The organism is Bernardetia sp. MNP-M8, from assembly GCF_037126285.1.
Classification (GTDB): Bacteria; Bacteroidota; Bacteroidia; order Cytophagales; family Bernardetiaceae; genus Bernardetia.
Map to the genome: position 1 here is coordinate 5010001 of NZ_CP147012.1, position 57671 is coordinate 5067671.

The window sequence follows — 57671 nt, forward strand, 5'->3', positions numbered from 1 at the left end:
TTGCGCTGGCGATAGGTGTTTTGACTTTTTACTTTGTAATGAATAAGTTTCTTTCTATTTCAGGTTCTTTCTCGCCCATTTTTTATGCAATCATGTTAGTTATTGTGATTGGTGCTTTTACTTGGCTTATTTTGAGAGTAATTGAATATGTAATAGATAGAATTGCAGAAACACAAGTAGGTGATATTTCAGAGGAAGAAAATTTGGATTCTAGACGTTATTTGACTCATATTTCAGTTGCTCGTAGGGTCTTTACTTTTATTATTATTATTGTAGGAGTAGGATTAGTTCTTTCTCAATTCGAATTTCTTCAAAATTTAGGTATTTCTCTAATGGCTTCTGCTGGTGTAGCTACTGTTGTTTTGGGTATTGCAGCACAGAGTACACTCGGAAATATTATTGCGGGAATGCAGATTGCTATTACAAAACCAGCCCGAATAGGAGATACTATTTATTTTGAAAATCAATATGGAACAGTAGAAGATATTCGTTTTACCTATCTAATTATTAAAACGTGGGATGAAAGAAGAGTAGTTGTTCCTTTAAAACACTTTATAACAGAACCTTTTGAAAATTGGTCTATGAATGATGCTCATCTTATGAAGCCAATAATGATTTATGCAGATTATAATATTAATGTAGAAAATATAAGAACAAAATTTTCAGAATTACTGAAAGAGTCTGACAATTATGATGAAAAACAACCACCAAAATTACAAGTCGTTGGAAGTTCGAAAGAAGGAATTGAAATGCGTGCTTTATGTAGTGCAAAAGATCCTTCAACAGCTTGGGATTTGCACTGTGATATTCGTGAAAAGTTAATGAAATATATTGCAGAACTAGAAAATGGAATTTATTTATCTAAAGAAAGAATTCTTATTCAAGAAAATGACAACATTCAAAAATCTAAAAATAAGTCTGAGGTAAATCCTAAAACGGCTACTAATGGAGTTTTGAAAAAAGATGAAGAAGAATTTGAAGAGAAAGAGGAAAAATAGATTTATTAAAAAAGCTATTTTTTATAAGAAATTTAAAATAGCTTTTTTCCAAACATTTGGTTCTGCCATAACATAGGATTCGTGTCCTGCATTTATCCAAACTAATTCTTTTTTGTCATTTTTAGTAGCTAGATTTTCATATATTTTATCTATTTCCCAGTTCTTTACTCGTAAATCATTTTTCCCTCCCATCAGTAAAGTTGGAGTAATTACTTTTTTAGAATAATGTTGGGGATTATGAGTAAATGCCCAAAAACCGTGTTGTAGTCCTCCCCAAAACATCAACCATTCAGCTAATCCTTTTGAAGGAACTCCCATTACTTCAAAACGACCTTTTACTGTTTGTTTCATCGTTGCAAAAGGACATTCTAAAATTAATTTATTTGCTTTGAGCTGATAGACAGCTATTGCTCTCAAAATTGAAGCTGCTCCCATTGATGAACCATACAAAATAACATTTTCTGTATTTTGATTCTTTTTTATATAGTCAAAAGTTGCTTTCACATCGTCAGCTTCATGATATCCCAATGAAATTTCTTGTCCTTCTGAACCTCCGTGTCCTACAAAGTCTACTAGCAGCGTAGAATAACCGATTTGTCTGAAATAATGAGCTTCCAACTCATAAGATGACTTACAACCTCCATAACCATGAAAAAGAATGACTGTTCCTTTTGAGTTTTCAACTTTATCATACCAGCACTCTAAATTATATTCATTTTTTCGTGTAGGAATAAAAATAGTTTCTCGTGTAGAAGTAGTGTAAGAGGAAGTTATATTTTGAGATTTAGGTAAGGAAATTCCTCCTAAAAGTATTTTGAGTTTTTGAGAAAACGACAAACTCTCTGGAGAAAGTGAACGCTCACCATCTTTAACATGCGTAAAATGATAAGCATGTTTATAAACCATTACATTAGCAGCTACAAAGCCTCCCAAGAGTGTCCAAAAAATTGTCTTTTTAGTGTTTTTGTTCATCAAAATGAGTTCAAATAATTTATTTACCAATCAGAATAAAGGCAGCCCAATAGTAAGGAGCAGCAAATTTTTCACTTTCCAATAATGACAATTTAGCTTTTTGAAGAGACTTAGAATAATCTATTTTTTGAAAAGACGAAGTTGAAGATGTATTTGTTTTTAAATTTTCTAAATTACTTTCATAAAAAGCAGTAGCTAATTTGTTGGTAGCTTCATCACTTACTTGCCAAAGCGAAACGTTAAGGTTTTTAGCTCCTGCATAAAACCATGCTCTTGTAAGTCCTACAATTCCTTCTCCTTTCGAAGTTTTTCCTAAACCTGTCTCACAGGCTGACATCATCACCAACTCTGCACCTACTTCTAAAGCATAAATATCAGAAGCAAAAAGACTTCCTGTACTTCCATCAGCATTAGTTAGAAATATTTGAGATAAATCTGGATTTTCTTCATTTACCTTTCCGTGTGTAGCCAAATGAATGAATCGATAATTTTTTAAGGAGTCGGAAAATAAAATTGATTTATCAGCTTTTTCGTAAGTATGAAGGGAAGTAGAAATATTTTTTTGATTAAAAATAGAATTAATCTGTTTTATTTCCTCTGCTGTACCGTTCAAATTTGGAAGTGCATTGCTTTGAAAATTAATAGGAGCAAAAAGAAAAATTGATGAGTTGGTAGATTGATTAATTTCACTTTCTTCTATAAAAAGAGTTGCTGAATAGCTATAACTAACCTTATGCTTTTTGATAAGAAAAGGTAATTTAGAGTAATCTTCACTTTCTATATTTGTATTTTTGTCTGTAATTTGTTCTGTAAACAACGCTTCAAAAGGAATTTTGCCCATATTTCCTTCTGGAATAATAACTACTTTTTGAATCATGGAAGGAATATCAAAAAATAAAAGTTGATTACTTAGTAAAGAAGAAGACTCTATAAAATCGCCGTAACTTTGGAATTCAATGCTATTTCTAAAATAAATCAAATCACTTTCTAAATCCTTTTCAGCAATTGTGTTTACTTCTAGTTTATTTTTGGTAATAAGAAAGGCATAAATTTGTGGATTGTTTCCTTGATTATAGGTTTGAGCATATAATAATAAAGCTGTTTTTTCATCTAGTTTTTCTTGAATTTTTGCAACATCAGCTATTTGTGTATTATATTTTAAAGAAAAATAATTTGGATATTGCTTTTCTAAAAGGCTTGTAAATTCTTTGGCTTGGCTTTGATAATAAATAAGCTGTGAACGCAAATGAAGCAAAACAGAATCTTTAACTGTATTATCTGAGATAGGATAAGTTTGAATTTGCTGCTCAAAATAAGTGATTTGAGTCTGAATATCTTGTTCTTTTTCTAAAAGTGAATCTGGAATTCCTGCAAAATGTTTGGCTTTTGTATCAGCAATAGCAGCTAACAAAACAGAGGCTTTATTTCTTTCAGCAAAATAAAAAGCCTGTTCTTTATATTTTTGTTTTTGTAAAGGAAACTCGCTAATTGTATACGAAATTCGCAAACCTGTTTCATAAATTTCTGTTGCACGGTTTCCTAATGCAATTTTATCTTGTTTGTTGGTTCTAAGATTACGAATAGTCGAAATAAGTTCATCAGCTACTAATAAAGTTTCGATAGCATCTTTCAAATCATTTAATAAAAGCGTTTTTTCATTGTATTTTCGTTCTAAAGAGCGAGCTTTCAAAGAAAGAGAAAGCAATAAAACATCAGCATTTAGATAATCGGTTGGAAGAGGATTTTCATCTATTTTTTTTGATTGAAATTGTAATGTATTTGCTTGAATAGCTTTTTGATAAAAGTGTAATGCTTTTGAAAATTTTTCTTTGGCTTCATAAATTGTTCCTAATTGATTATAAACTGTAGCAATATCTGGATGTTTTTGTCCATAATTATTTTGATAAATTTTGAGTGCCTGCATTTCATAGTCCTCTGCTTGCTCAAAATAATTTTGCAAAAAAGAATTTTGACCTAAATTATTCATTACAAATGCTTTAGCAAGTTCATTATGAGAGTTTTCAAAAGAATTTAATGCTTTCTTAAAATAATCTTCTGCCAAAACATAACTTTCTTGTTCTCTCAAAATTATTCCCAAATTAATCCATGTATAGGCTAGTTTATTATTTAATTCTTTGCTGGTAGGATTTTCTTTTTGAAGTTTATCATAAATATACTGACTCATTTTGTAGTACTCTTTTGCATTTTCAGGAAGCTGGCTGGTAAGAATCAAACCAAAGTTATTGTAAGCATCTGCTACTTCTTCTGTATTTTCACCTATTCTATTTTGTGCTATCAGAACTGACTGTTCGGCAAAAGAACGTGCTCTCGTCAAATTCCCAGATTGCCAAAGTGCAATACTCATACTTTTATTAAGTTGTAGAGCTTGCTTTGCAGACAAACTCTCAGTATTATTTAATTTTTGAGAATTTGCATAGGCTTCTTCAAAAAATTCTAGTGCTTGACTTATATCTCCTTCATACAATGCAAATTCACCTTTTGTATGGGTGGCTTGAATAGCCAAAGTAGGTTGTTGTTGATAAACAGATTTTGGAATCTCATTTAACTTTGAGAGCCGTTTTTTAGCTTTATCAATATTTCCATTTTGAATATAAAAACGAACTAACTCAGCGTGTGTATCTAAAAATTCTTTCCAAGAATTGGACTCTTGATATGTTATTAGATTATTTTCCAAACTTGAAATTACATTTTGTGTAGAATCTATTGTAGTAACTTGAGCAAAAAGGGTATTTGAAAATACTGCTCCTGTTAAAAGGAGTAAAGAAAACACAAAAGAATGAGCTAATTTCATAAGTGAAGTTATTTGTCAATTTATAATAATCTTTTTCTAAGATAGAAGTAATAATTTTTATCCTAATTACTATTTACTCTAAAAAAACAGAATAGTTTGTAAAACTAGCAAAATACTTTATTATTTTGTTGATTTGATTATAAAAAAAGTCATTCAAATTAAATTGAATGACTTTTTGAAATTTTTAAATTATATTTTCTTATTCTTCTATTTCTTCCTCCATCACTTCCTCATTTTCATCATTGAGACCTTCTTCTGCTGCTGTATTTGGATCTTCTACCGAAATACTAGCAATTTCGTACTTGGAAGCAGGACTAAATGCTGGACTCAAAATAGCAGCTTTCTTGAGATTTTTAACAGATAAAGCATATTGTTTGCCTCTATGTTGGAAAATACCCAACGCAAAAGCAGCCATAGCACGAGCGTTTCTATTAATTTGAGGTGTACTACTAATTGCCAAAAGCAATGATTCAGCTTCTACATCATCACCTACTTTTTGTAAGGCAAGAGCTTGATAGAATAAAACCAATGGGTTTTTAGGATTAAAAGCAGAGTATTGACGAGAATATTCTAAAGCATCATCATAATTAGCCACTTCTAAATATGTTTTGGTAAGTTTGAAATAAACCTCTAACTTTTGAGAAGTATTAAGCATGAATTTTCTTGGATCTTGATCTCCTTCTAACTTACCTGTACGTGCTTTTTCATCCATTTCTAAACGAAAATTTAGTTTTTGTATCAAAGTATCTTTTGCAGCTTTATCTTCAATATAAACTTTCAATTCTTGTGCATCTGGAAAAGGATCTTTCATCGCAATTACTTTTTCCAAAAGAATTTTTGCATCATTAAACTCATATACTTTTGAATAGCCATCAGCTACTTTCATCAAAAACTCTGGACTAAACTCTTTAGAACGAGCTGAAAACTGACTTCCTTTTGTAATTTTGCTAAAAGCTCTCTCTGCCTCGGCATAATTACCTAATTGAAAATGAGTATAACCTAATTCATAGAAATCTTTATCATAACCAATTCCTGTTTCACCTCCTGTAATATCCATTAGTTGACTCATTAGGTCAAGAGCTTTTTCATGATTACCTATTGTATTCTCATAACGAGCTTGTAAATAAAATAAATCAGGCATCCCTGGAAATAATTCGTTTGCACTTTTTATATATTTTCCTGCTCCTTCTATATTTCCTGTACGAAAAAGAAGATCAATAGTACGGAACTGATAAGCAAACTTTTCTCCGTCATCTTCTGCAAGAGCTATAATTTTCTCATACATACTAACTGCTTTATCATAATCCTTTTTTTGCTTATATGTATTAGCAAGCATTTCATAAGCAGGGATATAATTTTCTTTTCTCTCTAAAACAGATTGAAAACAAGTTTCGGCTGCTGGATAATTACGACCTTCATAATAACACATACATTTATTGTACAGATATTCTAAATTATTAGGTTCTTTAGCAATCGCTTTGTCATAGAAAGGAATCGCTTGTGGAAATTTTTGAGTCATACGCAATTGTTCGGCAACAACATACTCATCTAATCCTTCCCCTTTATTAGAACGAGGCAAAGTATGTGTTTCATCCACATCAGTAGTATCTGTTTCGTCTTGTGCTTCTACAACACTAACTGAAATAAAGAAAAAACTACATAAAATAGCTAAAAATAAACAGCCTTTTGACAGCTTGTTTGGGGTTTGTTTGAGTGTTTTCATAAAAGTTAAATTTGGTTTCTTTGATTTTTATATATCGTTTTATTTTGTACTACTTCATTTATATAAAAAATAGTCATTATTATAATGGTAATGAATTCTATACCAGTATAGACAAAAACTTTACCTAATTAGTTTACAGTGTGATTTAGTACAAACACATTTAAAAAATTAATATACACAAATATAAGAAAAGGCTTTTCGAAAACATCGAAAAGCCTTTACAAAAGTATTTATTTATTCTTATTTTTCTTTTCTAGTATTTTTTATTCTTGTGGTTCGATTTTGACAACAAAAGGAGTAGAAAGTCTATTTTTATTATCTTTGAAGCGCACATATAAAGTCTTTGTATTTGAGCGTAACTTTTCTTCTGTCATAAGTGCTGGCTCATAGGTGTTCCATTTGCTGCCCTTAAATTCTTCTGTATCTGAAACCATATATTCTGTTGCACCTACTGCATAAATACGCATTTGTGCAGTACCTTCTTCTATTTTCGCAGGATTAACTGATACACCAACAGCAAGAGGCTGACGATCTAATGTATCTGTCATACTTGCCCAAGAATACATAACTAAATTATTTACCATAGAATAAGTAGCACTTTTAAGGTTTTCTCCTTTTTCCATAGTACGCAAATACTGAATGTAGTTTTCCACAGCATCTTCATGTTTGCCCAACACTTGATATACATCTCCTAATGTATATAAAATACTTGCTACTTCTGGGTTTTCTAACCCTACTGCTTCAATAGTTTGTAGAGATAGCTCTTCTGCCTCTACATAATTACCAATGTTTAGGTTGAGTTGAATCTGACTTCCTAAGGCATCTAAATATTCTTTTGATTGAGTACCTTCTGCTTTTACTACTTGATCAATATACATATTCAAATATTTTTGAGCACTTTCATAATCATATTGTTGCTCATAATGTTTGGCCAAAAACTTTTGATATTTAGAGTCTCCTGCTTTGGCTTTTTGTGTAGCTTCTTCTAAGTTAGAAAGTAATACATTTTCAAAATATAAATCAGATTCACTACGGTCTCCTTCTTGAAGATTAATTACTTCTGTTCCTTCAGGAAGAGCTTCAAAAACTAAATGAAAATATTGTACACTCATCATTTTACATTGAATTACACCTGGTTCTGCTGCTGTAATTCTTAATAATGGATATTTTGTATCATCAACCATCATCTTAAAGGCATGAATAGACCCTTTTTCGTGTAAAGTATATTCTAAACCTTCATAACAAGTCAATTCCATCTGAAAGACAGTGCTATCTGATGAGGTTTCGATTTTAGAAATTGTAATATATTCGCTGTTTGTACCTGCAACAATAGGGGTTTCTATTGTTTTTTGTGCAGAAACAAAAGGCACTATTGCAGTAGTAGCAATGAGAGTAAAACTTAAGGCGAAATAGCGTAAAATATTATTCATAAAAAAGGCGTGTAAAATACTGTAAAAGTGTATTAGTTTTGAGAGAGTAGAATGATAATGTTTAACTTAGATTAAAATCTAATCATAAAACAAATATAAGATACTAAAATTTCAATTAAAAGTAATGTTTTGAGAATGGTTCTAATAAAGAGTAGAAAAGTTTTCTCGTTCAATTAACAAGATAATCGTTTAGTTGCAAATTGGCAAACATTAAGCCATTATTTATTTGCTAATTTGCTTTTATATAAAAGTAGTAGCGTCTTAGCAATTAAAAATGTAGTTTGGTTTTTATTATCTTTGTTAGATTTTGGGATTCAATTTCGAATCTAAGCTACTCTTAATCCCAACAGTTGTTTTGACTTTATCATTGTACAAAAAATAAATACAGAAAACCCGTTTATGTTTAATTTATTCTTAAAAGAAATACGCTCTTTTTTTAGCTCACTAATTGGCTACATTGTACTAATTATTTTTTTGGTAGCCATGGGACTTTTTGTATGGGTTTTTCCTCAGACAAGTATTTTAGAATATGGCTTTGCTGATTTATATCCACTTTTTTCGGTTGCACCTTATATTTTTTTGTTTCTGATTCCTGCCATTACAATGCGCTGTTTTGCAGAAGAAAAACGTGCAGGAACAATGGAACTGCTCTTTACTCGTCCTATTTCTGACTGGGAAATTATCTTAGGAAAATATTTAGCTGCTTGGGTTTTGGTTTTGTTTGCACTTCTTCCTACATTGATTTATTATTATAGTGTTTATCAGCTTGGAAATCCTGTCGGAAACTTAGATAGTGCTGCTTTTGTAGGTTCTTTTATAGGACTTATTTTATTGGGTGCAGTTTTTACAGCAATTGGCGTTTTCGCTTCTTCGCTTACCGAAAATCAAATTGTAGCTTTTATTATTGCTGTATTTCTGTGTTTCTTTTTATATGAAGGTTTTACGTCGCTTTCTGGTCTGAATGTTTGGTCTGATACAGCTTATTTTATTAGTCAGTTGGGTATAGACTTTCATTATCAGTCACTTAGCAAAGGATTAATAGATTCTCGTAACTTGTTATATTTCTTTTCGTTGATTATCTTAATGCTTGGTTCTACACAACTAGTTTTGAGTAGCCGAAAATGGTAAAGTTCAGTTATCAGTAAGTAGTAATCAGTTACCAGTTGAATAAAATTAAACCTCATACGATATGAAATTTCTGTTTGTTTTACTTCTTCCTCTTTTAGTTTCTATTAATTCTATTTCGAATGAAAAAATTGATAGAATAAAATGTTGTGATCTTTATCCTAAAGTAGAGGAAGAGTATTTGGCAGAAGACTATAAATTTCTCAAATCCATGAAGATAGATATGGCTATGGGACATAGAGAAAGGAACAAAGTTGAATATACTCTAGTCGCTGATAAAGAAGATGAGATAAAATATATTACTCAAGAGAAATACAATAACATAGATAATTTGGATATAATTTTATTAAATTCAAGACGAATACCAGTAAATTGTGAGAAAAGAAACATAGATAGCAAACGAATAGAAATGAAAGTAACTATTCCAATACGAGGTATTTATTATTTGTCATTTGTACGTAAAGATACTTCAAATAGAGAGCCTATTTGTGCAGCAGCTCTTATGTTTAAAAAGCAAAAACAGAATACACTAAGTGAAACAGAACTACGAGAGGACATACAAAATTCTTACAAAAAATAACTTTCATTTCATACTTCTACCTTCAGAATTATAATTTCTTACTTTATTTCTATGCTCCGTTTCATTGATTACGTATTTTTTCTTACCACTTACAAAGAAGCAGGTTCTATCAACCGAGTTGAAGATGTGAGTTATGTTATTCAAGGTTATTTGATGGCAATGCAAGACGAAAAATTGAACGAATTTATGTTCAATTTTAGTTCTTTTATGTGTGCAAAACTAGGGATTGGCGATAGAATAGAATGGAGTAAAGTTATTCGTTTCAATGCCCATTCTGATATTCATTCTTTAGAGCTTTTTGAAAACTTTTTTAGAGATTATGTAAATAGTGTAAACTAAAAACACCAAATTAACTTTGAGAAGACAAACTCACCAAAAATAATATAATTTTTGTTACTAAATTGCGTATCTATTATTTTATAGAACAAAATCATACATTATATTTTTTACAATACAGACAAACAATCACTACAAAATCAATTATCATTTTATTATATCTTTATGCAAAATAAATCTATGAAAAAAATAATCTTCTTACTCTTAACAGTAAGTATTATTTTACCTACTTATTCCCAAGCACAAAATAAAACAGGTTGGGAATTTATACAACAAAATGACCATCAAAAAGCTCGTCAAGCCTTCCAACAGACACTAGAAAAAGATAGCACTGATGCAGAAGCCAACAAAGGAATGATTTTTCTTTCAGAAGTAGAAGGAGACACACAAGGATATTATTTGCACCTCAATAGATTGATGCGTCATCATTGGGATGAAAATTATTATGATGTTTTTAAAAGACAAATTTCAATTTCCTATTCTGATTTAAAGAAAAAAATGTATGATAAAAATGGAAATCAAAAAATGTCTTCTCGTTTTTATGTAAGTCCTTTACTTTTTGAAGCCTACAAAGAATTTACAAGAAGAGAATTTGAGAAAAGTAAAGCCTCTTTTGCCAAAATTCATAATCGTTTGTATTGGGCAACAATAAATGGCTTTCCAAATATAAATGGCTACGGCTACACGGTTGAATATCCTGTTGAAAAAGAAGCCTTTAACCCAAATGGAAGCTATAAAATCATTACAGATGAAAAACTATCATGGGAAATATTACCTTATTTTCAATATGATGGTGATATTTATCTTGACCAAACCGAAGGTGTTCATTATGCCAATACTTTTTTTAGTGTAGACAAAGAACAAGAAATTGATTTTCGTATTACTCGTTCCTATCCAATCAAAATTTGGTTAGATGGAAAAGAAATTTTTGCTTCTCCAAAAACAATTTCAGCACATTATGATGCCGAACGCATTTCTATGAAATTACCTGCTGGAAATCACAGAATTTTGATAAAATATGCTGTAGCAAGATATTTTAAAGGTGGTTCAGGTTCTTCTGAATTAGACTTTGATGGCATGAAAAGTATAGATTACAACTATGAGGCAGAAGAGGAAGATGATAAAAACAAGAAAAGCACTATCGAAAGACTAGAAGAAGAAGAAGATAATTATTATCCATATTATCAAAGAAATCTTTTTATTCGTTTGACAGACAAAAATGGCATCGCTATTCCGTTACAGGCTTATAAAGACCCAGTTACCTATTCGGTAGCAACAAATTTTGAAAACTCTACAACAACAAGTTTAGAAACATTAGAATACTTCAAAAATTTAGTAACTAAAAATGATAGTGAAAATATAAATTCATTTTTTGATTATTATATGTTGATTCAGTCTCATTTATATTATTCAAGAGGAGAAGAGTTAGAAGAGTTTTTTGCTAAAAAAGTAGAGCAAAATCCAAATTCAGTTTATTTCAAATATTTGGCTGCAAAAGTCTATAATGAAAATAACAAGACGGAAAAGAGTTTTGATTTAATGGGAACATTTGACCAACAAAAAACACCTATTTTCACCCTTCTTTACAAAGATTTGAAAGAAATTGATGCAGAAAATCAAAGCGAAGAATACGAAGAAAAATTAGATCAACTAGACCAAATTAGTCGTTCTAACTTTGATGTCATTCAAAGAAAACTTCGTTTTTATGACCAAAAAGGACGTAAAGATGAGCGAATTGCGTATGCTAAAAAAATGGTGAAAGAATATCCTCTTTACTCTCAAAGTCTGCAAAGATACATTGATGATAAAGACAATCGTCCAGAAGATTATTATCAAAATCAGCAAAAAGACAAAAAAGATGATGACAAAGCTAAAGAGAAAGATTATAAAAAAGCTCTCAAAAAATACTTTGATGTAGGAACTTACAAAAAGCTAATTGCACTCTACAAAAAAGATAAAGAAGTAGAGAAAGTATTAGAGCTTTATGATGAAATGATTGTTGTTAAGCCTAATGAAAGTTGGTTGTTATATCAAAAAGCAAATTACTTGTACTCAAAGGAACGCTATGATGAGGCAATGACAACTATCAAACAAGCGATTCCGATTGACCCAAATTCAGGTGGAATTTATGAAATGATAGGCGATATTCATAGTGATAAAGGTGACAAACAAACTGCTCTTACCTATTATAAAAAAGCGCAACAATTATCAACTAGTCAAAATTCGTATGAATTAGATAATAAAATTGAAAAAATTGAAGGTGAAAAGCAGTATAAAAACAAATTCGAAACTCCTTCTTTTGACGAGTACAAAGCCAACTACGAAAAAGTATCTAAAACGGAGGCTTTCAAAAAAGAATACAAAGATGCCGAATCAATTATTTTAGGTTACAATCGTGATGTAATTTGGAACGATACTGCAAGAGCCACTTATTTTTATAGCAATATTATGATAAAAATATTGACTGAATCGGGTGCAAAACTTTGGACACAATCTAACTTTGACCTCTTAGGCAGAGTTACAAGTGCAAAAGTAATTCGTGAAAATGGCACAGAAACTCGTCCAGATGTACAAGGTTCATTTATTATCTTTAAAAACTTAAAAGTAGGCGATATTATTCAAGTAGAAGGAATGGCAAGTTGGAGTACAGTTTCCGAACTTGGAAATAATTTAGGAATTAGTAGCTACATTCCTTTCCCTGCTCCAATTTTATCAGCTAAATTAGAGTTTTTGATTCCTCAAAATAGAAATCTTTTTTATGAAAGTCATAAATTAGACGGAAAATTAAAAGTCAGTAATCGTGAAGATGGATTAGCTTCTTATCGTTGGGATTACGAAAACATTCCGATTCCGATAGCAGAAAATGCAATGGTTGATGATTTGGAATACTATCCTGTTTTGAGAGTTTCAACAACAGAAGACTGGGGAATTATTGTAGATTGGTACAAAGCCAAAACTTACCAAAAATTAGAATCAAATTATATCATTGATGATATTTTGAAAGATATTATTAAAGATGGAATGACTGACAAACAGAAAATTGAAACTATCTTCAATTACATTTCTCAAAACATCAATTATTCTTCTACAAGTCTTTTGCAGTCGGGTTATATTCCAAAAGATAGCGACCTTACGTGTTCTTCAAAAATTGGAGATTGTAAAGATGTGGCAACCATTATGATTACGATGCTTAGAAAAATAGGTATAGAATCATATTATGTTTTGGTAAAAGTAAACGAAAATACACAGCCATTTATGCCATTAGAAATGGAATTTAATCACGCTATTGTAGCCTATTATTTAGATGGAAAAATAAATTATTCTGACCCAACAACTGATTTTTATCCATACTATTCACTCAATGAAGGTGATACTGAAGCGTGGGCATTGCTGATAAAAGATGGTCAAAACAAAGCATTTCGTTTACCTCCTAATCATACCGATTCTACCAAAACATTTACACAGTATGATGTAACGGCAGCTTTAGATGAATTCAATACACTTGATTTGGAAGTAAAAACCACTTATACAGGTCTTGTAGCTGGAAGATGGCGTTCGACAATGGAATTAGAATCAAAGGATAATTTGCCAAATCATATCATTTCTAGTTTGGGAAGTAGCGCATTTAGAAATCTTGAATTAGATGAATATGATTTTGATAAAGTAGAGAATATTTCTGTTCCTTTAGAAGCAAATTATCAGTTTCATGCTAGAGAATTTACAGACGATGTAACAGGGATTTATTTTATGCGTTTGCCTTTTGTCAAAACGGTTGAAGCTGATGTAGCAATTTATGGAAGTGAGCGAACCAACGCAATGGATATAAAGACATTTACATTTGCACAACCTCATATTCAGCGCATTACGGTAAAAATGAACAAGAATTTTGCTGTCAAAAAATTACCTCAAAATGTAAATTATGATACAAAATTTGGAACTTATACACTCAAATTAAAGCAAACAGCAGAAGGATTATACATTGAGCGTTTTGTTCACTTCAAACAAACTCGTATTGAACCATCTGAATTTAAAGCCTTCAAAGAATTTTATTTGCAACTTTTGAAATACGATAATTTGAAAGTGCTTTTACAGCAAAAATAATTGATAGCGATTTGTCGGTGGTATCGCCATAGCTGTAAGGTTAAAAACTTAGGCTCTTCCGACAATTTAGCGAAATTATAAAAGGGTGTGCGTTCGTTTTAGCTTCGCTGAGGGTTACACCGTTCTCAAAAACAAACGAAATGCTTCCTCAGAAGCGTGATTTAAGCAATATCACGCTTCTGAGGAAGCGTTTTTTTCAGTTCTGAGGAACTGAAACACAATGTTTCGCTAAAAAATCGGAAGAGCCAATTATTTTGCATTTCTTTGCATGTAAAACGGGGTTAAAACCAATTTATAATTCTGCCATTGGTATTGCCACCGACAATAGTAAAACACAAACAAACTTATGTTACATTGTATTAAACAACTTCAATTATTTTAGTTTTGCAAAAGCCCAAATTCTAAATCATCTTTAAAAAGTCATCTTCACTAATTACAGCTACACCTGCTTTTTCGGCTTTTTCAATTTTAGAACTTCCTGCTTTGTCGCCAGCCAATAAATAATCTAATTTTTTAGAAACCGAACTTGAAATTTTTCCTCCCAAACCTTTGATTTTTTCTTTTAGTTCTTCTCGCTCAAAATTTTGAAAAGTACCAGAAACTACAAATGTTTTTCCACTCAAAATTCCGTCTGTAATGACTGCTTTTTTCTCTGCTTGCTCAAACTGCAAGCCTGCTTTTCTGAGCCTTTCTATAGTTTCTATATTTTTTGGTTCATCAAAATAGGCTTTTACAGCTTCGGCTATTCGTTCTCCAATTCCAAATACAGCAGATATTTCTTCTTTACTTGCTTTGATGATATTATCAATAGTTGAAAACTCATCAGTTAATATTTCCGAAACTCCTCTTCCAACATATTTAATTCCTAAAGAATACAATACATTTTTAAAAGGTCTTTTTTTAGAATTTTCTATTCCAATAAATACATTATTTACTGATTTTTCTTTAAAATTAGGTAAAGCCAGTAGCTTTTCTTTGTCTAACTCATACAAATCAGCAAATCCCTTAATTATATCAGCATTCAAAAATGTTTGGGCTGTTTTGCTTCCAATACTGTCTATATCCATTCCATTCTTTCCAACAAAATGCTCTATTTTTCCTAAAATCTGTGGAGGACAACCATCTTCATTTGGACAATAATAAGCAGCTTCGCCTTCTTCTCTCACTAATTTAGTTGCACATTCTGGACAGTTTTCTATAAAAATAATCGGTTTTGCATTTTTTTCTCTAAGCTCCAAAACTACTCTAGTTACTTTTGGAATAATCTCACCACTTTTTTCTACAAAAACCGTATCGCCTTCGTGCAAATCTAAACGTTTTATTTCTCCTTCGTTATGCAGAGTAGCACGTTTTACAGTTGTTCCAGAAAGCTGCACAGGCGTAAGATTTGCAACTGGCGTAATTGCTCCCGTTCTACCTACTTGAAACACTACACTTTTGAGTTTTGATTGTGCTTCTTCTGCTTTGTACTTATAGGCAATTGCCCAACGTGGACTTTTTGAGGTAAAACCAAGTTCTTCTCTTTGATTTAAATCATTGATTTTGATAACCACTCCGTCGGTTTCATACGGCAAAGTAAAGCGTTTTTCTTCCCATTCTTTTATAAACTCTAAAACTTCTTGAATTCCATTTGCTTTTTTGTGGAAAGGAGAAACGGCAAAATTCCATTTTTCTAAATTTTCTAAAATACTGGTATGTGAAGTAAAAGATGTTCCGTAGGCATCATACACAAAACAAGAAAGTTTGCGTTTTGCCATTTCCTTCGAATCCTTCATTTTGATTGCGCCAGAAGCTGCATTTCTTGGGTTTTTCAAGAGTAAATCAGGAATTTTTCCTTCCTCCACTTCTTTTTCTTTTGCTCTTTCTACAATTTCTTGATTAAGAACTTCAAATTGAGTTTTGCTCAAATATACTTCTCCTCGTAATTCAAAATCAGTTGGTAAATCGTTTGAATTTTCTATTTTTAAAGGAATATCACGAATTGTTCTGACATTTGAAGTTACATCATCGCCTTGTGTTCCATCCCCACGAGTAACGCCCTGCGTAAAAATTCCATTTTCATAACGCAGCGAAATAGCCACACCATCAAATTTGAGTTCACAAACATAAACAGGATTATCAACAGTTTTTCGGATTCGCTCATCAAATTCTAACAGTTCTTCTTCACTATATGTGTTTGAAAGTGAAAGCATTGGATAGCGATGAACTACCGTTTCAAAATTACTTGTAATATCTCCACCCACACGCAAAGTAGGCGAATCTTGACGCTTAAATTGTGGATTTTCTTCTTCTAATTTTTTTAATTCTTCTAATAATTTATCAAATTCAAAATCAGAAATTTCTGAAATATCATTTTGATAATATTGAGTATTGTAATGATTGAGCTTTTCAACAAGGAAATTTATTCTGTCTTCTATAAGTAACAAATCCATATATTCTAGTGTAGGTATTTTTGGGAGATTTGGCAATAAATAGACAACGTAGGTCAAAACATACGTTATCATTGCTCACTCTAAAGAGTAAGACATATTTTCCCAAATTTACGATTTTTTTATTGCTTTTTTACTGATTTAGAAGCCATTTTTCGCCTTCTTCTAAATTTTTAAAAAAAGATATATGAATTGTTTTATAAATTTTCTGAACTGAAGAGGTGATGAGAGAAGTTGTCATTTTTTGAAATAAATTTTGAGATTCTAATAATGCCAAATAACATTCTCTTTCTTTGAGTTCTCTTCCATAACGAGGGACATAATTTGTTACAAACCAAGCTCTTGATTGAGGTGGGTCATATTCCAATTTTAAATAGTCAAAAATAGCGTGGCTATAATTTCCATCTTTGAACAATTCTAAATAGGTTTCGAAACCTTCTCTGTGTTCTTCAACCGTCAATCGTCCGATTAGATAGAGTTTCAAAACTTTCTTTTGTTTTGCTTCTTGATTTTCTGATGCAGTTTGGTCAGTTAGTGTAACTTCTTCTATTAAAAATGTTTTGCGTGTATTTTGGTAGAGCATAAATTTTGATTTAAAAAGGGAAAAAAGGGTACTAATTTAAAACTTCTTTTTTTTATAAAAGGTTTTATCACTCAATTATAGTCTTTCAAAAACCAGTCTATTTCATTGATATTTTGACTTGTTGTTTAAAAATATTTTCTAGTGGCATTGTTTAGGCAAACTATTTGCTTTTTTTGCTAAAAAATATCTACAACTCAAACTATATTCTATTATGAATCATCAAAATTTCAAGTTTTATTCTCTTTTTGCTTTTCTCTTATTTGGTGCTTTTGGCTGTCAAAATCAAGAGGAGGAAATAGCACCAAATCAAGATAATTTTAATGTAGATGCCCAAGAGCTAGTAAAACTAGTAAATGAATACAGAACACAGGGTTGTACGTGTGGAAATGAACAAATGCCACCTGTAGGAACAATTACTTGGAATGAAACACTTGCCAAAACAGCTTATCTTCATAGCAAAGATATGAATGATAAAAACTATTTTTCACACACAGGAAAAGATGGTTCAAGTGCAGGAGAAAGACTAGAAAGACAAGGTTATGATTGGAGAACTTATGGAGAAAATATTGCAGAAGGTTACACCACTGAAAAATCAGTTATTGAAGGATGGATAGATAGTGAAGGACATTGTAGAAATATCATGAATCCAAATTTTCAAGAAATGGGTTTGGGTAGAGAAAGCAATTATTGGACACAAGTTTTTGGAGCGCAATAATGATGATAGGATATGGAATTTAGGAAATGGAGATGATAAATTAGAAACAAATATAGAAATTACGCACTCTAATATTACGTAAGGTTTGTTTTGATAGTTTGATATGTGATTTTGTTTTTAAATTGATACCAATTTTTATATATTTTGGTTGTTACATATTCTTCTAGTGTTACTGTACCCTAATAGGGTTTTAACCCTGTTTTATAGATAGCTAAAAATGTAAATTTATTTTTTAGTCTTCTAAAAATAATCTATTTATGAAAATTTTAATTTTTATACTTTTTACTCTTTCATTTATTACTACTATGAAAAACCCACTTCTTATTTTTGATTTTAAAGAAAATGCTAATATTTCCAACTGGAAAATTGTTGATGATGTAGTAATGGGTGGTAATTCAAATGGAAATTTTTATCTTAATAAAGCAGGAAATGGTATTTTTGAGGGAAAAATTTCTTTAGAAAATAATGGAGGGTTTTCTTCGCTTCGTTATACATTTGATAGAGAAAAAATAGCAGGTTATAAAAAAGTAAATATTTATCTAAAAGGAGATAAAAAACGCTATCAGTTTAGAGTAAAATCTAATGGAAGCGAAAAATACTCGTATATTTCTTATTTTAAACCAACTGGAGAATGGGAAACTATTGTACTTGATTTATCAGATATGATTCCTGCTTTTAGAGGAAAACGACTTACAGAACTACCCAATTATCAAGCAGAAGAGTTAGCAGAAATCAGATTTCTGATTGGAAACAAAAAAGAACAAAATTTTAAGTTAGAAATAGATAAAATAGAATTGGTTGAGTAAAAAATGTTTTGCAACGATTTAGAAATAGATAACGTCTTGAATAAAAGGGTTAAAAAAACACAAAAAATAGATATAAATCTACATTTGAATTTTTAATCTTTCATTTCACTTTGCAAGTAACCAACTTTTATTTATCTAAAAATGAAAAATCCCATATTCTTTATCCATTTTATTCCACAAAAGATACTTCAATCAGTATTATTTGGAATGTTGCTTTTTAGCTTGACTAGCTGTTTTTATGTAGAAGAACCTTCACAACCTGTTTATGAAACAGAATATAGCCCTGTTTATATCAGTCGTCAAGACTTGAATAATTCTGTAAAATTTGAGAATGCACGTCCACTCAAAAAAACAGGCAAAATTTTTATGAAAGGCTCGTATGTATTTGTTGGAGAGCGTTATGAAGGAGTTCATGTTATCGATAATCGTAATCCTAGAGAACCTAAAAATGTTGGTTTTATTAAGATTGCAGGAAATGTAGATGTATCAACAAAAGGAAATGTTTTGTATGCTGATAATGCTGTTGATTTGGTAGCAATAGATATTTCAAATCTACCAGTTATTAAAATAGTGAAACGTATAGAAGGTGTTTTTTCAGAAGCAAACCAAGTTCTTCCACCCGACGGAGGAAACTTTGAATATGATGCCAGCAAAGGATATATTATTAATTGGATAAAGAACGAATAATTGATAATTTACTTTTTTAGTATAAAAAATAATCTAATTTAGAAAAAAATGAAAAATAATATATATATACTCTTTGCTTTTTTAGCACTTTCTCTTACTAGTTGTAATGAAGATGGTAATTTTTCTTCTGATGAATCAGCAGCAATTGGTAATGGAGGAAAAGGGGGGGCGTTAGCTCGTTTTACAGTGGTAGGAGACAAACTCTACACAATAAGTAATAATCAAATGCGAGTTTTTGATGTCCAAGACAACACAGATCCAACATTCGAACAAACAGTTGAATTGATAAATGGAGTCGAAACTGTTTTTCCTTATGGCGACTATCTGTACTTAGGAACTCAAACAGGAATGTTGATTTATGATATTTCAAATCCTTCAGCCCCTGCTTATACTTCTATGTACGAACATGTTCAGGCTTGTGATCCTGTTGTTGTGCAAGGAAACTATGCTTATGTAACTGTGCGTTCAGGAACTAGCTGTCGTAATGCAACACAAATAGACCAACTGGAAGTAATTAATGTAAGTGATCCTACTCAACCTTTTGCAGTCAATCAATATTCATTAGAAAATCCGTATGGATTGGGAATAGATAATGATTTGCTTTTTGTATGTGATGGTAATTCAGGATTAAAGGTTTTTGATATTGCTTTTACGCCTGACCAAATTCAACTTTTACATGAATTTAAAGATATAAAAGCCAGAGATGTAATTCCTTTTAATGGTTTACTTTTACTTATTGCAGAGGAAGGTTTTTATCAGTATCAATACAAGCCTTCTGGAGAAATGGAGTTACTTAGTCTTATTGAAGTAGAGAAAGAATAAGATGTATTAGAAATTTATTTAAGTAATAATTATTTTCCATAATAGTAGATTTATAAATCTATTGTTATGGAAAATTTAGTTTATTATTAGTAGTATTTTTTGTACATTTAGGTTTGTACTTTACATTGTTAAAGTTTGAATAATTTTATTTTCATCAAATTTACTATAATTATTTATGAGCCATTTTCAGTTTCCACTTCATCTTACTTTCAAAATTGCAACTTTTGCAAATGATTTTATTGCTACTGATGCAAACGGACAAACACTTGCCTATGTACGCCAAAAAATATTCAAGCTAAAAGAAGAAGTCAATCTTTTTACAGATGACTCAAAATCTGAATTAAAATATTCTATTAAAGCAGACAGATGGTTAGACTTTTCAGCTTCTTACAGATTTGAAGATGCTAACGGTAAAAATCTAGGTCGTGTAGCTCGTAAAGGCTGGCGTTCTATTTGGAAAGCAAAATACGAAATATATGATATTGAAGACAATCAAGATTTGATTATCGAAGAAGCCAATGCTTGGATAAAAGTAGCTGATTCGGCTCTAGGAGAAGTCCCTGTTTTAAACATGCTAACAGGCTATTTTTTCAATCCTAGTTATAATGTTAGTCGTCCGAATGGAGAAATTGTAGCCAAACTCAAAAAAGAACCTTCTTTTTTTGGAAGACGATTTAAAGTAGAAAAATTAATGGAAATGGAAGAAATAGAAGAAGAAAGAATACTTTTAGGCTTAATGATGATGATTCTTTTGGAGCGTAGAAGAGGATAAAAAAGAATTGTGAATGGTGAGTTATGAATGGTAAATTTGATTCATTAACAATAAACCTTTTATAATTTGAAGTTTTTAAATTAGAAATAAGTGATTAAAACCTCGTTGAGCGTTTCATTTGAACCTCAATGAAGGTTTTTGTTTCAAAATTGTAAGAATATGAAATCAAAAATCTTAGTTTTATTTGTTTTGTTTGTTTGTAGTTCTTTTGTGAAACCACTTCCATTCAATATTCATAAAGAATTAGAAGAAGCACAACGTATTGTAAAGGGAACAATTTTGAGTTATGATACAGAAAATATAATAATTAAATTTCAAAATAAGACTACTAATAAAATAGATTCTGCCGTTGTGGCAGGTGGATTATTAAATGAGTCTTCAAAAGAAATTGATAATAAGGTGTCAGTTAGAAATAAACTTACACTTTCAGGTAAGCTTCCTGCTATTGGAGAAGAAGTATTAATGGTAATTAGTGATAAAAATTATGTGAGATTATTTGCTTACGAAAAAAAAGATTATTACAGATTTTGGACTCCAATAATGGCAGGAAGTCTTTCTATATTTCATTTTGAATCTCCAGCATTACCAATTTTTCCAAATGATAGTTATTATAATGTAGGAGATGGAAGATGTTTTGACGGCTGCCTTTATCCAATAGATCAAATAGAATTAAGACAATAAAAAATAACATGAACGAAAAAATATTAGTATTCTCAACTCAAAAATATGCTTATTTTCAAGAAGCATTTATTAAAGAAAAAACTATTTTTGAAAAAGGAGAATTAGAATACAAACTTTTTCCAGATGGAGAATCGTATTACAGAATTTTATCAAAATTACAGTCAAAAGAAGCTGTTTTGATTGGTGGAACAGTTTCCGAACAAGACACTATGGAACTCTACGACCTTGCTTCTGGACTAGTAGATGAAGGTATAAAAAAACTAACGATTATTATTCCTTTTTATGGTTATTCCACTATGGAAAGAACTGTAAAGTCTGGCGAAATCGTTACTGCCAAAACTCGTGCAAGATTGCTTTCTGCTATTCCTCAATCCTATTCAGGAAACAGAATCATTATGGTAGATTTGCATGTTTCAGGTCTTCAATATTACTTTGAAAGAGGAGTTCATACTGTTCATCTGTATGCAAAACCCTTGATTTTGGAAGCTGCTAGAAAATTAGGAGGAAAGGATTTTGTGTTGGCTTCTGCTGATGCTGGTCGTGCAAAATGGGTAGAATCTTTAGCTTTTGATTTGGGAGTGGATGCAGCCTTTGTGTATAAGCGTCGTTCTTCTGGAAGTGATACAGAAATTACAGGAATAAATGCTGATGTAAGAGGAAAAAAAGTGGTTTTGTATGATGATATGATTAGGACGGGTGGCTCACTAGTCAATGCAGCTAAGGTTTATAAAGAAGCAGGCGCAGAACAAATTTTTGTGGTTGCTACCCATGGCGTTTTTCCAAATGGTAGCGTCAAAAGATTAGAAGAATCTAAATTGATAGAAAGAATTATTGTTACAGATACGCATCCAAATGCAAGAGCAGCAGCTCAAAAAACCGATTTTATAGAAATATCATCTATTTCAGACTTATTGATACAAGCTGTAACTTCATTTTAATACCTTTTTACCCACGAATTTATTCGTGGGTTTTATTATAGCTCTAATTTATTACTTCAAAAATTATCTTTGATAGTTCTGCAATAAGCGCATTATTTACATCATTGCTTTCATTCGAATTTTTAATAAAAATGGCTATTGCATAACTTTTTGTTGGTGTTACTACAATTCCAATATCATTTTCGGCTGCTTTAAGTCCAAACTCTTGCCCTTCTATTGGTTCTTTTCTAAATGAGCTTCCAGTTTTGTGTCCTAAAAGTATTTTTTGATTGTCTTGTGGCAAACCTGCTTTTATTTTATTTGCTCCTGTCTGAGTTTCTACCATTATCTTCCACAAAAAATCGTGGGTTTCTTTTTCTAGAATATTTTCTTGATAGAAATGTTTTAATAAAAGGACAGCATCAGTTGGAGTTGTTGTATTAAGATATTGATTATCAAAAGTTTCATGCATTTTTTCTTCACTGGCTGCGAGGGTTGTATATTTTAGACCTAATTTTTTGACAAATTTATTCGTTTTTTCTACTCCCTTTTGATTGTATTTTTGTCTAAGTTCTATGCTTTCAGATGCCGAAAGTTCATGCTTTGGCTTTTTTTCTTTGATTCTTTGCTCAGTTATATAGGCTTTTCCTCCTAAAAAACGAAACAGAATATCACAAACATTATTATCACTTTTCGAAACCATATAAGAAAGGAGTTCACTCAGTTTTATCGAAAAACCTATTTTTGTTTCATACTGTTCTGCATATTGTTTTTTCAAATCTTCTCGTAAAGGCGAATAGGTTTCTTCTAATAAATCCCATTTGGTAATAAATAATTCATCATTCAAATCAAATTTTCCTTTATCAACCTCTTTCAAAATAGCTAGAGCTAAATGAAATTTGTAAACACTCATTGTTGGGAATTTTTCTAAATTATTTCTATATAAATCATCTTCTGTTTTGTTATTTGAGTAAAAACTATACAATCCTTCTATATAATAATCTGAATGGCTCAAATCTACTACTGCAATTCCGATAGTCAGATTTAAGTTTTTCTCTTTTAAAATTGCATCAATAGAATCTTGATAACTACTAAACTGCTTAGTAATTATTTTATCATACTTTATTTTTTGCCCAAAACAAGCCTGAAAACCAAACAAAAACAGCAAACAAAAAAATAACGCTTGAAAATACATCTTCATAATTAAAATCAAATAAAAAGGAAATAAATTTTTATACAATTTTACGGCTTTTTTTTAAAATACCAGTAAAATTAACTATCTTAACTATACCAAATTAAAAATCTACTCTTATGAAAAATACTTTACTCTTATTCTCTTTATTGAGTTTCAGTTGCTTTTCTTCTTTTGCTCAAATAGATTCTCTTCAAAGTGAACTTTACAAATTTTCTTTAGATGAGCTTACCGAAACCGAAGAAAACCAAACAGCTATCAGTGTTGCATCAAATGTTAGCACCGATGAAAACAAACAGCCTGCTGCTGTAACTACAATTACTCGTGAGCAATTGCAACTCAGTTCTGCTCGTACACTTGCTGAGGCTTTAATGCTTTTTGTCCCTGGATTTTTTCTTGTTGAAGATCAAGATGACATGATTATGGGTTTTCGTGGTCTTGCCCCTGATAATAACTCAAAGGTAATGCTTCTCATAAATGGACATAATGTAAATACAGAATTTTTTTGGGGTCCTGCTGATGCAATTCTTAATAATACAAACTATGATTACATAGAAAGAGTAGAAGTTATTCGTGGTGCTGGTTCGGTTACACTCGGACAGGGGGCACTTTTGGGGGTAATAAATATCGTAACCAAACAAGGTGAGTTTGGAAAAACAGAAGGTCTTGCAAGAGCAAATATGACGGCTGGTGTTGGATTAAATAGAGCTTTAAATGGTAGCTTTGATGCTCAACTTCGCTCTGGAGATTTAAAAAGTTATTTTTATATTTCTACAAGTCGTTATCAAGGACAAGAACTTAGAGATGATGGTTGGGCAGCACAACAAGGAAATCAAGGTTTTGCAGGTGGGTCAGTAAAAGATGTTGGTCTTCGTCTTCGCAAATCAGAAAGTGTTTTGATGACTGGAAATATTGAGTATAAAAACTTCAAAATTGAAGCTACTTATACTGACCAAATACGTGATTTGTATAATTTTTATAGAGATAGAAATGTTTTTAATCAGACACTTACAACTATTACAGGTTCGTATAATTTTAATTTGAGCCAACACGCAGTTTTGAAAGCAGAAATGAGTTATGCTCAAGATAATTTTGCTCTTTTTTCTGTTATCGGAACGGCAATGGGAGGTACTCGTGAAGATCGTTTGGGAGGAAAACTACTTTTAAACCTCAATGAATTAGTTCCAAATAACAAATTAGCAATAGGAGTAGAAGCACGAGTTTTTCAGATGGGAAAAACTAATAATCAAAACAATAATTTTATAGCAAATAAAATTGGAGCTTTCGACCCAACAACAGCAAATCAAGTTTTGACAATGGGTTTTAGAAAAGACATACAAGTTTTTAGTTTTTTTGCAGAAGATTATTATACAGTTTCTGATAAACTAGAAGTCTTTGGAGCTTTTCGTTATGATAACCATCCTTTTTGGGGAAATAATATTTCACCTCGTGTAGGTGCTATTTATTCTCCTACTGAAAAATTTATTACTCGTCTTTCGTATCAAACAGGTTTTAGAGGTGCAGTAGGTTTGCATTACACAGGAGGATATAATGGTGATGGATTTTTGCGTGCTGATAATTATGGTCGTGTAAATGGTGCAGATATTCCAGTTTTTGATGCTAATGGAAATCCAACAAGTGATACAGAAAGAAATATTCCAACTGTTTTACCTGAAAGAATAAATGGAATTGAGGGTTCATTTACGTTCCTTCCTTCCAAAAAATTAAAATTTAATGCTGTTGCTTTTTATAATAGCATTACCAATGTAATTGATGTAGGAGTAATTTATCGTGATCCTAATGATGTTATTTTAGATGAAATTGGCACAGACAAAGCAGGAGATTGGAATGGGTTTTGGTATTTCAAAAATACCCCAGGAAGTTTTAATCAAGTAGGTTTAGAAACTTCAATGACCTATTCGCAGGATATTTTTAACTTAATTTTGTCGCATTCATTAGTTAAAGTTTTGGGAGCAACTGATGAACAAAAACAAATTGCACAAGGAGGAAATAGTATGTATTTGGCAGATGATGGCAATGAAAATTTGCATTTTAAAGCCTATCCAGAAAGTGTATTTCGTACCAATTTTATTGTAACTCCTATTTCTTCATTTTCTATTGGAATGAATGCACTTTATTATAGCAAGTGGTATTCACCTATTGGAACAGTTGCAGATGGAGGATTGATTGTAAACCTTTCTACACAATGGAACATAACAAAAACAGTTCAATGGGGAGTTTCTATAAAAAATTTACTTAATGAAAAAAATCTTTCGCCTATGAATAGTAATGCAGGAGGAGAAGATATTTCATCTGGAACGCCAGCTTGGGAAACCACAACAGGTTGGACTACCATTCGTTTGAATTTTTAGAGAATTACTTTTTTTCTTAAAAAATATTGAAATAGATTGATAATATTTGTCTGTTGGAATAATCAAACTCTTACTTTTTTAGTTTAATAGTAGACCAATACAAAAAACATTTGCTTTTAAAACTGCTCTAATTTTAGTATCTTGCTAAGAATAAAAGCAGAGTTCTGTTTTTACTTTGTTTTAAAGAAAAAAATGAAACCTGTTTTGTTCAAGATTCTAAATTACCATGTTTTCAAAAACTTTTTCACATAGAAATAAAATTAAAATTTGTTAATAAAAGAATATCAAAATTTTATTCTGTTTTATTGTGTATCGTTTTAGAAAATCAATTTTGTATTACCCTATTTCAGCTAAATAAAAATCACAAAAATTTATACAAATATGCTCTCTACCGACACAAGTATTTATATTGATGTTCAGCCAACAGCACATTCACGCATTACAGAATTAGACCAAGATAATATTCCTTTTGGTCGTGTTTTTTCTGACCACATGTTTATTGCTGATTATAAAGATGGAGCTTGGACAGATTTTAAAATTGTGCCTTATGGTAACCTTTCATTGAGTCCAGCAGCTTCGACTCTTCATTATTCTCAAACTATTTTTGAAGGAATGAAAGCGTTCTATAATAAAAAAGATGAAGTTGTTCTTTTCCGTCCAGAAGAAAATTATGAGCGTTTAATGCGTTCTTGTGAGCGTATGTGTATTCCTAAAATGAACAAGGAAATTTTTATGCAAGGACTAAAAAAATTGATAGATGTAGATAGAAAATGGGTTCCTAAATCAGAAGGAAGTTCACTTTATATTCGTCCATTTATCTTTGCATCTGAAGGTTTTTTGGGAGTTCGTCCTGCCGAAGAGTATAAATTTATCATTTTTACATGTCCTGTGGGCGCATACTATACACAGCCTGTACGTGTAAAAGTAGAAACTAAATTTGTTCGTGCTGCAAGTGGAGGAACAGGAAATGCAAAAACGGGAGGAAATTATGCAGCAGCTTTATATCCAGCTAAATTAGCACAAGAAGAAGGATATCATCAGCTTATCTGGACAGATGCAAAAGAACACAAATACATTGAAGAGTCTGGAACAATGAATATTATGTTTGTCATTGATGATGGAAGCAAAGGAAAAATACTTACGCCACCCGTAGGAGATACTATTTTGAATGGAATTACTCGCAAAAGTTTGGTTCTCTTAGCAAAAGATTTGGGCTATGAAGTAGAAGAACGACCTGTAACAGTAGCAGAGATAGAAGGAGCTATGAAAAATGGTAACCTAACTGAAGCCTTTGGAGTAGGAACAGCAGCCGTAATTTCTCAAATTGCAGCCATTGGAATAGAAGGTATAGATTATGAACTCCCTGCCATAGAAACTCGTAAAATAAGTAATCATATTTTGAAAGAATTAAAAGCCATTCGTTCAGCAGAAAGTGAAGACCGTTTTGGGTGGATGGAAAAAGTCTAATCTGAAATTATGAATGGTAAATTGTGAACGCATTGTTTTATTAGTTTAATTCAATGCGTTTTTTTATTTGTTTCTAAAAATCACTTATCTTTAAAGCAATAACATTCGTTTACTACTTTATTTAGAGAGATATACGAAAGTTTTTTTAAATAATTGAACGCTATTGCGTTTATAAACCAGTTGCTGCCATTTTAGTAGAAATCATTCACAGAAAACTATGAACAAGTCTGACGACAACACATTATTTGAATTATTTTTTCATAAAAGCAAAGAATACTATATTGACAAATTGATAAGCTATCAAACAGGTCAAAAATTTACCTTTAATGTTTTTGCATTTTTGTTCGGACTTTTTTGGTTTATATATAGGAAAATGTATCTACAAGCATTTGTGATTTTGCTTATCGTAGTAGGAGAAGGTTTTTTAGAAGTATTGTTTTTCCCTGATATGGACGAATCTACTATTAACACTGTTAATGTTGTTATGACAATCTTAATAGCTACAATTACAGGGTTCATGGGAAATTATTTGTATATAAAACACGCAGAAAGAGTAATAACAAATGCTCAACAAAAATATAATGACACAGAACAAATACATAAAATAGTCAAGCGTAAAGGAGGCGTTAGTTACTTAGTTTTTATTATATTAGCAGGTATAATCGCTTTAACTTTCCTTTATAATAACTTTATCCCATAGAAAACCACACTAACCAATGAAAAGATTTTTCCAACTAATTTTTATTTTGATGACCTTGACCATTTTGTTGACAAGTTGTAATCAAACTAAATTTAACTCCGAAGAATGGAGAAATTGGGAAGAATCAGAAGTAGATTTGTCTTTACGTTGGGATATGACAGAAGACTTGATTGACGAATATGACTTAAAAGGAATGTCATTTGAACAAGTAATAAAACTGCTTGGTCAACCAGACAAAAAAACTAAAAAACAACTTGAGTACTTTCTTGGACATACTAGAGAAGGAATTAATACGGGTTATTTGATTTTAACAATTGAGAATAACACGATTACCGAGTATATAATCTATAACGGATAGAAAAAAAACTACCACTAACATCAGTTTAGCAAAAATAGACTTAATATTTTGACACAGACTTTTGAACATAAAATAAACTTTTAGAGGTTTAGCGAGGGAAGGAGCTAAGAAATCCCACTTTCGCCAAGCCATACCGTTGGCAAACATTAAAACGAACCTCTGTACTAAATCGAAAAATTGTAGTCAATAAAAAATGAACATTGAAAAAATCTTAAATGAAATTGGAGAAATTTATTCACCAATATCCAATGAATGTCAGAAGGAATTTATTGCCAATTCAAAAATTAGCACGTTTAAAAAAGGAGAAATTGTGGTTCGTGAAGGACAATTTTCTAAAAAAGGATATCTAATTGTACAAGGCTGTTCTAGAGCCTATTACCTGAAAGACGGAAAGGACATTTCTGACTGGTTTACTTTTGAAAATCAGATTATGGCTTCTATAGTAAGTTTTTTCAGCAAAGAGCCGAGTCCTCATTATGTTGAGTTTATTGAAGATTCAACAGTTATTGAGTTTACAAAAGACACTGTAGATATACTTACTAATAAATATCACGATTTTGAACGCTTTATAAGCAAAGTGATAACCGAAACTATGTTAGGTTTGTGCGAAAGATTGTATACCATTCAATTCAATAAAGCGGAGGAACGGTACAAGCACCTTTTAACAATTTATCCTGACATAACAAACAGAATTCCACTCACTCATATTGCTTCTTATTTGGGAATTACACTTGAAACTTTGAGTAGAATAAGAAACCCTAAAAACCGAATTTGATCTATATCAAATGATACCACTTCCATTAGTTTGACCTTTGTAATAAATAATTACAAATGGAATAACAAAATTTATAACTAAAATTAATTACAAATGGAAGAACAAAATTTACAACTAAAATCAATTTGGGGAAAATGGTGGGAACCTATTAGAAAATGGTTTTATCCTGCTTGGCTTATCTACGAAACCACCGTTCGCTTTTATGACTATTCAGAAGTCATCTATCTTTTTTTTATCGCACAAAATTACTTGGGAGAACTTGGCTCACAAATCTTAGCTGTGCTTTGTAGCATTACTACTTTTGCAATTTGTAGCTTCTTTTTGACTGTTCCTACCACTTTCATACTCTATAAATTCTTCAAAATAGAAACTTTATCAGGAACACAATTTGAATCAAAAATCAAAAAATATTTCTAAGTAGATGAAGAAAATACTAATTATAAACGGACATCCTGACAAGGAAAGCTTCAGTTTTGGACTTTCAGAAGCCTATAAAATAGGTGCTGAAAAATCAAATGCTGAAATAAAAGAAATTAATATCCGAGAATTGAACTTCAACCCAAACCTAGAATTTGGATATAGAAAACGGACTGAACTAGAACCAGATTTACTAGCTGCACAGGATAAATTAAAATGGGCAGACCATATAGTTTGGGTATATCCTGTTTGGTGGAGCTCTGTCCCTGCAATGATGAAAGGCTTTTTAGACCGAATTTTACTTCCTGGATTTGCTTTTAATAAAAGAGAAAACTCATTGCTTTCGGATAAGTGCCTGACAGGTAAATCTGCTAGAATAATTTGCACAATGGATCAACCAACTTGGTTTTACAAATTTGTTTATAGAAGCCCTAGCCACAATGCAATGAAAAAAGGAACATTGCATTATATTGGTGTGAAAAAAGTGCGAATTACAGCCATTGGACCTATACGCCTTTCTACAGAAGAGTTTAGAGCTAAATGGTTGAATAAAGTTGAAAAATTGGGGCAGATGAATAAGTAATACCCACCTGTTCGTAATGTCCACTACGAACCTACAAATCTATTTAAGTGTCACGCTTTGTATTTCATACTAATACAAGCACACCACTAAGAACAACAATGAAAATAAAATTTTATCTACTGCTTTTTAGGATTTCTTTGTAACTTTGAGAGAACCTAAATTTATAATTATGAACAGATTATTCCTAAGCCATATAAGTTGTGTGACATTTAATAAAAACTATTGAATTTTAAAAATGAAGAAAGATGTATTTCTAATTAAACAGGCTTTTATTATCCCTGTCTTAGCTGTAATAAATATAATACTTGGTCTATTTGTTTCTGGCTATGATGTTGCTTCACAAAGAATAAGTGAATTGGCTCTAGAAACTCCTTCTATTGCATACACTCACAGAATTTTAGATATAATTATTGGTATTTCTATGTGTATTTTTGCTGTGCAAGTTTTCAAGTTAGTAAAAGCTTATTTTTCATTATTAACCATTTTTGCCTTTGGTTTGACTTGGATTTTTGCAGGAGTATTTATATTAACTAGCCCATTACACGATATATATGGACTAACAAATGTTCTGATAATCATTCCTCTAATTTTTGTGATTGAATATAGAGAGGTTTTGAAATCTAAATATTTCGTGACCTATTCAATATTAACATCGCTTATACATATCATATTTTTTTAGTTTTTTGATTATGGCTTCTTTTCACAAGATTATGTGGGTATTACTCAACGCATTTGGGTATTTATAACATTAATTTGGTTTGGAATTGCAGCTCAAAATAGTATATTGATGATAAAAGAACAACCACACATGGACACAGACCTTTGAACAATTATAGGTTTACTAACGAATCATCTAATAAATCCTACTTTCTCTAAGCCACACACGTTAGTAGCAATATTAGTGTAGAGTAGAATAAAAATCTAGCAATGAACGAAATAGCAAAAAAATATTTACTTAAGTTTAATAGATTTAGTTCAGATGAAATTGACCTAATCATAAAAAACACATCCGTTGAAACCTTTAAAAAAGGAGATATTCTGATTCAAGAGGGGAATATTTGCAGGAAATGTTATTTTGTTCTAAAAGGTTGTCTTCGTCAATTTAAAGTTGTAGATGGAGTTGAAAAAACTACAGAATTTTTTCTTGATGGCGAACCTGTGGTTTTATATTCAAGTTATTTGAATGGTAAGCCATCTGAATACACTATTCAATTTATTGAAAATTCCACACTAATCAGTGGTACGAGAGAACAAGAGCTCGTAATGCATAATTCCAATCCATCCATTGAACATTTAACCCATAGTCTTATGTTTGAGGATTATAAAAAAGCTGAAAATTACATCACACTTCTTAACTGTTTTAATGCCGAGAAAAGATATTTGATGTTAATGAAATCAAGACCTGAAATTTTAAATAGAATTCCACTTATATATATATCAAGTTACATTGGTGTAACTCCAGAATCGCTAAGTAGAATTAGAAAAAGGATTTTGAAAAATAGGGATTAGTATCAATACTATCAGTAAAAAATAATTCAAATATACCGAAGTCTAATAATTTAAAACCATAATAAGACTTCCTCTTTTTACATTTTTAAATCACTACTAGTCTTTTTTCTCAATCTATAATATACAATATAAGCTACAAGACCTATGGTGATTTCAGAGATAGTTACAATCACTAATGATTGGTTAGGAATGCCATCAACGATAATACCGTACACTCGTGATAAACCGTAAGACAAATAAAATAAAATAGCAAGGAAAAGTGCCGAACTACTTAGAGAATGTCTGAATGCACCCCAAAACATTATAATCCCTGCAATTAATAAAGTACCACCAGCAGCTCTTATTTCACTTAACAAACTAACTTCCCCTTCTACGTTTATACCAGCAGATGCTTCAAATACAATAGGAAAAAACATTTGACCGATACCTACTGAAATACCAATAACACCTGCAAAAATTAGAATTGCTTTTAAATAAATTGACTGTTTCATAATAACTAAAATATTGTTTTGTATTAAATTTATAATGACACAAAGATAAATGACGCAAATAACAGTCTACTTGACTTAAGATAAGAAATGAAATTATTACAAAAAAGTAAGAACTTTCGTTACCGATACTTCTTCTCAATATTACTGGATATATATACAAAAACATCTGTCTTACAGTAAGACTTCGCAAAAGAAGATTTAAAATATTTTTATTATTCCCAAGGATTGAAAAATATAGATTTAACACCTTTTCCATCTCTTTGTCTTGACCCAAGAAGAATAAAAATGTTTAAAATGGCTAATTCAAATAGACTTAAAAAGGCAAAAAATATTGGAATGAAACTAATTCAAGAAAATCCATTTGATTTAGGAACTTTGATTTATCTTTCTATGTGTTTAGGTAAGTTAGAAGGCAATACTGAGAATAAGTATTACTTGCGTATGAAAGCAATTGTACAATCCATATTATATACTGGAGATGGAAATACTTCTGAGTCATCTATTAAAATCTCTAATATAGGAGATGATGGATTACTAGTTGGCTTTCTGGGATTCAATGGAAAACGAATAGAAGATTCGAATATTGATGGAAAAATGTTTTCTCTTTGGGAAAGCTCCTCAGGCAGAAAGTTGTATTTTGAGTATGTATTTATTTTCTTATAAAATAAAGGTTATCACGGTTATTTTTGTATAACAGTCTTCCAGACTGTTGAATTTGATAAAGTACTGTTTTTGATGTTCAGGCTGGAAGTCTGAAATACCTTAATACAAACCGTGATAAGGTTTAATGATTACTCTCCTCTTTTATACTCAAGATTAATCAGTTTTTGTTACTCCACCTAACGGTCTTAAAGATTCTTAGGATTTAAATAAGGAATTTTTTGAGTGAAAATTTAGTTATTATTTGTCGAAAACCAATTATGAATGAGTATATACAGAGAATGAAAAAAACTAAGCAAAAACATAAAATAACAAAAAAACACAAACATTTTATACAAACTTCCGTAAATCTAAACTTGTTGTGGAACTGTTGATTTCATTTTACGATTGATAGCCAACAACAAAAAGTGTTTTTTATTTCTATTTTACTTACTACACATTTGCTTATATGAAATTAATTAAACCAATACTTAAAATAGTATTATTCTTAATCATAATTGTAAGTTTAGTCATCGGTACTATGATATGGAGTTTATCATATATAGATGAAGATATTTTAACTGATACAGTTTCTGAAACTAAGATAAAATTTGGCGATTTTAAAGAAGGGGAAATATTAAAAAAGCAAAAGTTAGACGGATTTAAGTATTGGTTTTTAGAAACATCAGGTGTGTTTTTTTCTAAATTTAAGCCTTTAAAAAACACGATACACTATTCCATAGCCTACAAAAGTGATGGTTTGATTGTAACAGGTAGTATGGTAACACCCAAGAAAGAAGGAGTTTATCCATGTATTATCTTTAATAGAGGTGGAAATAAAGATTATGGAAGACTTAACTTTAGAATGGTTAATATATATATGACTGCATTAGCAGAACAAGGTTATGTAGTTATAGCTTCTAATTATAGAGGAAATAGTGGTAGTGAAGGAAAAGAAGAGTTTGGGGGGGCAGATGTAAATGATGTATTAAATTTAGTACCAGCACTTTCAGAAGAGCCTATGGCAAATACTTCTAAAATAGGTTTATATGGTCATAGTAGAGGGGGTATGATGACTTATAAAGCTCTGCAAAACTCAGAGATATTCAAAACAGCTGTTGTAATGGCAGGTTCTGCTAATGAGTTTACATCAATAAAAGATCGTCCAGCATTAGAAAAAAATGTACATGCTGAGTTAATTCCCAATTATTATGAAAATAAGGAGGAAGAATTAAAAGCTAGATCTGTATGTTTTTGGGCAGAAGAGCTTAGTAAAACTCCCTTACTTTTATTGCATGGTATTGATGATAAGAGAGTTAATTATGATGAAGTAGTAGAATTGACCACTAAACTTGATAGTTTAAATTTTCCCTATCAATTATTATCTTTTACAAAAGGGGATCATACTCTATCTAAAAATAAGAAGCAAGCAAATGCAAGAATTATTAATTGGTTCAATAAATATTTACGAGAAGAGCAAAGCTACAATGAAACTCAAAATAAAGTAACTATACCACTTCTTTAAGCATACTTTCTTTAATTACGATTTATCAAAAAAATAATTCCTTGTTTTTGTTAAATGAAATTTTAAGCTACAAAATAAAAAGTTACTCTTGATTTGAGTTTTCTACAATTTCATCTAAAAAATCTTCGGCTTGTTCTTCTGTGTTGAAGTGTTTGACAGAAAGCTCAGTACGATTGACAGTTCTCTGAACTTGCAAAACAGCAATATCATCTGCTGAAATAACTGAGGCTGAATACAAGAAACCATTCTCTAATTGATACTGTTGTAATTCTTCCATTATTTTTTGAAACTTATTAGGCATAGGTTGCATAAGTTTCAAATCTGCTAAGACAGTAAAATTTTTTTGCATACTATCTACTGCTTTTATCCAATCAGAGCGAAATTGTTCGAAAATAGCATCATTTCTCCATTTTGCTTTTAAGTGGATATAATAAATCCTATTTTTAGAGTAATCTGCTGATAAGGAATAGAACTCTGTTACATTTATTTCTGTTTTCATTTATCTGAAATATAATAAACGTTGTAAGTAGTTTTAAGTAGTGATTTTTTATACAAATATAAAAAAAATACGTTTGAAAACAACATACAAGAGAGTGTGCTTATTTAAATTGATAGTACTAAATCGTCGGTGAGGACACCGACAATGGCGATTGTTTTACGAAAAAGTGCTTTTTTTGCCGTTGTTGGTGTCCTACAAATTTAATTAAAGTCCAAATTACTTTTCAGATAGATAATTTTCAAACTTTTTCTTGTAAAAACTCTTTTCTTATTGTAGATTGCTATATAACAACGTCCTCAACGATGGCAAAGTCTCGTTGAGGATTTAAAAAACATTTTCTCGCCGTTGTTGGTCTGCTGACCAACAACACAAGCACCATTTATTTTATGCCAAAAAAAATTCTTATCATAGACGATGAAGCTGCCATTCGTCATACACTCCGAGATATTTTGGAGTACGAAAAGTACGAAATAGATGAAGCCAAAGACGGACAGCAAGGTCTTGATATGTTGCTTATTAATAATTACGATGTGGTTTTATGTGACATCAAAATGCCAAAAATGGACGGCATAGAAGTATTACAAAAATCTACCGAGCTAGGTAGAGAAAACGCTTTTATCATGATTTCGGCACACGGAAACATCGAAACTGCTGTTGAATGTACCAAAAAAGGAGCATTTGATTTTATCGAAAAACCACCCGATTTGAATCGTCTTTTGGTTACAATTCGTAATGCAATGGAAAAAACCCAGCTCGTTACAGAAACCAAAACATTAAAGAAAAAAGTCCCTAAAACGATTGATATTATTGGAGAATCACAGGCTATTCACGATGTAAAAGAAACTATCGAAAAAGTTGCGCCTACAGATGCTCGTGTTATGATTACAGGACCTAATGGTTCAGGAAAAGAGTTAGTTGCTAAGTGGTTACACGAAAAAAGTGAGCGTTCGGCGCATCTTTTAGTAGAGGTAAACTGTGCTGCTATTCCTTCTGAGCTTATAGAAAGTGAGCTTTTCGGACACGAAAAAGGCTCTTTTACATCAGCTATCAAACAACGTATTGGTAAGTTTGAATTGGCAGATAAAGGTACTTTATTTCTTGATGAAATTGGCGACATGAGTCTTTCGGCACAAGCAAAAGTTTTACGTGCTTTGCAAGAACACAAAATTACTCGTGTGGGTGGTGATAAAGAAATTAAAGTTGATGTTCGTGTAGTGGCTGCAACCAATAAAAATCTAAAAGAAGAAATAAAAAATGGAAATTTTAGAGAAGACTTGTACCATCGTTTGGGTGTTATTTTGATAAAAGTTCCTGCTCTCAATGATCGTAGAGATGATATTCCTCTTTTGGTGGAACATTTTTTAGATCAAATTGCTACTGAATATGGTGAGCCTAAAAAGAAAATTGATGCAGCAGCATTGAAAGAACTTCAAAAACACGACTGGACAGGAAATATTCGTGAACTCAGAAATGTAGTAGAAAGACTTATCATCATGAGTGGAAAAGCAATCACAGCTGATGATGTAAAAAAACATGCTTAGTTTGATAATCCTTATTTTCATTAAATGAAGAAAAACCCATTATATTAGTTTTGAAAACTTATACAATGGGTTTTTATCGGACTAAATTATGTCCAAAAATTAATTGAAATTAAATTTTTAAGTCAAAATTATCGTATATAATTGTTTTCCTACAAACTTCCCTCCCAAGAAAAATAATAAAGACAAGGAACAAGCCAAGATAAAACCCAAAATAGCAAAGCGATTTTTTTATAATTACTCCAAAAAACTAAATAATTGGTATTTAATTTATTCTTTACTAAAGCAAAAATTAATTTATTTACTAGAAAAAGACCCACAAAAAATAGATTGAAGAAAAGTAAGTAACCTATATAGTTATATTTCTGAAAGAAAATATCAAATAAACACAGATGAGAAGGCAAACCGTAAATATATTTTACAAAAAAGAATTTCAAAACATAAACACTCAAAACGATATACAAAATACCATCTATGAAAAGTAGAAAATTAGATAGGAAAGATGTATTCTTTGATTTATCTGATTTATTATTTTTGAATAGATTTCTAATTAAGTAAATTCCTAAAATACTTCCAGTAAAAATCCAAGCAAAAATTCCTTCATTGAGAAAAACTGAAGAGTTTAGAAAATTAGTAGCATCTATTTCTTGACTAAAAAAACTTACACTACAACAAGTCGCAATCAAATCAGGATTTATATTCCAAAAATAAAGAGACATCAATATAAGTTCGGTAATTACACATAAAAAAGCAGGAAAAACAAGATAGTATTTTTGAGGAGTAAGAGGGTAAGTAGGTTCTTTTTTATCCAAAAAGTGTAAAAATAAAAAACTACTATAGACAAACAAACTTCCTATTTTAAAATATAAAAGAGGATAACCAAACTGATTTGCTTCAAGCGCACCTGTGGCACACATTGCTCCACGTAAAAGAGATGGAATATGTTCATTGATTGTAACCAAAAAAGCAATCAAGGAAAAACTCTGAAATAATAGCACCAATTCCAAAACTGCACCTACTAAAAAAGTACGCCTTTCAAGGTCAATTTGATTTTCATCATTACTAGAAATATTCCATTTTATGATAATCTTAAAAACGGTCTTTAAGACCATCAAAAGTAAGAAAAAACAACAGCTTTGAGCAAGAAGTTGAGCAATTATCCATGTATCAGTCATAATTTCAGTTATCAGTTACTATTTATCAATTATCAGCAAAGTCATTTTTTATCCTAATAGTTTACATAAAAAATGTTATGCAGCATTATTTTTTTCTCCTACCAAAACAGCTACACCAAGAAGTGCAATAGTGAGCAGAATTCCTCCTAATTCGAAAAATAGAATGTAATCTGTTAGAAAAAGACGTGCAATCTGATCAAGTGTAGAAATATCTGTATTAGATGAAAAATCTTTTTTTGTACTACTAGTTGAAGCAAATTCTATTAAATTTCCTCTCAAAATCCAGCTTGAAATCAATAAAGTAAACAAAACTGAAAGCACAATTCCAGAAAGTTTGTACTGTTTGTCAGATATAATTTTTTCATCTGAAATTTTATGCACAAACATAATCCCAAATAAAAGCAACACCACAACACCACCAACATAAATAGCCAAATGCGTTGCAGCCACAAAATCAGCACCTTCCAAAACAAAAAGGGCAGCCACTCCAAGCATGGTAGCCAAAAATGAAAAAGCTGATTTTATCACTTCTTTTTGATACCAAACATTCAATGCACTTAGAATAACGATTATCCCAAAGACAATCTGTAAAATTTTTATGTATTCCATTATATGACTTTTTCTAAGTTTTTTAGATTACTTTTTTAACTAAAATAGCATTTTAAACACCAAGTAGTTAAACATAATTAGCGAGTGCTTTCACTTCACCGAGTTATCAGTTTTATCCATTACTATAATAGTCAGTTCTAGTCGTTTTTATTTTTTTGAAAATAATTTAATAAGAAACTTGAAAATCATAAGCTACGCCTCATAAACTAGATTTTTCTTGGTAAATTGCACACTAATTCTAAAATTAAAAACAAAGATAGTAAAGCACTCACAAATCACACTACCCAGATTTAATACTTTTATTATCTACATAAACTTGAAATTTCTTTTGTCATAAAACTTTTTACAGAAAAATAGTGTTAAGGCGCAAGCCCATAAAAAAAATGTTTTCCTATCAAATAAAACCTTCAAATCTGTATTTTTTGTAAAAATACAGATTTTATCAATTATGAAAAACGCAGAACAACAACTCACACACCTTCAAGAACTTTTACGCATAGAAAAACGAGAAGATGCAGCACAGTACCAACTCAAAATTGTACAAGCACCACTAGCCAAACGTCGAAAAGATGGGTTGTGCTGGTTTCCTGTCGGAATAAATGACGAGTTTGTCGGTTTGGGAGGAAGATGGAATATTGATATTGAAAGAACAAATGATAAAGGACAACCTCATCAGCTCAATGTTGGAAGTATAGTTACTGTTTTTGAGCAAAAAAATGGATTAGAAGGCGAGAAAGTAAATGGCGTTATTAGTAAAGTAGAGAATAACAAAATGCGTATTGCTCTTAGTAATGATGAACTTCCAGATTTTTTAGAAAATCAAAGTAATAGTATTGGTGTTTACTTGGCTTTTGATGATTCTACGTATCGTGAAATGAATTATACGATAGATAAAGTAAAAGATGCCAAAAATGATAGATTATCAGAGTTTAGAGAAGTTTTTTTAGGCGAAAAAGCTCCAAGTTTTAATACAAAACTAAAAGAAAATGAATATGCACTTCAAGATTTAAACGAATCACAAAAAAATGCTGTTCAGAAAATTCTACAAGCTGAAGATATAGCCATCATCCATGGGCCTCCAGGGACAGGAAAAACAACTACTTTAGTTGCCTCAATTATTGAAACATTAAAAACAGAAAGACAAGTCTTGGTTTGCGCTCCAAGTAATACGGCTGTCGATTGGCTTACCGAAAAATTAAATGCAAAAGAGGTAAAGGTAACACGTTTAGGACATCCTGCACGAGTAAGCGATACATTAGAACACATAACTTTAGATGGGAAAATAGAAAATCACCCTGATTACAAGTATTATAAAAAGCTACTAAAACAGTCTGAACAAATGCGAAAAAAAGCATTAAAGTTCAAACGAAATTTTGGAAAACAAGAGCGAAACGAACGTCAGAATATGCTTCGTGATGCAAAACGATTGAAACAAGATGCTTTAAAACTAGAAGAATATATTTCAAAACATATCTTAGAAAATTCACAGGTTCTGACTTGTACACTTGCTGGTTCGGCAGGATACATTCTCAAACATCGTACTTTTTCAACACTTTTTATAGACGAAGCTGCACAGGCTTTGGAAGGCGCAACTTGGATTCCAATTTTGAAAGCAAATCGTGTAGTTATGGCAGGTGATCATCAACAGCTACCACCAACAATAAAATCTTTTGACGCTGCAAAATCAGGGTTAGAAAATACATTATTTGAGAAAATAATAAAAAAACATCCTCAATCAGCACAAATGTTAAGTGTACAATATCGTATGAATGAGCAGATTATGGAATTTTCTAATCAAAAATTTTATAAAGGAAATTTAAAAGCTTATGAGACAAATAAAAATCATATTCTTTATGAACATCTTGCACCAGTAGAATTTGTCGACACAGCAGGATGTGGCTTTTCAGAAGTTCAGGATGAAGAAACATTGAGCCGTTATAATCCAGAGGAAGCAAAGTTAGTAGTTTCTCATTTAGAACGACTTTTTGAGGAAATTCTACAAAAAATAGAAAGTAAAGAAATCGAAAATCCGAAAGGATTTATTGATAATTTTTCGGTTGGTGTTCTCTCCACTTATAAATCACAAGTTTATTTATTACGTGATTTGATTCGAAATAATGATTTGCTTGCTAACTACTCCAATCAAATTACAATTCATACTGTCGATGGTTTTCAAGGACAAGAAAGAGAAGTAATGTATATTTCTTTAGTTCGTTCGAATGAAAAAGGCGAAATTGGTTTTTTGAAAGATTTGCGTAGATTCAATGTAGCTATTACACGAGCTAAAAAAAGATTAGTAGTTTTTGGAGATTCAGCTACATTGGGTTCTGATGAGTTTTATAAAGACTTTTTAGATTATGCAGAATCTATTGAGGCTTACAAAAGTGCGTGGGAATATATGGTTTAGTTTTTAATTCTTTCCAAACATTGAAAGATGAATATAAATATTGAATTTTGGTAGTGTAATTTATCTGAGTGATTTGTTATCTCTATTTTATTTCCTAGTTTTCATTTTTCACCGATGATTACTACTCCACTTACTTGCCATAAATGTGGTTCAATCATCAACTATAATAACGACACTGAGAGAAAATATTTAAAATCATTCAGAATGTAACACTACCCATACTTTACATTTTATTTTTCGGTTCGAATTTTGCAAACTCATTAGAGTTAGATTAATTTTAGATAAATTATTTCTTAATGAAGTTTTTTATCAAAATTATACTCTTTAAAATAATTTAATTTCTCTTTCTATTATAATTATCAAACACAAAAATATGATTCGTATTACAAAAATTTTCGCTCTTATCTTCTGCATTGGTCTTTTATCTGCTTTTGTACCACAAGATAGTCCAAACGCTAAAGTATTAGGAAAATGGAAAACTATTGACGATGAAACTAAAAAAGAAAAATCTATCATCCAAATCTATGAAGTAAATGGAAAAGTACATGGAAAAATCGTTGAGCTTTTAAATGGTGTAAGTCAGGATAAAGTATGTACTGAATGTACAGGCAAACGCAAAGGACAAAAACTTGTAGGAATGGATATTATGTACGGACTAGAAAAAGATGGTGACAACAAATGGGAAGACGGCAAAATCTATGACCCATCTAAAGGAAAAGAATATAGCTGTGAAATCAAACTTGTTTCAGCTGACAAGCTAGAAGTAAGAGGATATGTAGGGTTCTCTTTCGTAGGACGTTCTCAAAACTGGTTTAGAGTCAAATAAGCATTCTTTGCTAGATGTAAAATTGGAAATGGATAATTCATGTTGAATGGATTATCCATTTTTTTGTTATTTTGTGCATTATTATTTTCAAATTTAAAGATATAAAGATGAGAACAGAAGAAGAATGTAAACCACAAGAAAAATATTTATTTACAGCTGAATTATTTTCTGATGAATCTATTGCTATTTGGAAAAATGAATGTGTAGAAAGATGTAAAAATAGAGACGATAAAGGAGAAGAATATGAAAGATATATTAATTGGAAACCCCAGGATAACGAAGTTGCTTTATTTATTTTGTATGCCTATGCCGATATTAAAATCCCTAAACAATTTGATTGCATTTTTGAGTTAAAAAACCCATCAAATTTCATAGTTACTAAATTTACTTTAGTACAAGCAATTTGGGAAGCTTGGTTTCCTTTAGATTCACTTGACCATGGACATAAACATCTGTGTATATTTGAGTTTGAAGATGAGATTCCCCAAATACTTAAAAAATTACATATTATAAAGAATAAATTTTCAGATGCTCCTAAAGGATCTTTACTATTAGGAATATGTCAAAGGAATAATTTAGAAGAAATAAAGCAGGTAAGAGAATTAATTAACTCAAGAGGCTTTTAAAAAAAGATAATTTCTTTTCTCTAAAAAACATTCCACTACAAAACACTTCATTCACAGTTATTTAGTTATTCAAAAAAGAATAAATCCCTAATATTCTCTCTAATTTTGATTTCTGTCTTTTAAATGTTATTTTTTTGGTAAATTTGTAAAATGTAGCTTACTCTTTAGAGTGAGTAAAATTGTACCGAATGCTTTAGCTTTCTGTTCAAATAAATACTATCCTATAAAACTAAAAACACTTGCCGTTGTTGGTGTCTCCACCAATGACTTATCAGACCTAACAAAAAAATAACTCATAAAAAATACATCACTATGGCTAAAATAGAAATGGTAATGCCCAAAATGGGCGAAAGCGTAATGGAAGGCACAATCCTAACTTGGCTCAAAAGTGTAGGAGATACAATCGAACAAGATGAATCTGTTTTGGAAGTAGCAACCGACAAAGTAGATACAGAAGTTCCTGCAACACATGCAGGTACACTTGTCGAAATATTGGCAGAAGAAGGCGACGTAGTACAAGTAGGTGCAACAATTGCTATTATAGAAACAGAAGTAGACGCAGAAGGTGGAAGCACTCCAAGCTCTCAAGCACCTGTACAAGAAACAAAAGAGGAAGAGAAAGAACCAGTTTTGGAAACTGCATCTTCAAATGGTAGCAGTCATGTAAATGGAAACGTTCATCAGCAAAATGATTTTGCTACAGCTACTCGTTTTTATTCTCCTTTAGTGATGTCTATTGCAAAAGAAGAAAAAGTTTCTGTTTCTGAATTGGAAACTATCGAAGGAACAGGTTTGGAAGGACGTGTTACCAAAAATGACATGTTCAGCTTCCTTGAAAACAGAAAAAATAATAATGGAAATGGCTCTCAAACTGCTGTTGCTGCTCCTAAAATAGAAGTAAAAGAACAAAGACAACAATCAACTCCTCAATCAAATCAGAAAATAGAGCAATTACAACCTGTGAAATCATACAGTAATGATATTGAGGTAGTAGAAATGGACAGAATGCGTAAAATGATTGCCCAAAGAATGGTCGATTCAAAACGTATTTCTCCTCATGTTACTTCATTTATTGAAGCTGATGTTACTAATTTGGTAAACTGGAGAAACAAATGGAAAAGAGTAGTAAAAGACCGTGATGGTGTTGCACTTACTTTTACGCCTATTTTTGTAGAAGCTGTTGCAAAGGCAATTCAAGATTTCCCAAAAATCAACTGTTCGGTAGATGGAGATAAAATATTGATGAAAAAAGGAATTCATGTAGGTATTGCTGTTGCTCTTTCGAATGATAATTTGATTGTTCCAGTTATCAGAAATACAAACGAACTCAACCTTTTAGGAATTACTAAAAAGGTATCAGAGCTTGTAGATAAAGCAAGAAATAACAAACTTTCTCCAGATGATTTGTCTGGTGGAACATATACACTTTCAAATATTGGTTCTTTCGGAAATATGTTAGGAACACCAATCATTATGCAGCCACAAGTAGCAATTATGTCTGTCGGTGCGATTGTCAAAAAACCTGCTGTTGTGGAAACAGAACACGGTGATATGATTGGAATTCGTCACATGATGTATCTTTCTCACTCTTACGACCACAGAGTTGTAGATGGTGGACTAGGTGGTAAATTTGTAAGACGAGTAGCCGATTATTTAGAGAATTTTGATGTAAATACAACGATTTAGTGATAAGTTGTAAGTAATAAATTATAAGTGAAATAAAAACACATTTGACTTAGAAAATTAGAAAGGCATTGAATGAAATTTTATTCAATGCCTTTTTTTGCTTAATTTCATGGAAAATCTAGTGTTTCAAATAGCAAAGTTTCATTCTAAAGATCCACAAGAACATACTCTTATTTTATAGTTACTCTATCCATAATTTATTCAAATCTTTTACAAAAAATACTTTATCTAAAGGATTTTTTAAGAAATTAAGAGGTAATTCATTTTCCAAAATTTCTCTAAATCCATTTTTTTTATAGAAAGTTTGAGCTGCTTTAAATTGGTTCATTGTTCCAAGATAGATTTTAGAAATTTGATTTTCCTCACTCCATTCGATAACAGTTTCAAGCAATAGTTTTGAGAGTCCAAATTCTTTTCCACGAAACTCTTTTTTTAACATCATTTTTTTTAAAACTCCAAACTCATTTTGTACAACAACAACTCCGACTGTGCCAACCACTTTTCCATTATATAGTGCAACCCAATAGTTATCAGGAATGCTAGGAGTTTCAACTGTTACTTTTGGAAATATTTGTTCCTCAAATTCCACTGCAATTTCATTCATCATCTCATCAATTCCATTTTGATGAACGCTTTCATAAATAACAATTTTTGTCATGCGTTAGATTTTTAAGATTTCTTTCTACTCAAGTATTCTTCCTTATCTTCCAACTGAAAAACAGGAAACTTACCTATTGTCAAAGAAATTTCTAGGATTTTTTCTAAACTAAAATCATTGCCTTCTCCATTTAATAGTTGAGAAGCCTGTTTTTTACTAATTTCTAAATCTACTGCTAATTGAGTTTTGTTGAAGTTCTTTTCCTTCATATAAACTAAGATAGCATCGTAGAGCATACCATTTATTTCATCAATCCAATAATCAGGTTGATTTAAAGTTTGTATTGGAACACCTGTTTTGTTTTTCATTTTGTTAGTTTTTGGTTATTGCTCATTTGTAGTGAGTGAGTAGTACATATTTCTAGTCTGATACTTCACAAACGTACCCAAACAAAATTACAAATCTAAAAAACTACCTCCAAAACAATCCAAGAAATATAAAATTTTGCTTGAATCTTTTCCTATTTTTAAAACTTATTTGTCCAGTAACAACAAATACAAAAACCACGGCTACAAGCCGAATACATATAAATCACTCGTTAAAAACGAGCGATAGCCACAAAAAAACCAAGCAAGGGCAGGGGGTGTTGGGTTGCTTTGGAAATACAAAAGGCACGGCAAGAAAGTAAATACAAAAATACTACACTCGCAAATCTGAAGATTTGCCAAACTGATAAATCGTAGTCTTTAGACAACGCTTAACAACAAAATAATCTACGACCAACGAGGCGATTTTACCATATTTTTTTAGGGGAAGTAAATTTTCATAATCTAAAAAGAAACTTTAAATCCGAGTTCATGTTATTCTAGGTAAGCAATTGCATACTCTAGCACCTTATCTATTCCCTGCTGAATATCCACATTCGTATTTTTTATGAAAAAATCTGGAGGTATTCCAACTCCTTCAAAACTTACACCAGAAGGGCTTAATGTCTTTTGATATGAAAATCCAAAAGCCCAACCATTTGGTAGTGTTCTAATTGCAGATAAGTTGGACGTTCCTCCTGATGTTTTATCTCCTATATGATATACATGACTAAAAGCTTTCATATTTAGACAAAAATCTTCACCTGCACTAATCGTTTGTCTATCTGTAATTAAAACTACTGGTTTTAGATACCTATAACCATCAGGTTTCTGTGTAATTTTTTTTGTTGGCTCATCAAAATCATCATGTGCAGAACCATTTTTAGACTGCACAGTGAAGATGAAGTGTTCTCCATCAGAGAATGCTCCTGCTGAAGTAAACGCATAGTCAGGGTCTCCACCACCATTATTCCTAATATCAACGATTAAACCTTCAGTATTGTCAAACTTTTCTACAATTTTTTGAATATCCCTAGGATAATCTCCTTGCATGTCTCCAAAATGGATATATCCGATATTTTTACCTTGAATCAAACCGTATGTAATAGCTGTATCTCTAGCCACTTCATACAAGAAGTTCATATAATTTTCTCTTACTACTTTTCGTGAAAATTCAGCTATAGCATGCTCTCTTGTCCTACTTCCTGATAGAAAAAATTTTTTATCATGATAATAATCAATCATAAATGTATGACTATCATCTAATTTATCTATCATTTGTGTACAAATATTCCAAAGTTCTTCATTTGTAGTTATTGGCGTAACTAAAGGACGATTTTGAGAGTATTCATCCTGCCAGTTTAAGTCTTTAAATTCAAAAGGGGCATAATATTCATCAAACTCTTTCCAAAATATTTCGAAGTTTGTTTCAGGGTCATTTACAGGTTCTTCGAAAAATCCTTTTTCACAAGAAAACAAAAGGAATGTTAATAGGCTAATCAAATATATGAAGTTAAGTTTCATTGTATTAAAATTTATATTTAAGTGATGTTTGTAAACCAAAAGACTGAAAAGTAATTTTCTTTACATCACCTGTTTTATAGTGATTGCTAAGAAAAGACACGATGATATCAAATTTATTTGATAGTTGTTTTTGATAAGAAAAAGAGTTTCGCCATCTAAATAACTCATTTATAAATTTGAAAGAACCATTTTTAAGTAGTTCACCCCTATCTAAATCCTTAATCCAGTATTCATCATAAGTAGAATATGGAGGAAATCCAACTTTACTCATAACACCTAATGATGAAGACCACAGAAAAACACTCTTATCACTAATTTGATACTTTAGTCTTGTATAGACATCTAAGTTTAAAGATGGCACAAGAGTTACGACGTCGGTTATAGTAGCAAATTTATATTGTTGTATCCATAAGTTGTAGGAAATAGCTCCACCTACTTTAAAATTCCATTTGTTATTTTTCCATATATTTCTAGCATAAATTAATTCTGCGTAATATTCTGCATAATTAGGACTATAATGAGCATATTTGCTTTCCAATTCTCCGTTTCTTAATCCTAGTGATAAGCCAATAAATGAATTGGTGGGTTCTAGCTCAAAATATAAATTTGTTTGTAAAATAGTACCTTCCGAATTGATAAAAGAAAGATGTTGATTATTACTTTTCAAGTAATCAAGTCCAATATCAAGACGAATATTTTTAGCAACGTAATTTTCTTCATTTTGTGCCTGTATGCTCTGAATAAAGCAGAGTACAAATAGCAATATTGTGTAAGGTTTCATAGTTAAATTATTTTGAATTGTCTTCTTTTAAAATGCTATACGCATTATTTTTTTTACTGTAAGTTATTGATTATCAAGATTTAATAGCTTTTAGTTCATGGTTTTTAATTACTTATTTAAGATAAGTAAAAACTAAATTTTTGCTAAGGTACATTAGCTATGAATAAAAATCTTGTAAAATATTGCACTATATTATTTAGCTGACAATTATTATGCTTCTAGCATCCTTATAGAAGAACTCATTCCCTTATACTGCACTTTATGAGAGAAAATAATTATTATCTGTCATTTCCCACCCTAGATTATAATAAAATCAGTATTTTTAGAACACTATTTTTCTTCTATGCAGTTTCCCTTAGTCAGTACATCTATAGACCATTTAGGATTAGTTAGTGCCATTTTTAACGAACTAGGCTTGGTAGAGTTGATAGACTCGTTGATTGAACAAGATATTGAAAATCGCAAAATAAGCGTTGGCACTTCTTGTAAAGTGCCACTCGCTCGTCGTAGTGTTCCAATAGCCAAACAAAAAAACTGACTGTTAAAATAATGATACCTTAGAAAAAACTATGGAGAAGTTGAGTAAATTGTAAAATTTTATTTAGATTTTTAATTAATTGATTCTAAAAATAAAAAGTATGGAAACTAGCACTACATTTTTACAAGACTTGCGTAAAATAAAATGGAAATCTATCAGACATGCATATGGAACTTCCGAAAATATACAAACAGCATTGGTAAGATTATGGAATACTGCCCAAAAACTCAAAGTAATACAAAGTGAAGAAGACGAAAAAAAATATACTCGTAAGTTTGACAAAAATTTAAGTATTTTAGAGGGATTCCTTTACCATCAAGGTACTATTTATGAATCGACTATCGAAGCTATTCCTTTTTTAATCAGACTTATTCCTTACTTTCCTTTTGCTGGGCAAAAAGAAATTCTATTTTTACTTCATAGTTTTTCTAAAGGACAAACTTACTATATTCAACACGAGAGTTTTTTTAATAATTCAAAAAGCTATACCTCAGAAGAATATCAAGCATTAGTAGCAGAAGAAAAAAAGATTTTAGAAAAAATGTATAGTGTATTTGACCAACATATAAAACACTTATTATTTTTTTGGGAGAAATTAGATAAAGAAAATAATCAAGATTCAAATTATGGAAACCTACTAGGTATTATTTTATTATTAATTTCGAATCTAATAGAAAGAAATCCTCACTCTATTACTTCATTTAACGACTGGTTTCAGAAAGCCAAACAAACCAAGATTTGGAATTTAAAAAATACATCTAAAGAAATTACAACGATACGCTCTTATACGTTAGAGATGTGGAAAAGAACAAGTCCTTATTTACCTACTCATTTTTCATTACTCCAAGACAAAGCTCTTCAACTAGCCAACTTTCCTAAATTAGAACAAGAAAAAATAATAGCTATTTGTGCATTGCTCAATCTAAATAACTACAACAAACAATTTGACACTCTACTATTGCCTTTAGTAGAAAATACAGAAATAATAAAAGAGGAATTTGAAGAGGATTTTCTTTACTTGGCTATTTATATATCTTTTACTAAGTATGTAGCTTTATCTTTGGCTAAACTACCTACCATCTACAGGGCATGTTCATAAAAATCTTTTATGTTCAAAGAGGTGATATACATTTCGTTCTTTGTAGGCTAATTCTTCTCTGAGTACTGTGAGATTTTCTACTTTTTGCACTTCCAATAGGTTTGTAGCTAGTGTTATACAAACAGCTATAAACCTACTTTGGTTTTCATTTCTAGTTATCAAATTGTCTTCTCCCATTTGTTTATCTCTTGTATTATGATGTACTTCTATTGTCCAATGCTCTCTTATAGCCATAAATAATTCTAGGAAATTAATTTGGTTGAGAGGTAAATTGGTTACCCAGTAACTTTTTTCTTTACTTTTTTTCTGTGTTTTTGTAATTTTTCTTTCTCTTTCTACTACTATCAGGGTTTTGACTTTCGTTTCTTTCCAACGTTTGGGTAATGATTCTGTATTCATTTCATATCCAAAACCGATTCGTATTTCTTCTCTTCCATGCGCTTTTTGGTAGGCTTCTTTTTTATAAGAAGTAGTTAAATTATCGTCAATATGTTTACAATCTTCTAAAAGAAGTTTTTGATTTGCCTTTACTTGCATCAAATAAATACCTCCTTTTTTTGCTATTAAAGCAGGTAATTCACTACTCAAATGAAGAGCATCTAACGTATATTTACCTAATAAGTAATCGTAGGAGTTAAAATAATGAGATACAACAGTCTTTTCCGAGTCTTTACTTCCATTGTACCACCCTACAATACTACTTTGTTTAGTTGAATGAGAAGTACGAGAAACTACATTTTGACCTCGTTTTTCTCCTGCTACATCATCAATACTACCACGAAGTTCTTTTCCATCTATGGCGTACCATTCTAAAGCATCTTTATAAATATATTGATGAAAGAAGGTTTCATTAATTGCATTAAAACCTTGATAATCAACTTTTTTTAGAATACGTTGAAGTTGAGTATAAGAAATACACGAAGAAACTTCTATATCTAAATCTTGAGCTACTTCTTTATAAGAACGGCACATAGAACGATGAATATAGGCGACTGTCAGTTTTTTATCAGAGCGTAAAATACAAAGCATAAACAGAACAATGACAAATGCTAAAGAATGCTGTTTTCCACGGTTATCTCGGTGGTCTAAAAGACAAGTTTGTACTTCTTGATAATACTTTGTAAATTCGTTTTTTGGGGAGTATGCATAGTTTTATATTTTGTAGGTTAGAATTACAAAAATAGAAAATTTAGCAAACGCCCCTTTTTTTTGGACATTATTTTTTATGAACATGCCCTGCTACCATCTATAAATTAGATACTTCTTTTGAATAAAAAAGGCTGATAATCCTAAATTTTTAGTTATTGCCAATAGTAGGTATAAGGTGCCAGATGGGGAATAACGAAAATTCAAAAAACCACGGCTAGAAGCCGAATACATATAAATCACTCGTTAAAAACGAGCGATAGCCATAAAAAATCCGAGCAAGAGCAGGGGCAGATAGTAAATAAAAAAATACCTACACTCGCAAATCTAAGATTTGCCAAACTGATAAATCGTAGTCTTTAGACAACGCTTAACAACAAAATAATCTACGAACAACGAGGGACATTATTAAATAATAGAAATACGAATGTTAGAATTACCATTAGCAATCATTTTCTGAACGTGATATAGCGTATTTTCTTGATTAATTTCTATCTCTACTGAAATATTTTGACTTTTAGATAAAGTATTGAGAGCAGAAAAAAGAATAGTTCCAGTCTGAAATATTTCGCATTCTACATTAAATTTCATTGATGTACCGATGCCATTAATTTTATAATAAACTATACAATAACTATTTGAAGAAAGATTATTTTTTTCGTAAAAAACGATACTTGTTATATTTGCTGCTGGTAAAATAAATTCTTCAAATCCATGTATACTTACAAAACCGATTGATTTTTTAGTAATGTAAAATGTATTATCCGTAAAATTTTTATAAGTAGATTTTATTTTTTGTCCAAAGTACCAGTGATATAGTGGATGAATATTTAGTAAAAAAATGAATAGTAAAGCAAGAAGGGCAATGTAAAAAGCAAAAAAGGTTTTTGGAATTACTACTACTAATGGAAGAAGTATAAAAACACAAAACAATAAACTACCCATATATATAAAAGGATTATGAATAATATGCTGGTAAAGGAAAGTTTTTTGAGAAGTCTGAATCCAAGGGCTTTCCTTGGTTTCAATAGGAATATTGTCTTGTATTTCCTCCAATTTTGGACCTGAAATGAATTTTGGAAGTGAAGTATAAAACAAAATATCATTCTCTAGCTTTACTTGTATCGCTTTTTGGACAGGAAATTTAGATAATGTTTCATACTGCTCACAATGTCTTTTTCCTATATACTCCCACGTATCTTTTAAAAAAACAGATTTACAACCTACACAAAAAACAACTTCATCGCTATCTGAAATAGAATCCCCTGTAATTGGGTCTTTTCTATTTTGGGCTAGAAAACTTTGATGTTCTGAAAGTTTAGAATCTATTTTGTGAATGTGCATTGTTTCAATTATTTACTCAACAAACGAAGATTGCTGTCGCTTGGCTTTGCCGAGTGACTTATATGTATTCGGCTTCCAGCCATGTATTTTGAGTTTCTAAAATCTACTACTTTAACATCAAAATATACCTAGAATACAAAATACAAAAGGCACGGCAAGAAAGTAAATACAAAATACTACACTCACAAATTTAAGATTTGCAAAAATGATAAATCGTAGTCAATAGACAACGCTTAACAACAAAATAATCTACGACCAACGAGGGCAAGAATAATTCTCCTAAATTTACGTCTTTTTTTTGTAAAAATGGTGTTGGGTTGCTTTGGAAATACAAAAGGCACGGCAAGATGCCGAATACATAGTCCTAACTCGGCTTGAACCGAGCCTTTAGGTTTGTAGTAGATAAAATAGATGTAATTTCTTATCTTGTATTTAAGAATTCATCTAGTAGGAAGAGAACCTATAGCCGAGCCAGACTATAAAAATCTATCTCTCGAAACAGCCTCTTCCTACCTTTATTCAATCTCAAACTCAAATAGTTTTCGGAGTATTTTTATTGACCTAAAAATAAACTCATTAGATAAGGTTTTAAGTCTGATTGAATACGATGAATCACTTTTTAAATTAGGTAACTCTAAATTAACTTATTTATGCAAACTTACCAAAATTTTATAGGCATTGATGTGAGCAAAGAACATTTAGATATTGCTATTCTTCAAGAAGGAGAAGTAGTAAATCATAAACGCATTGAGAACAATTTGAACGCAATACAGACCTATCTTTTTTCTTTTCAAGACCTTTATGAGCTAGAGAAAAGTTTGTTTTGTATGGAACATACAGGAATGTATATCAACTGGCTTGTCATTGCTTTGATGGAATTTAATTGTGCCATTTGGGTAGAAAATGCCATTCAAATTAAACGTTCTATGGGTGTCAAAAAGCTTAAAAATGACAAAGCTGATGCTGAAAATATCGGAGCTTATGCCTTTCGTTTTCAAGACAAAGCGAACTTATATATTCCTCCTACTCAAGAACTAGAAACCCTAAAAACCTTGCAGACACTACGAAAAAAGCTAGTTACTCACAGACAGGAGCTAGAAACTTACGTTGGTGAGCAGAGCCAATTTAGCAAAGCGTCTATTCAGCAGCTTCTAGAGGAAAGCTCTAAAACAACGTTGGAACACTTTAGCCTTCGCATAGAAGAAATAGAAAAGCAGATGCATCAAATTATTCAAGAGGATGCTGAATTGAAAGAACTCTATCGGCTCACCACTTCTGTAGTAGGTGTTGGAAAAGTAACAGCGATTCAGTTACTGGTAGCTACTGATGGTTTTACCAAATTTGATACTGCCAAACAACTCGCTTCTTATTGTGGTGTTGTGCCTTTTGAAAACTCTTCTGGGAAATTTAAAGGCAGGGCAAGAGTATCAAAAATGGCTAATAAAACCCTCAAAACAGCCTTGCACATGTGCGCTTTATCTGCTATGAAAGTAGAGGGGGAGATGAGAGAGTATTACCTAAGAAAAGTAGCAGAAGGCAAGAATAAAATGAGTGTTATTAATGCCTTACGAAATAAAATTATACAACGCATTTTTGCCTGTGTAAAAAACAAAACGCTATACGATAGAAACGGAATAAATTTTAACAATTTTTCTAAAGGATAGGCTTGGTTTTACCATAGTTTTCTAGAGCTGGGTTACTATCGCCTCAATTCTTTTTTTTCAAACTGTCTCTTACTGGTATAGCTTGATATAAGCTGTCAATTCTATTTTTAAGCTTTTTGTTGTCACTTGCTAAACTTAGACTATCTTGTTTTAAAGAATCTATCTTTACCTCCATATCATATTTAATTTTCTCATATCTTGTTGAACCTATATCTTTACCTATACCATAGAAAATTGCTCCTGATGCTATGACTGCACCAATACCTCCTAGTAAAGCATAAATATTAATATTAATATCTTGAAGTTTTTGATAAAAAGTCTTAGGTATCTCCTTTTTAAGTTCTTCATTTTCATCTTTTAGTGATTTAATTGTTGCATTAGCTTCACTTATTTTTTTTGTGTTTTCATCTTTTAGTGATTTAATTGTTGCATTAGCTTCATTTATTTTTTGTATGTTTTCATCTTTTAGTGATTGATTCTTTGCATTAGCTTCATCTATTTTTCTTATATTTTCCTCTTTTAATGATTGAATTTCTTTCTCAGCTTCATCTAACTCTTTTTCACAGTGCTTTAATATTTCATTTTCATCAAATTCTATTGAATGTGTATTAATTTCACGGATAAATTCATCTATCAAATTTGCAAGTCTATCTTGGGCTATTTTTAAATTTTTCTCTTGGTTTTCTTGGTTTTGTTTTTTTTGTCCTTCATTTCTTGGAGAAAAAATTACACCACTCCATGTAGGTTTTATCGCCCCTATACTTACTTGTTTTTTAGGAAAGGATATAACAAATATTTTTTCAATAGAGCTATTCGCCAATCTTTTCCAATCATCAATAAGAAAATCATCAGCATTAATTTTTTCTTTGAGTTCTGTAAGTATCTCTATTGCTTTTTCCTTTTCCATCTTGTTATAATTGTTAATTAAAAGAGTTGATATGTCTTCTTTTGATATTTATTAATGGAGTATCATTTCTAAGCATTTATATCTCTTAAATGGACTAGAATTTTATTTGACTTCTCTAATAACCTTTCACATTTGTCCTTTGGATAACCTATAAATATTGCTATTTCATATTTTAAAAGCAATTCTAATGATTTACTAACTAAATACAAGTCAAACTCATTTTCAATACGCTTATTCCATAAACCATTGTGTGCAATATCATTTCTAGTTTTTACAATCATATCAATTAAGTCATCTATAGATGAATATACAGTATTGATAAAAACACTCTTAGTTATTTTTTCTAGTTCTTCCTTCCATGAACTAATTCTCTCTCGTAAACTTAATTTACTCCAGTATCCTGCTTTTTCAATAAAAAACGCCTTTAAATTATCATCATCTATCAGCTTTTTTATAGCATTTCTTTGCTTTTTCATTTCCTGTTTCTTTTTATCAGATGTCTCTTGAAACCTATCTTTCAAAAGGTTAGTATGCAAAGCTTCTATAGCAGAACACATGTTAAAAAAGTAAGTAGATGAGGGTAAACTGCTATTATAATTATGTGATTGAAGTAGTGTAATGATAGGATGAAGTTTAGATTCACTTAGCCACTTATTGAGTATTATTTTAATAAACGGTTCAATATCTCCATACGTAAAGGTAAAACTATAACTAGGTTTGAATGCTCTTGAGCTTCTTCTTACAAGTTCAGAGCCTCCTTCATCTGTATCTGAAAAAACTGTAGTAGAATCGACTTTATTACTAAGCTCTTTTTCATAGAAAATGTGAGTTTCAAAAATTTGAGGGTTAGCGTGAATAACGAATAAAATGAAATTTTCTAATAGAATAGTAAGCTGAAAAATATCTGTAAATGTCCACTTATTCTTACCCTTAAAGTGAACTTCAAAGTATGCCACTTTATCCACTTTTATTGCATAGTCCATAGTTCCCCAATACTTATCATAGCCAGTATATAAAGATAGTGATACATCTTTACCTTGATAAGAAGAATTTAGTTGTATAATTTGTTGTGTTTGAGGAATTTCAAAAATTAATTTGTCTTCTTCTTTTTTATTATTTATGGGAAGCGTTCTTACCCACTTAGTTAGTTCTTTAGAAAAAATAGTAAACTTAGTTAGATTTAATTGATTCTTTATATCTATATGTACACCTTTCAGAAGGAATGACACTGATAAATTATCAAAAGAACCACCTGCTCCAGAGCTATCACCATTAGGGTAAACATCAATAAAAGAAACTTTATCAAGTCCAGTAAACTCTCCCTTTATTACTTCCCATTTATTCTGTCTAAATGTAAAGTTAGGAACTTGAATTCTTATATCATTGTCAGTAATTTCTAGCCAAACACCTTCTATAATCTCATCTGATTTTTCTGGATGATATATTTTACCAAATAGTTTTTTTTGAGTGTTCATGACTATAGAAATTTAATAGATTCTAAAAATGAAATGATTATTCTTACAAGTTTAAATAATAGACTTTTTTATGAGATATATAAAACAAAAAATATTAAACCCTCCTAAACCTCTTCTCATACGTTTCAATAACCTTCCAATAGACAATAGGAATTTCTTGTATCAAATCGGCTGCAATGGCAAAAAGAGAAGTGTCTTTTGAAACTGAAATGCTGTATTTTTCTGTGTTTTCTTCCCAGTTTTCAGCATCTAAAATGTCGTTTGCACCAAAGAAATCGCCTTTTTGTAGGGTTTCTACTTTTCTGCCGTTTCGTTTTATGGTTATGCTGCCTTCTTGGATAAGATAGAGAATGTACTTTTGAGATAATTCTATTTTTTCTCCTTTAACTTGTGTCATGGCTTTAGCTAAACGTGTCAAGATGGGAAACGAAACTACTTCTCCAAAAAGCCATGTGTTTTCCAAAAACAAAATATTTTTTTCTACTCGTTTGAGTTCGCTGTACAAATCATTTCTATCCACAAAATCGTGATACGATTGTAGAGGAATTTGAATAACGGTAATATTACTGGCTGCTCGGTAGGTTTCAAGAGCTTTTCCACCCAAATAACCCGAATAAAAACCTATCAAAGAACCTGCTGGCAAAACGTGTTGGTTGCCACGCTGCGAATCGATAAACTCTACCGAACCCGTAATCAGCAAATAAACATACTCACTATTTTGTCCTTTTTTGAATAAAATTGTTCCTGCATTAAAATGCCTAACGGAATGATTGAGCAAATAATTGACTTCGTGTTGGGGTGCGCTAGGAAAATAAAACTGCAAATACTTACTAGCAAAATCAAATAAATAATCATGACTAGCAGGGATAAGCGTATCAATCATTCCAAAGGCTGCCGAAGAACCAATTTCACGCTCTTTGAAAGTGAGTGGTTTGTGTGTATGCGCCAAAACGATTTTCTTCGATTCATCTTTTCGGTAATCTTCTGCTTGTCCGTGAATCATTCCACCACCAATATCAATTTTTTTGAGGTTTGACGGAATCAAATAATTTTGTGTGATTTTGTCGTACCATTCCTGCGAAACCTGCAAATTATCGGTTCTTTCTGTCATTTTTTTGAAGACATCAAAAGAAACTACATCGGCTAAATGTCCATAGGTTTTATACGTATCTTTCCATTTTGCTCTAAAATAAAATAAATTCGTTTCGACAGGATGAGGAGAATACAACGGCATTACTTCCAGTCCGTCGACATCGTTCCATTCATCAAAATTAAGGTCGTGAATATCAAAAAAGTTAGAAAAATTATTTTCTGCAATAGACATCAAAGCACATAATTTTTTGGTAATGGCAGAACGAACCAAAGGCGTTGCATAATATTTAAAACGTCTGTCGGTTCGGATAAGCGTAGTAAGTCCTGCAAAATGGTCGTCGTGAGCATGTGTATGAAAGATACCTTCAATTTCATTGACACTAATTCCTAAATAATTTAGGCTTGTAAGAATATTAGGACCTGCATCTACTAAATAAATTTTTCCTTGAAAAATCAGAATACTTGCCATACAAGGACGATTGATGTCCCAACCGTCGCCCTCGCCAGAATGCACCACAGCAAAATATTCTCTATTCAAATAATGATAACCAAGTTGATAAGGAGCTTCATAACGGTCTTCTGCACCCAAATTCAGATTTACTTCAACACTTTCATTTTGATAACTAATCTCATAAACATTAAAATCTTTTCGCTCAATAAAAACACCATTTCGGATTTCAGTTTTATTATCTTCTATTACTTCTTCGTCATTTTCTTTGATAACTCTTTTATCTAAAATTGCATCAGTCGGATTGATTTTTCCAAACGCAAAATTGAGTTTTATACGCATCATTTGCTCGGCAGTTTCGCCAGTTACTCCTGCTGCTTCGTATTCTTCTTTATTTATCAAACCATAATTTCCACGATAAAAATATTTCATTTGAGCTTCAATTTGCTCATCTGTTCCTATAATCATCGGACGGATTCCTGTATTATTTGGGTGATTCGGGATTCCCATTCCTTGCAAATAAAGCATCTGCATTGCAGGAAATTCTATCAAATTAGAAAAACTACCATTTTGCATCAGTACTTCGGAAAGTAAAATACAGTTAGGTCCCGATTCGTAGGAAACTATTTTTTTGTCTATTTTTTTATCGATAGTTTCGATAAGCCCACGTTTTTTCAAATGTTTGACAGCATCAGCAGGACAGCCACAAAGCATAAAAACATTTGCTTTTGGTACTTCTACCCAAAAAATTCCTGTACTGACACTCAATTTTTTTACCAACATATAATTGAAATTTATGCTCTAAAT

General features: G+C 31.0%; 51 protein-coding genes (1 of these 51 running past the window's edge). 31 read left to right on the plus strand and 20 right to left on the minus strand.

Going from position 1 to position 57671, the window contains the following annotated elements; genetic code table 11:
- Window positions 1–998 carry the 3' portion of a mechanosensitive ion channel domain-containing protein gene (locus V9L04_RS20240; RefSeq protein ID WP_338791750.1) on the plus strand. It extends 895 nt beyond the left edge of the window, so 998 of the gene's 1893 nt are visible here — the last part of the coding sequence; its start codon lies beyond the left edge, outside the window; its stop codon occupies window positions 996–998.
- Window positions 999–1019: 21 nt separating this feature from the next.
- Here the strand turns inward: V9L04_RS20240 and V9L04_RS20245 are convergent, their stop codons facing one another.
- The 4 genes from V9L04_RS20245 to V9L04_RS20260 form a co-directional block, all read right to left on the minus strand.
- Window positions 1020–1970, minus strand: a complete 951-nt coding sequence (locus V9L04_RS20245) for an alpha/beta fold hydrolase (RefSeq protein WP_338791751.1) — start codon at window positions 1968–1970, stop codon at window positions 1020–1022.
- 19 nt (window positions 1971–1989) lie between these two features.
- Entirely contained in the window at window positions 1990–4782 is a 2793-nt protein-coding gene (locus V9L04_RS20250; RefSeq protein ID WP_338791752.1) for a CHAT domain-containing tetratricopeptide repeat protein, read from the minus strand.
- A gap of 199 nt (window positions 4783–4981) precedes the next feature.
- A complete protein-coding gene (locus V9L04_RS20255; protein ID WP_338791753.1) occupies window positions 4982–6505 on the minus strand; it encodes a tetratricopeptide repeat protein in 1524 nt (507 codons plus the stop codon).
- 263 nt (window positions 6506–6768) lie between these two features.
- Complete coding sequence (locus tag V9L04_RS20260; RefSeq protein ID WP_338791754.1) at window positions 6769–7935, minus strand: tetratricopeptide repeat protein; 1167 nt, start codon at window positions 7933–7935, stop codon at window positions 6769–6771.
- Between the two features lie 399 nt (window positions 7936–8334).
- Here V9L04_RS20260 and gldF point away from each other — a divergent pair, with 399 nt between their 5' ends.
- The 4 genes from gldF to V9L04_RS20280 all read left to right on the plus strand — a co-directional run bounded on the left by gldF (window position 8335) and on the right by V9L04_RS20280 (window position 14077).
- Complete coding sequence (gene gldF / locus V9L04_RS20265; protein WP_338791755.1) at window positions 8335–9063, plus strand: gliding motility-associated ABC transporter permease subunit GldF; 729 nt, start codon at window positions 8335–8337, stop codon at window positions 9061–9063.
- A 61-nt stretch (window positions 9064–9124) separates the two neighbouring features.
- The gene (locus V9L04_RS20270; RefSeq protein ID WP_338791756.1) at window positions 9125–9640 is read left to right on the plus strand and encodes a hypothetical protein; all 516 of its coding nucleotides are present in this window, start codon (window positions 9125–9127) and stop codon (window positions 9638–9640) included.
- A 51-nt stretch (window positions 9641–9691) separates the two neighbouring features.
- Window positions 9692–9979 carry a hypothetical protein gene (locus V9L04_RS20275; RefSeq protein WP_338791757.1) on the plus strand — a complete coding sequence of 96 codons (288 nt, stop codon included), beginning with the start codon at window positions 9692–9694 and terminating at the stop codon, window positions 9977–9979.
- Window positions 9980–10156: 177 nt separating this feature from the next.
- Complete coding sequence (locus V9L04_RS20280; protein ID WP_338791758.1) at window positions 10157–14077, plus strand: transglutaminase domain-containing protein; 3921 nt, start codon at window positions 10157–10159, stop codon at window positions 14075–14077.
- A gap of 401 nt (window positions 14078–14478) precedes the next feature.
- Here the strand turns inward: V9L04_RS20280 and ligA are convergent, their stop codons facing one another.
- Both ligA and V9L04_RS20290 read right to left on the minus strand, forming a co-directional pair.
- Window positions 14479–16509 carry an NAD-dependent DNA ligase LigA gene (gene ligA / locus V9L04_RS20285; RefSeq protein ID WP_338791759.1) on the minus strand — a complete coding sequence of 677 codons (2031 nt, stop codon included), beginning with the start codon at window positions 16507–16509 and terminating at the stop codon, window positions 14479–14481.
- Between the two features lie 130 nt (window positions 16510–16639).
- Window positions 16640–17089 (minus strand): hypothetical protein, encoded by a 450-nt coding sequence (locus tag V9L04_RS20290; RefSeq protein WP_338791760.1) that lies wholly within the window; start codon window positions 17087–17089, stop codon window positions 16640–16642.
- 211 nt (window positions 17090–17300) lie between these two features.
- Between V9L04_RS20290 and V9L04_RS20295 the strand changes: the two genes are divergently transcribed.
- From V9L04_RS20295 to prs, 7 genes are all read left to right on the plus strand, one after another.
- The gene (locus V9L04_RS20295; RefSeq protein WP_338791761.1) at window positions 17301–17804 is read left to right on the plus strand and encodes a CAP domain-containing protein; all 504 of its coding nucleotides are present in this window, start codon (window positions 17301–17303) and stop codon (window positions 17802–17804) included.
- A 257-nt stretch (window positions 17805–18061) separates the two neighbouring features.
- A complete protein-coding gene (locus V9L04_RS20300) occupies window positions 18062–18610 on the plus strand; it encodes a CIA30 family protein (RefSeq protein WP_338791762.1) in 549 nt (182 codons plus the stop codon).
- Between the two features lie 141 nt (window positions 18611–18751).
- Window positions 18752–19297: a hypothetical protein gene (locus V9L04_RS20305; RefSeq protein WP_338791763.1), complete on the plus strand. Its 546-nt coding sequence runs from the start codon at window positions 18752–18754 to the stop codon at window positions 19295–19297.
- 48 nt (window positions 19298–19345) lie between these two features.
- Complete coding sequence (locus tag V9L04_RS20310) at window positions 19346–20119, plus strand: hypothetical protein (RefSeq protein ID WP_338791764.1); 774 nt, start codon at window positions 19346–19348, stop codon at window positions 20117–20119.
- Between the two features lie 175 nt (window positions 20120–20294).
- Entirely contained in the window at window positions 20295–20891 is a 597-nt protein-coding gene (locus V9L04_RS20315) for a hypothetical protein (RefSeq protein WP_338791765.1), read from the plus strand.
- 159 nt (window positions 20892–21050) lie between these two features.
- Complete coding sequence (locus V9L04_RS20320) at window positions 21051–21572, plus strand: hypothetical protein (protein WP_338791766.1); 522 nt, start codon at window positions 21051–21053, stop codon at window positions 21570–21572.
- An 8-nt stretch (window positions 21573–21580) separates the two neighbouring features.
- On the plus strand, window positions 21581–22510 hold the full coding sequence (gene prs, locus V9L04_RS20325) for a ribose-phosphate diphosphokinase (RefSeq protein WP_338791767.1): 930 nt from the start codon (window positions 21581–21583) through the stop codon (window positions 22508–22510).
- Between the two features lie 43 nt (window positions 22511–22553).
- Here prs and V9L04_RS20330 read toward each other — a convergent pair whose 3' ends face one another.
- The gene (locus V9L04_RS20330; RefSeq protein WP_338791768.1) at window positions 22554–23690 is read right to left on the minus strand and encodes a serine hydrolase; all 1137 of its coding nucleotides are present in this window, start codon (window positions 23688–23690) and stop codon (window positions 22554–22556) included.
- A 110-nt stretch (window positions 23691–23800) separates the two neighbouring features.
- Here V9L04_RS20330 and V9L04_RS20335 point away from each other — a divergent pair, with 110 nt between their 5' ends.
- The 9 genes from V9L04_RS20335 (at window position 23801) to V9L04_RS20375 (ending at window position 31862) form a co-directional block, all read left to right on the plus strand.
- Complete coding sequence (locus V9L04_RS20335; RefSeq protein WP_338791769.1) at window positions 23801–26053, plus strand: TonB-dependent receptor; 2253 nt, start codon at window positions 23801–23803, stop codon at window positions 26051–26053.
- 381 nt (window positions 26054–26434) lie between these two features.
- Complete coding sequence (locus V9L04_RS20340; protein WP_338791770.1) at window positions 26435–27520, plus strand: branched-chain amino acid aminotransferase; 1086 nt, start codon at window positions 26435–26437, stop codon at window positions 27518–27520.
- A gap of 217 nt (window positions 27521–27737) precedes the next feature.
- The gene (locus V9L04_RS20345) at window positions 27738–28220 is read left to right on the plus strand and encodes a DUF2628 domain-containing protein (protein WP_338791771.1); all 483 of its coding nucleotides are present in this window, start codon (window positions 27738–27740) and stop codon (window positions 28218–28220) included.
- A 16-nt stretch (window positions 28221–28236) separates the two neighbouring features.
- Window positions 28237–28578, plus strand: coding sequence for a hypothetical protein (locus tag V9L04_RS20350; protein WP_338791772.1), 342 nt, complete (start codon window positions 28237–28239; stop codon window positions 28576–28578).
- Between the two features lie 193 nt (window positions 28579–28771).
- On the plus strand, window positions 28772–29353 hold the full coding sequence (locus V9L04_RS20355) for a Crp/Fnr family transcriptional regulator (protein WP_338791773.1): 582 nt from the start codon (window positions 28772–28774) through the stop codon (window positions 29351–29353).
- A gap of 93 nt (window positions 29354–29446) precedes the next feature.
- A complete protein-coding gene (locus V9L04_RS20360) occupies window positions 29447–29770 on the plus strand; it encodes a hypothetical protein (RefSeq protein WP_338791774.1) in 324 nt (107 codons plus the stop codon).
- Between the two features lie 4 nt (window positions 29771–29774).
- A complete protein-coding gene (locus tag V9L04_RS20365) occupies window positions 29775–30353 on the plus strand; it encodes an NAD(P)H-dependent oxidoreductase (RefSeq protein ID WP_338791775.1) in 579 nt (192 codons plus the stop codon).
- A gap of 235 nt (window positions 30354–30588) precedes the next feature.
- Window positions 30589–31032, plus strand: coding sequence for a hypothetical protein (locus V9L04_RS20370; RefSeq protein ID WP_338791776.1), 444 nt, complete (start codon window positions 30589–30591; stop codon window positions 31030–31032).
- A gap of 248 nt (window positions 31033–31280) precedes the next feature.
- Entirely contained in the window at window positions 31281–31862 is a 582-nt protein-coding gene (locus tag V9L04_RS20375; protein WP_338791777.1) for a Crp/Fnr family transcriptional regulator, read from the plus strand.
- A gap of 77 nt (window positions 31863–31939) precedes the next feature.
- On the opposite strand, the gene V9L04_RS20380 is transcribed toward V9L04_RS20375, so the two are convergent.
- The gene (locus V9L04_RS20380) at window positions 31940–32353 is read right to left on the minus strand and encodes a DUF4345 domain-containing protein (protein WP_338791778.1); all 414 of its coding nucleotides are present in this window, start codon (window positions 32351–32353) and stop codon (window positions 31940–31942) included.
- A 294-nt stretch (window positions 32354–32647) separates the two neighbouring features.
- Between V9L04_RS20380 and V9L04_RS20385 the strand changes: the two genes are divergently transcribed.
- Entirely contained in the window at window positions 32648–33016 is a 369-nt protein-coding gene (locus V9L04_RS20385) for a DUF4919 domain-containing protein (RefSeq protein ID WP_338791779.1), read from the plus strand.
- Window positions 33017–33461: 445 nt separating this feature from the next.
- Window positions 33462–34517 (plus strand): prolyl oligopeptidase family serine peptidase, encoded by a 1056-nt coding sequence (locus tag V9L04_RS20390; RefSeq protein WP_338791780.1) that lies wholly within the window; start codon window positions 33462–33464, stop codon window positions 34515–34517.
- Between the two features lie 82 nt (window positions 34518–34599).
- On the opposite strand, the gene V9L04_RS20395 is transcribed toward V9L04_RS20390, so the two are convergent.
- Complete coding sequence (locus V9L04_RS20395; protein WP_338791781.1) at window positions 34600–35016, minus strand: hypothetical protein; 417 nt, start codon at window positions 35014–35016, stop codon at window positions 34600–34602.
- A 386-nt stretch (window positions 35017–35402) separates the two neighbouring features.
- Between V9L04_RS20395 and V9L04_RS20400 the strand changes: the two genes are divergently transcribed.
- Window positions 35403–36557: a sigma-54 dependent transcriptional regulator gene (locus tag V9L04_RS20400; protein ID WP_338791782.1), complete on the plus strand. Its 1155-nt coding sequence runs from the start codon at window positions 35403–35405 to the stop codon at window positions 36555–36557.
- A 149-nt stretch (window positions 36558–36706) separates the two neighbouring features.
- On the opposite strand, the gene V9L04_RS20405 is transcribed toward V9L04_RS20400, so the two are convergent.
- Both V9L04_RS20405 and V9L04_RS20410 read right to left on the minus strand, forming a co-directional pair.
- A complete protein-coding gene (locus V9L04_RS20405; protein ID WP_338791783.1) occupies window positions 36707–37729 on the minus strand; it encodes a hypothetical protein in 1023 nt (340 codons plus the stop codon).
- 75 nt (window positions 37730–37804) lie between these two features.
- Entirely contained in the window at window positions 37805–38338 is a 534-nt protein-coding gene (locus V9L04_RS20410) for an NADH-quinone oxidoreductase subunit J (protein ID WP_338791784.1), read from the minus strand.
- Window positions 38339–38786: 448 nt separating this feature from the next.
- Here V9L04_RS20410 and V9L04_RS20415 point away from each other — a divergent pair, with 448 nt between their 5' ends.
- The 4 genes from V9L04_RS20415 (at window position 38787) to V9L04_RS20430 (ending at window position 43883) form a co-directional block, all read left to right on the plus strand.
- Window positions 38787–40745, plus strand: a complete 1959-nt coding sequence (locus V9L04_RS20415; RefSeq protein WP_338791785.1) for an AAA domain-containing protein — start codon at window positions 38787–38789, stop codon at window positions 40743–40745.
- A 373-nt stretch (window positions 40746–41118) separates the two neighbouring features.
- Window positions 41119–41571, plus strand: a complete 453-nt coding sequence (locus V9L04_RS20420; RefSeq protein ID WP_338791786.1) for a DUF2147 domain-containing protein — start codon at window positions 41119–41121, stop codon at window positions 41569–41571.
- 107 nt (window positions 41572–41678) lie between these two features.
- Complete coding sequence (locus V9L04_RS20425) at window positions 41679–42197, plus strand: hypothetical protein (protein ID WP_338791787.1); 519 nt, start codon at window positions 41679–41681, stop codon at window positions 42195–42197.
- Window positions 42198–42509: 312 nt separating this feature from the next.
- On the plus strand, window positions 42510–43883 hold the full coding sequence (locus V9L04_RS20430) for a dihydrolipoamide acetyltransferase family protein (RefSeq protein ID WP_338791788.1): 1374 nt from the start codon (window positions 42510–42512) through the stop codon (window positions 43881–43883).
- A gap of 181 nt (window positions 43884–44064) precedes the next feature.
- Here the strand turns inward: V9L04_RS20430 and V9L04_RS20435 are convergent, their stop codons facing one another.
- From V9L04_RS20435 to V9L04_RS20450, 4 genes are all read right to left on the minus strand, one after another.
- Window positions 44065–44541 (minus strand): GNAT family N-acetyltransferase, encoded by a 477-nt coding sequence (locus V9L04_RS20435; protein ID WP_338791789.1) that lies wholly within the window; start codon window positions 44539–44541, stop codon window positions 44065–44067.
- Between the two features lie 11 nt (window positions 44542–44552).
- Window positions 44553–44849, minus strand: coding sequence for a helix-turn-helix domain-containing protein (locus tag V9L04_RS20440; RefSeq protein ID WP_338791790.1), 297 nt, complete (start codon window positions 44847–44849; stop codon window positions 44553–44555).
- Between the two features lie 492 nt (window positions 44850–45341).
- Window positions 45342–46370, minus strand: a complete 1029-nt coding sequence (locus V9L04_RS20445; protein ID WP_338791791.1) for a S41 family peptidase — start codon at window positions 46368–46370, stop codon at window positions 45342–45344.
- Between the two features lie 4 nt (window positions 46371–46374).
- The gene (locus V9L04_RS20450; protein WP_338791792.1) at window positions 46375–47151 is read right to left on the minus strand and encodes a hypothetical protein; all 777 of its coding nucleotides are present in this window, start codon (window positions 47149–47151) and stop codon (window positions 46375–46377) included.
- Window positions 47152–47494: 343 nt separating this feature from the next.
- Here V9L04_RS20450 and V9L04_RS20455 point away from each other — a divergent pair, with 343 nt between their 5' ends.
- Entirely contained in the window at window positions 47495–47689 is a 195-nt protein-coding gene (locus V9L04_RS20455; protein WP_338791793.1) for a DUF4277 domain-containing protein, read from the plus strand.
- Window positions 47690–47789: 100 nt separating this feature from the next.
- Window positions 47790–48788: a hypothetical protein gene (locus V9L04_RS20460; protein WP_338791794.1), complete on the plus strand. Its 999-nt coding sequence runs from the start codon at window positions 47790–47792 to the stop codon at window positions 48786–48788.
- Here the strand turns inward: V9L04_RS20460 and V9L04_RS20465 are convergent.
- Window positions 48783–49817, minus strand: a complete 1035-nt coding sequence (locus V9L04_RS20465) for an ISAs1 family transposase (RefSeq protein WP_338791795.1) — start codon at window positions 49815–49817, stop codon at window positions 48783–48785. The two genes, V9L04_RS20460 and V9L04_RS20465, sit on opposite strands and share 6 nt — an antisense overlap.
- A gap of 525 nt (window positions 49818–50342) precedes the next feature.
- Window positions 50343–51278: a hypothetical protein gene (locus tag V9L04_RS20470; protein WP_338791796.1), complete on the minus strand. Its 936-nt coding sequence runs from the start codon at window positions 51276–51278 to the stop codon at window positions 50343–50345.
- Window positions 51279–51928: 650 nt separating this feature from the next.
- On the opposite strand from V9L04_RS20470, the gene V9L04_RS20475 reads away from it, so the two are divergent.
- The gene (locus V9L04_RS20475) at window positions 51929–52942 is read left to right on the plus strand and encodes an IS110 family transposase (protein WP_338790811.1); all 1014 of its coding nucleotides are present in this window, start codon (window positions 51929–51931) and stop codon (window positions 52940–52942) included.
- A gap of 43 nt (window positions 52943–52985) precedes the next feature.
- Here V9L04_RS20475 and V9L04_RS20480 read toward each other — a convergent pair whose 3' ends face one another.
- From V9L04_RS20480 to V9L04_RS20490, 3 genes are all read right to left on the minus strand, one after another.
- Window positions 52986–53849, minus strand: coding sequence for a hypothetical protein (locus V9L04_RS20480; RefSeq protein ID WP_338791797.1), 864 nt, complete (start codon window positions 53847–53849; stop codon window positions 52986–52988).
- A gap of 68 nt (window positions 53850–53917) precedes the next feature.
- On the minus strand, window positions 53918–55324 hold the full coding sequence (locus V9L04_RS20485; protein WP_338791798.1) for a HEPN domain-containing protein: 1407 nt from the start codon (window positions 55322–55324) through the stop codon (window positions 53918–53920).
- A 94-nt stretch (window positions 55325–55418) separates the two neighbouring features.
- Window positions 55419–57647: a cyclic nucleotide-binding domain-containing protein gene (locus tag V9L04_RS20490; RefSeq protein WP_338791799.1), complete on the minus strand. Its 2229-nt coding sequence runs from the start codon at window positions 57645–57647 to the stop codon at window positions 55419–55421.
- Window positions 57648–57671: the final 24 nt, after the last annotated feature.

Coding starts and splice junctions, on each gene's coding strand:
- V9L04_RS20465 (WP_338791795.1), bottom strand. CDS start 49,817: ATGCTTTGTATTTTACGCTCTGATAAAAAACTGACAGTCGCCTATATT.
- V9L04_RS20480 (WP_338791797.1), bottom strand. CDS start 53,849: ATGGAAAAGGAAAAAGCAATAGAGATACTTACAGAACTCAAAGAAAAA.
- V9L04_RS20270 (WP_338791756.1), top strand. CDS start 9,125: ATGAAATTTCTGTTTGTTTTACTTCTTCCTCTTTTAGTTTCTATTAAT.
- V9L04_RS20365 (WP_338791775.1), top strand. CDS start 29,775: ATGAAGAAAATACTAATTATAAACGGACATCCTGACAAGGAAAGCTTC.
- V9L04_RS20250 (WP_338791752.1), bottom strand. CDS start 4,782: ATGAAATTAGCTCATTCTTTTGTGTTTTCTTTACTCCTTTTAACAGGA.
- V9L04_RS20440 (WP_338791790.1), bottom strand. CDS start 44,849: ATGAAAAACAAAACAGGTGTTCCAATACAAACTTTAAATCAACCTGAT.
- V9L04_RS20390 (WP_338791780.1), top strand. CDS start 33,462: ATGAAATTAATTAAACCAATACTTAAAATAGTATTATTCTTAATCATA.
- V9L04_RS20255 (WP_338791753.1), bottom strand. CDS start 6,505: ATGAAAACACTCAAACAAACCCCAAACAAGCTGTCAAAAGGCTGTTTA.
- V9L04_RS20485 (WP_338791798.1), bottom strand. CDS start 55,324: ATGAACACTCAAAAAAAACTATTTGGTAAAATATATCATCCAGAAAAA.
- V9L04_RS20350 (WP_338791772.1), top strand. CDS start 28,237: ATGAAAAGATTTTTCCAACTAATTTTTATTTTGATGACCTTGACCATT.
- V9L04_RS20430 (WP_338791788.1), top strand. CDS start 42,510: ATGGCTAAAATAGAAATGGTAATGCCCAAAATGGGCGAAAGCGTAATG.
- V9L04_RS20415 (WP_338791785.1), top strand. CDS start 38,787: ATGAAAAACGCAGAACAACAACTCACACACCTTCAAGAACTTTTACGC.
- V9L04_RS20475 (WP_338790811.1), top strand. CDS start 51,929: ATGCAAACTTACCAAAATTTTATAGGCATTGATGTGAGCAAAGAACAT.
- V9L04_RS20345 (WP_338791771.1), top strand. CDS start 27,738: ATGAACAAGTCTGACGACAACACATTATTTGAATTATTTTTTCATAAA.
- V9L04_RS20470 (WP_338791796.1), bottom strand. CDS start 51,278: ATGCACATTCACAAAATAGATTCTAAACTTTCAGAACATCAAAGTTTT.
- V9L04_RS20380 (WP_338791778.1), bottom strand. CDS start 32,353: ATGAAACAGTCAATTTATTTAAAAGCAATTCTAATTTTTGCAGGTGTT.
- V9L04_RS20315 (WP_338791765.1), top strand. CDS start 20,295: ATGAGCCATTTTCAGTTTCCACTTCATCTTACTTTCAAAATTGCAACT.
- V9L04_RS20385 (WP_338791779.1), top strand. CDS start 32,648: ATGGCTAATTCAAATAGACTTAAAAAGGCAAAAAATATTGGAATGAAA.
- V9L04_RS20375 (WP_338791777.1), top strand. CDS start 31,281: ATGAACGAAATAGCAAAAAAATATTTACTTAAGTTTAATAGATTTAGT.
- V9L04_RS20290 (WP_338791760.1), bottom strand. CDS start 17,089: ATGCTCTACCAAAATACACGCAAAACATTTTTAATAGAAGAAGTTACA.
- gldF (WP_338791755.1), top strand. CDS start 8,335: ATGTTTAATTTATTCTTAAAAGAAATACGCTCTTTTTTTAGCTCACTA.
- V9L04_RS20360 (WP_338791774.1), top strand. CDS start 29,447: ATGGAAGAACAAAATTTACAACTAAAATCAATTTGGGGAAAATGGTGG.
- ligA (WP_338791759.1), bottom strand. CDS start 16,509: ATGGATTTGTTACTTATAGAAGACAGAATAAATTTCCTTGTTGAAAAG.
- V9L04_RS20280 (WP_338791758.1), top strand. CDS start 10,157: ATGAAAAAAATAATCTTCTTACTCTTAACAGTAAGTATTATTTTACCT.
- V9L04_RS20260 (WP_338791754.1), bottom strand. CDS start 7,935: ATGAATAATATTTTACGCTATTTCGCCTTAAGTTTTACTCTCATTGCT.
- V9L04_RS20460 (WP_338791794.1), top strand. CDS start 47,790: ATGGAAACTAGCACTACATTTTTACAAGACTTGCGTAAAATAAAATGG.
- V9L04_RS20405 (WP_338791783.1), bottom strand. CDS start 37,729: ATGACTGATACATGGATAATTGCTCAACTTCTTGCTCAAAGCTGTTGT.
- V9L04_RS20490 (WP_338791799.1), bottom strand. CDS start 57,647: ATGTTGGTAAAAAAATTGAGTGTCAGTACAGGAATTTTTTGGGTAGAA.
- V9L04_RS20420 (WP_338791786.1), top strand. CDS start 41,119: ATGATTCGTATTACAAAAATTTTCGCTCTTATCTTCTGCATTGGTCTT.
- V9L04_RS20335 (WP_338791769.1), top strand. CDS start 23,801: ATGAAAAATACTTTACTCTTATTCTCTTTATTGAGTTTCAGTTGCTTT.
- V9L04_RS20310 (WP_338791764.1), top strand. CDS start 19,346: ATGAAAAATAATATATATATACTCTTTGCTTTTTTAGCACTTTCTCTT.
- V9L04_RS20330 (WP_338791768.1), bottom strand. CDS start 23,690: ATGAAGATGTATTTTCAAGCGTTATTTTTTTGTTTGCTGTTTTTGTTT.
- V9L04_RS20300 (WP_338791762.1), top strand. CDS start 18,062: ATGAAAATTTTAATTTTTATACTTTTTACTCTTTCATTTATTACTACT.
- prs (WP_338791767.1), top strand. CDS start 21,581: ATGAACGAAAAAATATTAGTATTCTCAACTCAAAAATATGCTTATTTT.
- V9L04_RS20355 (WP_338791773.1), top strand. CDS start 28,772: ATGAACATTGAAAAAATCTTAAATGAAATTGGAGAAATTTATTCACCA.
- V9L04_RS20400 (WP_338791782.1), top strand. CDS start 35,403: ATGCCAAAAAAAATTCTTATCATAGACGATGAAGCTGCCATTCGTCAT.
- V9L04_RS20450 (WP_338791792.1), bottom strand. CDS start 47,151: ATGAAACCTTACACAATATTGCTATTTGTACTCTGCTTTATTCAGAGC.
- V9L04_RS20410 (WP_338791784.1), bottom strand. CDS start 38,338: ATGGAATACATAAAAATTTTACAGATTGTCTTTGGGATAATCGTTATT.
- V9L04_RS20340 (WP_338791770.1), top strand. CDS start 26,435: ATGCTCTCTACCGACACAAGTATTTATATTGATGTTCAGCCAACAGCA.
- V9L04_RS20275 (WP_338791757.1), top strand. CDS start 9,692: ATGCTCCGTTTCATTGATTACGTATTTTTTCTTACCACTTACAAAGAA.
- V9L04_RS20295 (WP_338791761.1), top strand. CDS start 17,301: ATGAATCATCAAAATTTCAAGTTTTATTCTCTTTTTGCTTTTCTCTTA.
- V9L04_RS20370 (WP_338791776.1), top strand. CDS start 30,589: ATGAAGAAAGATGTATTTCTAATTAAACAGGCTTTTATTATCCCTGTC.
- V9L04_RS20455 (WP_338791793.1), top strand. CDS start 47,495: ATGCAGTTTCCCTTAGTCAGTACATCTATAGACCATTTAGGATTAGTT.
- V9L04_RS20435 (WP_338791789.1), bottom strand. CDS start 44,541: ATGACAAAAATTGTTATTTATGAAAGCGTTCATCAAAATGGAATTGAT.
- V9L04_RS20425 (WP_338791787.1), top strand. CDS start 41,679: ATGAGAACAGAAGAAGAATGTAAACCACAAGAAAAATATTTATTTACA.
- V9L04_RS20320 (WP_338791766.1), top strand. CDS start 21,051: ATGAAATCAAAAATCTTAGTTTTATTTGTTTTGTTTGTTTGTAGTTCT.
- V9L04_RS20395 (WP_338791781.1), bottom strand. CDS start 35,016: ATGAAAACAGAAATAAATGTAACAGAGTTCTATTCCTTATCAGCAGAT.
- V9L04_RS20305 (WP_338791763.1), top strand. CDS start 18,752: ATGAAAAATCCCATATTCTTTATCCATTTTATTCCACAAAAGATACTT.
- V9L04_RS20445 (WP_338791791.1), bottom strand. CDS start 46,370: ATGAAACTTAACTTCATATATTTGATTAGCCTATTAACATTCCTTTTG.
- V9L04_RS20245 (WP_338791751.1), bottom strand. CDS start 1,970: ATGAACAAAAACACTAAAAAGACAATTTTTTGGACACTCTTGGGAGGC.